Consider the following 57,671-nt stretch of genomic DNA (forward strand, 5'->3'; position numbering starts at 1 on the left):
TGGCCTCCACAGATCGGTCTGACAGGACCAATTCCAGAAGCCGAAAATCCAAAAAAGGCTGCCGGTCACGCAATTTCTACTGTCTCTGCGTCAAGGTCAGGCGCGCGAGATCGCAAACGCAAGCGCCTTACGCAAAGGGTGATGTCGATTCTCCGAAGGCCACCTCCTACAGAAGAAAGCCCACGACGCGTCTCCGCTCGTCGTGGGCCGCTACTTTTCCGCATGCTATTCAGCGGACCGTCATGCTGAGGTACTTGATGTTCAGATATTCCTGGAGGCCCCAGGGACCGCCCTCACGCCCATAGCCACTCTGCTTGACGCCGCCGAACGGCGCCTGCGCGGTGCTGGGCACCGGATCGTTTAGGCCGATGATGCCGTACTCCAGCCGTTCGCTTACCCGGAAGGCCCGGTTCAGGTCATTGGTCCATAGGTACGCGGCCAGACCGAACTCGGTGTCGTTGGCGGCCTGAATTGCTTCTTCCTCGGTGTCGAAGGCCAGCAGCGGGGCCACGGGGCCGAAGGTCTCCTCCCGCATCACCAGCATGTTAGGCGTGACGCCTGTCAAGACTGTGGGCTGGAAGTACAGCCCCTTACCCGCCTCTCCTCCAGTAACCGCCTGTGCCCCGTGGGCCAAGGCATCCTCGACATGTCGCTTGACCTTCTCCAGGCCCTGCTGATCCACCAGCGGCCCGATCTGGGTGCCGGGGTCCAGCGGATCGCCCACCTTCAGGGCCGCAACGGCTTTCGTCAGGCGGGCGGTGAAGTCCTCCAGCACGGCGCGCTGCACGTAGATACGGTTGGTGCACACGCAGGTCTGCCCCGCGTTGCGGAACTTGCAGGCCACCACATCCTGCACCGCCTGGTCCAGATCGGCGTCGGCAAAGATCAGGTACGGGGCGTGACCGCCCAGTTCCAGCGACACGCGCTTGAGGGTAGGGGCCGCCTGCGCCGCCAGCAGCCGCCCCACCTCGGTACTGCCGGTGAAGGTGACCTTGCGGATGCGGGCGTCGTCCATCATGACCTTCGTGATGGCGACTGGATCACTGGCCGTGATGACCTGGAAGGTATCAGGAGGGCCGCCCGCCTCGGTCCACAGGTCACGCATCTTCAGGGCGGTCAGCGGCGACTGCTCGGCGGGTTTGAGGATCACCGTGCAACCCGCGGCCAGCGCCGGAGCGATCTTGCGCGTCGCCATCGCCGCCGGGAAGTTCCAGGGGGTCACCGCGTACACCGGTCCCACCGGCTCCTGGGTGACCAGCAGCCGCTTGCCCGGCACCTGACTGGGCACGATGTCCCCGAAGACACGCTTGGCTTCCTCGGCGTACCACTCGATAAACGACGCCGCGTAGCGCACCTCGCCCAGCGCCTCGGTGACGGGCTTGCCCATCTCCCGGGCGATCAGGGTGGCGATCTCCTGTTCGTCACGAAGCATCAGGTCAAAGAACGTGCGCAGCAGCGAGGCGCGGGCGTAGGCGGTGGTGCGCCGCCACGTCTCGAAAGCGGCCACGGCGCGGTCGGCGGCGGCGCGGGCCTCGTTCACGCCATGATCGGGAATGTGGGCGATCACCTCGCCGCTCGACGGGCTGCGCAGGTCGAAGGTGGACTGAACGGGCCTTGCACTCTCGGAGGAGGTCATGTGGACATGGTAAGGCTGCGTCAGACCTCCATTGGCCACGGTCCCACAGTGCGGGCCGGCTGAAGCGGAAAGCCACCCTCTTTTCTCAGCCCACTGGGCGGCATCATGGCTCCCGATGATCGCCGCCCGCTTCCTCCCTGCCGTGCTGCTGATGTCGTGCAGCCCCGCCTCTCAGGCCTTCACCCTGAACAAGGTGGTTTCAGAGGGCATGCTGTACACCGTCGCTGAGGTTGACCTGACCAGGGACCGGCTGGAACTGCACTGGCTCAACCCCACCACCGGCCAGCCCTACGCCAGTTTCGCGCAGGTGCAGGGCCGGCTGGGCAAGCAGGGGCGCGAGATGCAGTTCGCCACCAACAGCGGCATCTACGCGCCGGGGCTACGGCCGCTGGGGCTGCATGTTGAGGACGGCAAGACGCTGGTGCCCATCAACAACGCCCGCTCCGGCGGCAACTTCGCGCTGCTGCCCAACGGGGTGTTCTGGGTCAGGGGCCAACGGGCGGGCGTGACGGAAACCGGGGCGTACCGCCGCCTGGACCCGCAACCCACCTTCGCCACGCAGTCGGGGCCGCTCTTGCTGGCCGGTGGGCAGATCCATCCCGCCTTCAACAAGGGCAGCACCTCGTTCAAGGTGAGAAGCGGCGTGGGCGTCTGCCAGGACGGACGGGTGCGCTTTGCAGTCAGCGCCGGCCCCGTCAACTTCTACGCCTTCGCCGTGTTCTTCCGGGACCGCCTGAAGTGCCCGGACGCGCTGTATCTGGACGGCAGCATCAGCGCCTACGCGACGCCACAGGACAATACCCAGCTTGCGGATTTTGCGGGCATCTGGACCGTCAGCCGCTAGGCCAGCCGCGCTGAAGCTCCCCTCAGCCGCGCGCCACAGGCCAGTGCTACGCTCGCCTATGCCCACACCTACCCTGCTGCCGGAGGCTTTCGCCCGCGCCCGCGCTTTTCTGACCCAGCGGGGCAGGCCGCTGGACCTTGCCCGGTTCCGCCACGCCTTCGAGAACCCTGACGCCGCCAGCGTTCTGGACGCCCTGCGCACCTACCAGAATGAGGACGGCGGCTTCGGGCGGGCGCTGGAGCCGGATTGCCGCGCCCCGCACAGCAGCGTGCTGGCGACCATGATGGCCCTGCGCGTGTTGCAGGAACTGGAAGTGGCGGCCGACGAACCGCTGCTGCGGGACGCCGTGGACTGGCTGCACGCCCACCTCCACAGCAATCTGGACGGCAGCGTGTGGCCCTTTCTACCCGCCCAGGCCGAGGCGTTTGCGCACGCGCCGTGGTGGAACCAGAGCCGGGAGGGTGAGCTGGCCCGGACCTTCGGCGGGTTCCGGGTCAATCCCCGCGCCGAGATCGTGGGGCGGCTGTGGCGCTGGCCCGGCCTGTTGGCAGACGGCCTGCTGGCCCAGTTGACCCTGGAAGCGCGCGACGCCGTGCTGGCCGGTCTGGACGAGAGGGACGTGAACAGCCATGTGGCGGCGGCAGTGTTCGCAGGCAATGCCAGCATTCCAGATGATCACCGCCTGCCCGTGCTGGAATACCTGGCCGACGTGTTGCCGGGACGGGTGCAGACCGCTCCCGACGCCTTCACTGAGCACGGCCTGAATCCTCTGCTGGTGGCCCCCACCCCGGATCACCCCCTGGCCCACGCCCTGGAGGAACCGCTGAGCGCCGCCCTGCTGCACCTGATCAGTGCGCAGGCGGATGACGGCGCATGGGGTCCGAACTGGACCTGGCTGGGCCAGTTCCCCGAGGTCTGGCCCACGGCCGAGGCCGAGTGGCGCAGCGCCCTGACCGTGGACGCCCTGCTGACCCTGAGAGCCTGGGGGCGACTGGAAGAATGAATCCGGAGGGACTCGGAGGGCTGCCGTCCCATCCCGTTGTGGCGTCCTTCCAGGCCAATACTCCCACTTCCGCTGGAGGACCGGCAGCCTGCGGTGCGGCACCGCACGACAGCAAAAACCCCTCCCGTGTCGGGGAGGGCCAGGAGGTTCATTCAGACGCCGTCTTCGGCCTTCTGCTGGTGGTACTCGCTGATATGATCGTAGACTTCCTGCGGAAACTCAAGATCACGGTAGACGTTGCCCTCATCGGGATCCTGGGTGTCCGGCATGATCGGGAAGTCCTGCTTCGCCTGATATTCCATGATCTTGCTGCGGCCCGGCGGGCTGTAGTCGCGCTCCTGCACCTGCTGCACCAGCCCACGCGCGTCCGCCTCGGCAAAATCTTTGTCCCTGGCCAGCTGCGCCACCAGTTCGTCGTCGCTCAGAAAGTGGCGGGCGACGATGGCGTAGACCAGCCGTCCGTAGTGGCCGATGTCCTTGCCGTCATTCAGAGCGCTGGTCAGGTGGGCCATCATGTGGTTGTTCTCCATATCTTTCAGACTCATAATCACCTCGCTGAATTTAGGCTAAAGCGTAAAGGTGCCAGGGATATGACAGGCAACTTAGCGGGGCTTCACGCAGGCAAGGCAGGCGTCCAACCGCTACCCTGGACAGCGTGACCTCCCCCTTGCCGAACTCCGAACTGACCGGCGCGCAGACCGAGGTGGTGGATCGCGCCGCCGCCGCCATTCGCCAGCACGCCGCCGAATGCGAGGCGGCCCAGGACGTGACGCCAGACGCGGCCCAGGCACTGTCGGACAGCGCTTACACCCGTCTGGCCGTGCCTGAAGACCGGGGTGGTCTGGGGGCCAACTTGTCGCAGTTCGCGCAGGCACAACTGACGCTGGGCAGAGCGGACGCCAGCCTGGCCCTGATCCTGGCGATGCACGGGCACGTGACAGGTGCCGCCTTCCAGGGCCGGACCCTGCCGGAACCGCTGCTGCACGCCGTGGCCGAGGCCGGGAAGCGCGGTGAACTCCTGAATGCCCTGGCCAGCGAACCCGAGCTGGGCAGTCCCTCACGCGGGGGGCTGCCGCAGACCCGCGCTGTGCCGGACGCGACAGGCTTCGAGAGTGGCGGCTGGCGCATCACGGGCCGCAAGACGTGGTCCACCGGGGTTCGTGCCCTGCGCTGGGCGTTGGTCACGGCCGCCACGCCAGACGGGCAGGTGGGCCGCTACTGGGTGGACCTGCACGGCTCCGGTGTCCGGATCGAGCCAACGTGGCAGGGGGCGCTGGCCCTGCGTGGCAGCGGCAGCCACGACGTGGTGTTCACGGACGCGCCGTCGGGCCTGCACGCACCGCCCGCCCCCGGCCAGCCAGCCAGCAGCGCGTGGTTCTGGACGGCGATTGCCGCCACCTACCTGGGGGTGGGCTTTGCCGCTCTGGACGCGATTGCCACCTACGCCCGCGTGCGTGTGCCCACCGCCCTGGGCGCCCCCATTGCCACCCTGCCGCGCATTCAGGAGAATGTAGGCCGCATGGTCACGTCCTTGCAGGCCGCGCGGGCGTTACTGCTGGACGCCACGGCGCAGTGGGACGTGGACCCCAGCGCCGGCTCGGTCCCGGCCATCGGCGCGGCCAAGGCCCACGCGACGAACGCCGCCGTATTTGCCACCGATCTGGCCTCGCGCACGGCGGGAGGCGCTGCCCTGAGCGCCACGCTGCCGCTGGAAAAGTTACTGCGAGACGCCCGCGCGGGCCTGACGCATCCGCCCACCGACGACACCGCGTACACGACGCTAGGCCGACTTCTGCTGGAGGAGTGATACGGACTCCGTTTGTTTCGTGTAGAGATCGGAGCTGTCCCGATTTCTACACCCCACGTCCGGAGGGATGTTTTTCTCCTCCTCGCTCTGCTCGGATTTCCAGGTGTTCTCAACACCTTTCAGTCGGAGTCCGTATGAGGTCAGGCCACCGCAACTCCCAGACTTCTCCAAGGCCACGAGAAAACCCCCACCCGTTCCCAGGTGGGGGTTTTCGTTGGACTGTTCAACCAACGGGGGTTAGTTGGTGTAGGTGACGTTCTCGTTCACCACGCCGGGGCGGGTATCGTCGTAGCTGCGGTCTCCGGTGACGGAGTCGCTGCTGTTGTTGCTCTCGCCGTACTTCTCCAGCGTGCGGTCGTCGGCCACCTGCATGTCGCGGACGGTCAGCAGGCCTGTGCCCGCCGGAATCAGCTTGCCCAGGATGACGTTTTCCTTCAGGCCGATCAGGTCGTCGACCTGACCCTTCATGCTGGCCTCGGTCAGCACGTGGGTGGTGTGCTGGAAGGAGGCGGCGGACAGCCAGCTCTTGGTGGTCAGGCTGCTCTTGGTGATGCCCAGCAGGACCGGCTTCCAGGAGCTGGGGGTGGCGTCCTCGGCCAGCGCGTTGTTGGCGCCGTCCACCTCCCAGCGCTCGACGATCTGGCCTTCCAGAAGGTCCGTGCTGCCGCCGTCCACGATTTCCACGTAGCGCAGCATCTGGCGGATGATCACCTCGATGTGCTTGTCGTGAACCTTCACGCCCTGGCTGCGGTACACGCGCTGCACCTCGTCCACCAGGTACTTCTGAGCGGACTCGTTGTCCTTGTGCTCCAGCAGGTCGTGCGGGTTGACGGCGCCGCGCGTCAGTTGCTGACCGGCCTCGACGTGCGAACCGTCCTTGATCTCGGGCAGCAGGCGGGTGGCACGGCTGACTTTGTGCAGCTTGCCGCTGAACTGGGCGTCGTCGGCCTCCACCTTGATCAGGTAGCGCTCGTCTTCCTCGGTGATGTGGATGGTCCCGGTGGTGTCGGCGATCAGCGCGGGCACCTTGGGCTTGCGGGCCTCGAACAGCTCGATCACGCGCGGCAGACCCATGGTGATGTCGCCGCTGCCGGCCACACCCCCGGTGTGGAAGGTGCGCATGGTGAGCTGCGTGCCGGGCTCGCCGATCGACTCGGCGGCCACCACGCCCACGGCCTCGCCCATGCTGACCGGCTTGGCCTGCGACAGATCGTAGCCGTAGCACTTCTGGCACACGCCGCTCTTGACCCGGCAGTTCAGCGGGGTGCGGACGAAGATGTCCTGCAAGATCTTGGCGTCCTTGGTGATCGCCTTGACGTCCTCGAGGGACAGCATCTCGCCCTCGCGAATGATGCGGCCATCCGAGAGTTCGATGTCAGCGGTGATCGTGCGGCCATAGATGCTGGTCTCGATCTCGCTGGCCTTGCGGGCGCGCCACTCGCCGCTTCTCTCGTCGGTCGCGCCCAAGCCGATGGTGCTGTAGTCGGTGGTACCGCAGTCCACGTCGCGCACGACGACTTCGTGGGCCACGTCGACCAGCTTGCGGGTCAGGTAGCCGGAGTCGGCGGTACGGAGTGCGGTATCGGCCCCACCCTTCCGCGCGCCGTGGGTGCTGATGAAGTACTCCAGCACGGTCAGGCCCTCGCGGAAGCTGGCGCGGATCGGCACCTCAATGGTGCTGCCGTCGGGGCGGGCCATCAGGCCGCGCATCCCGGCCAGCTGCGTGATCTGCTGGGCGTTCCCGCGCGCGCCGGACTGGCTCATGATCCACAGCGGGTTGAACGGGTAGTTCTGGCTGAAATTGTCGAACATGGCGTTCTTGATCTCATCCTTGGTCTCGTTCCACAGCTGCACGACCTGCTTGTAGCGCTCGTCGTCGGTCATGAAGCCGAACTCGTAGTTCTGCTCAATCTCGGCGACCTGCTCGTCGGCGCGGGCCAGAATCTCGCCCTTGCTCGGGGGAATCACGATGTCGTCGATGCCGATGGTGATGCCCGAGGAGGTCGACAGCTTGAAGCCGCTGTCCTTCAGGGCGTCCAGCAGCCCGGCGGTGGCCTCGATGCCGAGGTGCTTGAAGCAGGCCATCACCATGTCCTTGAGGTGGTCCTTCTCGTAGGCGGTGTCCAGGTTGACCAGCGTGTCCACCAGTTCGGCCTGGGTGCCCAGCGCCTCCTGCACCAGCCGGCGGAACATCACGCGCCCGGCGCTGGTGTCGTAGGTGGTGCCGTTCAGGCGGATGCGGACGTGGTCCTGGTAGTCGATGCCGCCGCGCTCGACGGCCATGATCGCCTCGTCGGGACTGGAGAAGGTGTACTTCAGGCGGCCGGGGCTGGTCTCGGTGCCGCGCACGGTAATCGGGCTGTTGAGGGCCACCTTGCCGTCTTCCAGGGCCTGCAACGCGGCCTGCTCGTCGGCGAACTCGGTGCCCGCGCCCAGGTTGTCGTGGCGCAGCTGGGTGAGGGTAAAGATCCCCAGGATGATGTCGCGGCTGGGCTTGACGTTCGGCTCGCCGTTGGCCGGGGACAGCAGGTTGTGCGAGGCCAGCATCTGAATGCGGGCTTCGGCCTGCGCCTGCGCGCTCAGCGGGACGTGAATCGCCATCTGGTCGCCGTCGAAGTCGGCGTTGAAGGCTTCACAGACCAGCGGGTGCAGCTGAATGGACTGGCCTTCCACCAGCACCGGCTCGAAGGCCTGGATGCCCAGACGGTGCAGGGTGGGCGCGCGGTTGAGCAGCACGACCTTGTCCTCGATCACCTCTTCCAGGGCGTCCCACACGCTGTCGCGGGTGTCGCGGTAGCGTTCGAGCATCTTGCGGGCCTGCTTGATGTTGGTGACCTCGCCCTTCTCTTCAAGCACCTTGAACAGGAACGGCTTGAACAGTTCCAGCGCCATGCGCTTGGGCACCCCGCACTGGTGCAGCTTGAGCTGCGGGCCAACCACGATCACCGAGCGGCCGGAGTAGTCCACGCGCTTGCCCAGCAGGTTCTGGCGGAAACGCCCCTGCTTGCCGCCCAGCAGGTCGGTCAGCGAGCGCAGGCTGCGGTCACTGCCGGGGTTGGTCACGGGGCTGCCGCGCCGGCCGTTGTCGATCAGGGCGTCGACGGCTTCCTGCAACATGCGCTTCTCGTTGCGGATGATCATGTCGGGCGCGCCCTGGCCGATCAGCTTCTTGAGGCGGTTGTTGCGGTTGATCAGGCGGCGGTACAGGTCGTTCAGGTCGGACGTGGCGAAACGCCCACCGTCCACCTGCACCATCGGCCGCAGGTCCGGCGGCATGACGGGGACGGTGTTCAGGATCATCCACGAGGGGTGGTTGCCGCTACGCTTGAAGGCGCGCGTGACTTCCAGCCGCTTGCGGGACTTGGCGCGCTTGTGGCGCGAGGAGTCCTTCATCGCCTCGTTCAGCTCGGCTTCCAGCGTGTCCAGATCGATATCGTCCAGCAGTTCCTTGACCGCCTCGGCGCCCATCTTGGCCTCGAAGTCGTAGGACTCGATCACGCGCACCTGCTTACGCACCAGGTCGATCTCGATGCGGCCCGAGATTTCAGAGCGCAGGTTGCCGCCGTCGGCCAGCTCGTCGCCGGGCTCCACGCGGTCCCCGATCACGACCAGGGGTTCGTCCTGATAAGGGTAGACCTTGGCCTTGGACACGATAACGCTGGCCGGGGCGTGCAGGGTGATGGTGCCGTTGGCCTCGGCGACGATTTCCTCGGCGGTGTCGATGGCGCCGACGACCCGCTGGCCGGCCTCGACCTCGCTGCCGTCGCCCACCAGGACGTGCATGGTGGGGTTGATCGGGTACTCAGCGCGGCGGGTCCAGTGCGCGGTGACGGTGGGGTCACCCTTCTTGGGCAGCTTCACCTCGCTCAGGCGGCTATCGCGGCTGACGCGCAGGCGCTGGCCAGCCTTGGCTTCGGCCAGCAGGGCGCCAGCCTCGATGATCTCGCCGTGCGCCACCTGCACGTCCATGCCGTGCGGGATGTAGACGCGGGCCAGCACTTCACCCAGCGGGGTTTCGACCTCGATGTCCTCGCCGTTCTCGTCCTGCTCGGCGGGGGCGGCGTCCACGCTCTCGCGGATCACCACCATCACGCTGTCCTCGCCCATGTCGCTCAGAAAGGCGGTGCCGGCCACCGGCGCGGTAATGGAGACGTCCTGCTCCAGCTCGGCCAGGATTTCACCGGCGCGGAAGGTTTCCTGAGCCACCAGCACGTCGGCTGGCAGAGGCAGCGCCGCCTCCACCTGCTCGCGGTAGGCGATCTCGGCGCGGCGGGGGAAACGGTACTGGGCCAGGCCGTCCATTTTGGCGACGACGTTGCCGCCCAGGGTCTGGCCGCGCGTGACGTACTCGCCGTCCCCCACCACCGTTTCCTGACCGTTGGGGATGGTGTAGGTTTCCTGCCGCCCGAAGCGCAGTTCGCGGTACTCGTCGTCGGTCAGCAGTTCGCCGCGCTTGAGGGGCCGCCCGTCCTTCTGGGCGTTGCGCGGATCGGTGACCAGGAAGGAGCTGAAGTACAGCACCTTTTCCAGCTGTCCGGCGCTCAGGTCCAGCAGCGTGCCGATCTTGCTGGGGCTGTCCTTGACGTACCAGATGTGCGCGGCAGGAGTCGCCAGATCGATGTGGCCCATGCGGTAGCGGCGCACCTTGCTGGACGTGACTTCTACGCCGCAGCGCTCGCAGACCTTGCCTTCGTAGCGCTGGCGCTTGTACTTGCCACAGGCGCACTCGTAGTCCTTCTGCGGCCCAAAGATACGCTCGTCGAACAGCCCCTCGCGCTCGGGCTTGAGGGTGCGGTAGTTGATGGTTTCGGGCTTTTCAACCTCGCCAAAACTCCACTCGCGGACTTTTTCCGGGCTGGCAATAGCGATACGGACTTTGCTGAAATCTTTCATTGAAACTCCTTCGGAGTTGGGTCAAACCGTCAAACTGTCCAACGGTCTAACCGCAAAAAGCCAAGACTTGAGTTTTTAGCGGTTAGACGGTGAGACCTTAGACCTTTAGACAGCGCCGCCAGGCGCTCAGCGTTTGGGCATCATCCCTTCGAAGATGTCCACGGGGCGATCCCCGGCGTCCAGCACTTCCACGTCCAGGCCCAGCGAGTGGAGTTCCTTGACCAGCACCTTGAACGACTCGGGGATGGTGCTGCCCGAGACTTCCTCGCCCTTGACGATGCTCTGGTACGCGGCGTCGCGCCCGTCGATGTCGTCGGACTTGATGGTCAGCATTTCCTGCAGGGTGTGCGCCGCGCCGTAGGCTTCCAGCGCCCACACTTCCATCTCGCCGAAGCGCTGGCCGCCGAACTGCGCCTTGCCGCCCAGCGGCTGCTGGGTGATCAGGCTGTATGGGCCGGTGGAGCGGGCGTGCAGCTTGTCTTCCACCATGTGGTACAGCTTCATGACGTACATGGTGCCCACCACGACGGGGCCGCTGATCGGCTCGCCGCTGCGGCCGTCGAACAGGATGCTCTTGCCGGTGCGGGCCAGTTGCATCTGCGCGGCCTCGTAGTCGTCGCTGGCCTTGTTGATCACGCCCAGCTTGCCGGCGCGGTCCAGCACGTCCTGCTCGCGCTTGTCCAGCTCGAAGCCGTCGTCCTTGCGGGCCTGCAACCTCTCGGCGGCAGCGACTTCCAGCATTTCCTTGATGGTCGCTTCGGTGACCGAGTCGAACACCGGGGTCTCGAACTTCTGGCCGGTCAGGCGCGCGACTTCGCCCAGGTGGGTTTCCAGAATCTGGCCCAAGTTCATGCGCGAGGGCACGCCCAGCGGGTTGAACACCAGATCGACGGGGGTGCCGTCTTCCAGGTAGGGCATGTCCTCGGGGGCCATGATCTTGGACACGACGCCCTTGTTGCCGTGGCGGTTCGCCACCTTGTCGCCCACCTGCAACTGACGTTTCTGGGCCACGTACACACGCACCATCTCCCGCACGCCGGGCTTGAGGTCCACGCCCTCGTCGCCCCGGCGGAAGCGCACGGTCTTGACGACGATGCCGCCCTGACCGGACTGCACGCGCAGCGAGGTATCCTTCACCTCACGCGCCTTCTCACCGAAGATCGAGCGCAGCAGGCGTTCTTCCGGGGTGGGTTCAGACTCGCCCTTGAAGCTGGTCTTGCCCACCAGAATGTCGCCGGGCTTGACCTCGGCGCCCACGCGCACGATGCCGTCCTCGTCGAGGTCGCGCAGCGCCGCCTCGCTCAGGCCGGGGATGTCACGGGTGATCTTCTCCGGCCCCAGCTTGGTGTCGCGGGCGTCGATCTCGTCCTTCTCGATGTGCACCGAGGTGTAGAAATCCTTGCGGATCAGGCCCTCGTTGATGCAGATGGCGTCTTCGAAGTTGTAGCCGTCGAAGGGCATGATCGCGATGGTGATGTTCTGTCCCAGCGCGAGGCGGCCCCGGTCGCTGGCCGGGCCGTCGGCGATGACCTGTCCGGCCTTCACCTCGTCGCCCACACTCACGATGGGGTGCTGGTCGAGGTTGGTGCCCTGGTTGCTGCGGGTAAAGCGCACCAGCTCGAAGGTGCGGACATTGCCCGTGACCATGCCGGCGGCGGCGGAGTCCTCGCTCAGCGTGATCTGGATGGCGCGGGCGTCCACGTAGGTCACGCGGCCGGTCACGTCGCTCACGACGCTGGTGCCCGAGTCGGTGACCACCCGGCGCTCCACGCCCGTGCCCACGGCGGGGCTGTCGGCGCGCACCAGCGGCACGGCCTGCGACTGCATGTTGGACCCCATCAGGGCGCGGTTGGCGTCGTCGTGCTCCAGGAAGGGGATCAACGAAGTATTGATCGAGACGATCTGCTTGGGGCTGACGTCCATGTAGTCCACTTCGTCGGGGGTGTACCACAGCGGGTCCCCCTTGCGGCGGGCCAGCACGCGCTCGTCGGCGAAGGTGTTGTCGTCGTTCAGCGGGCTGTTGGCCTGCGCGACGGTGTAACGGTCCTCGATATCGGCGGTCATGTACTCCACCGTCTCGCTGACGTTGCCGTTTTCCACCCGGCGGTACGGCGCCTCGATAAAGCCCAGCGGGTTGACCTTGGCGTACGAAGCCAGCGAGGAAATCAGGCCGATGTTGGCGCCTTCCGGCGTTTCAATCGGGCAGATGCGCCCGTAGTGCGTGCGGTGCACGTCGCGCACGTCGAAGCCCGCGCGTTCGCGGGTCAATCCGCCTGGCCCCAGCGCGGAGATGCGGCGCTTGTGGCGCAGGTCCGACAGCGGGTTGGTCTGGTCCTTGAACTGCGAGAGCTGGCTGCGCCCGAAGAACTCGCGCATGGCCGCCACGATGGGGCGGTTGTTGACCAGCTTGGTGGGGGTCGCGGCGTCGGGGTTGCCCAGCAGCATGCGCTCGCGCACGCCACGCGCCATGCGGCCCATGCCCACGCGCAGCTGATCGGCCAGCAGTTCGCCCACGGTCCGCACGCGGCGGTTGCCCAGGTGGTCGATGTCGTCCTCGCCCACCGGCACGTCGTGCATCTGGCCGTCGGCGCCCATCATCGAGACGGAGTCGTGGCCGTGATGCAGCGCCATCAGGTAGCGGATGGTGTCCACCAGCCCGGCGTCGCTGAACTTGCCGTCCGCGAAAGTCAGCAGGGTGTGTTCCTCGCGCGCGAGCCCCAGCTTGCGGTTCATCTTGAACCGGCCCGGCTCGCCCAGGTCGTAGCGGCGGGGATCGGCCAGCAGGCCGTACAGGTATTGGGTCGCCTTGTCGCGCTTGGGCGGGTCGCCGGGACGCAGCACCGTGAACAGGCGCAGCAGGGCCTCATCGGCGCCCATGCCCGCGCTCTTGTCCTCGGGCAGCTCGGTGTTGGGGTCAAATTCGCTGAACAGGGCCTTCAGGCTGGCGTCGTCGTAGCCCAGCACCCGCAGCAGCATGGCAACGGGGAACTTGCGCTTGTTGACCTTCATTTCCAGAATGCCGCCCGCAAATTCCAGCTCAATCCAGGGGCCGCGCTTGGGCATGGGGATAATCGCGCCGGTGTACAGCTTCTTGATGCCCTTGTAGCTGGACGTGAAGTACACGCCGGGGCTGCGGTGAATCTGCGAGATCACCACGCGGTCGGCGCCGTTGATCACGAACGAGCCGTCGTCGGTCATCAGCGGCAGGTCGCCCAGGAACACCTGGTCTTCCTTGATCAGGCCGCTGTCCTTGTGGATCAGTTGCAGCTTGGCGTACATCGGGGCCTGGTAGGTCAGGTCCTTCTCGCGGCACTCCTCGGGGGTGTAGGGCGGGTCACCCAGACGGTATTCCAGGTAATCGAGCACCAGACCCGTGCTGCGGCCCTTCTCGGTCTCGTCGATGGGGAACACTTCTTTAAAGGCGCTTTGTAAGCCCACGTTGTCGCGCTTGTCGGGGGCGCGGTCCGCCTGGAGAAAGGCGCGGAAGGAGTTGACCTGAATTTCGGTCAGGTTGGGAAGCGGGATAACCTCGCTGATCTCGCCGAAACGTTCGATCCGGGTTTCTTTACCGATAAAACTCATGCACACCTCGCACGCACCCTGCTGTTGCTCACGGCCTTTTCGGGGCAGAAAAAGGCTTTTGAAATACGGCGTACCGTAGGATTGAACTCAAAAGGTTGGAACCTGAACAAGTGAAACGGCGGCAAAACGCCGAGAAACGGCGCAATCAGGACCCGCAACCTCTCCGGCTGCGTTCCTGTCGTCGGGTGTTAATTTTGAAAACTGGAACTTCCCAATTCGCTCCTGCCGGACCCATCCTGGTCGGCCACAGGAGAGTATAGCCGCGCGCCGCCCTGAATGTCAAGAGCAGGCTTCGATATTCGAACAGCGGCAGAGCTGTAACTGGAGCAGGTTTTATCAGAGGCGGCGTGGCCTCGGCAAGAGGGGGCTTTTTCGCCCCTTTCCTCTGCCCGCAAATGCTCTAGGCTGAGTCCCAAATGGATTTCAATTTGCCCGATGACCTGCGCGAGGTGCAGGCGACCATCCGTGATTTCATGCTGAGCCGCGTGGAGCCGCGCGCCCACGAGATCGAGGACAGCAACAGCGTGCCGCCGGAGCTGCTGAAAGAGGCGGCGGGGCTGGGCCTGTTCGGGCTGAGCATCCCCGAGGAGTACGGCGGCGTGGGCCTGGGCATGCTGGGCCGCTGCGCCGTGTACGAGGCGCTGGGGCAGGGGCACATGGGCTTCGGCGGCGTGATCAGCGCGCACGCCTCCATCGGCACCAGTGGGCTGGTGAAACTGGGAACGGAGGAGCAGAAGCGGAAGTTCCTGCCGCGCATGGCGTCCGGCGACTGTGTGGCGGGCTTTGCCATCACCGAGCCCAGCAGCGGCTCGGACGCGGCGAACATCCGCACCCGCGCCGTGAAGAAGGACGACGTGTACGTGCTGAACGGCACCAAGCACTACATCTCCAACGCGCCGATTGCCGGGCTGCTGACCGTCATCGCCATCACCGATCCGGAGCGCGGCAGCCGGGGCATGAGCGCTTTCCTGGTGGAGCCGCAGAGCACGCCCGGCGTGCGGGTGGGCAAGATCGACGAGAAGATGGGCCAGAAGGGGGCGCTGTCGGCCGAGGTGATTTTTGAGGATGCCGAGATTCCCGCCGCCAACCTGCTGGGGCCGGAGCATATGGGCTACCGCGAGGCGCTGGGCATCCTGACCGCCGGGCGGGTGGGCATTGCCGCGCGTTCCACCGGGGCCATGCAGCGCCTGCTGGACCTGAGCGTGGCCCACGCCAAGGCCCGAGAGCAGTTCGGGCAGCCCATCGCCGAGTTCCAGGCCGTGCAGTTCATGCTGGCGGAGATGGAAATTGCCATTCAGACCAGCCGGGTGCTGTGGCAGAAGGTGGCCTGGATGGTGGACGAGGGCCAGGACGTGCGCCGCATGGCGTCGGTGGCCAAGTACCACGCCACCGAAGCCCTGTCGCAGGTGGCCGACAAGGCCGTGCAGGTGGCCGGGGGCATGGGCTACATGAAAGACAGCCCGGTGGAACGCTACTACCGCGATCAGCGGCTGCTGCGCATCTACGAGGGCACCAGCGAGATCCAGAAGATCATCATCGCGAAGGATCTTCTGGCGTAGGGAACCTCCCACTCGTTATTAAAGCTGGAAGCAAAAAGCCCTCTCCACCAGGGAAGAGGGCCAGAAGATGGGGCTTCTGCGCTACCCGATCTTGCCGCGCGGATCCAGCGCTTCCCGAAGCCCGTCGCCGATCAGGTTGAAGGCCAGCACGGCTAGGAAGATGGCGAGGCCGGGAAACACCGCCATCCACGGCGCGTCGGTCAGGTAGCCGCGCGCGGCGTTGAGCATGGAACCCCAGCTGGGCGCGGGCGGCTGAATGCCCAGGCCCAGAAACGACAGGCTGGCCTCGGCCAGAATCGCGTTGGCGATGGCCAGTGAGGTCTGCACGATCAGCGCCCCACTGATGTTGGGCAGCAGGTGACGGGTGATCAGGCGGCCGTCGCCCGCGCCCAGCGCCTGCGCGGCCTGCACGTAATCGCGTTCGCGCTGCGACAGCACCTCGCCGCGCGTGATGCGGGCGAACGCGGGCGCGGTCACGATGGCAATGGCGATCATGGTGTTCTGCAGGCTGGGGCCGAGGATGGCGGCCAGCGCAATCGCCAGCACCAGGAATGGCAGGGCCAGCAGGGCGTCCACCACGCGCATCAGCACGTCGTCCAGCCAGCCGCCGACGAACCCGGCGACCAGGCCGAGGCCGCCGCCGAAGAGCAGCGCCAGCGAAACCGAAACCAGCCCGGCGCTCAGCGAGACCCGCGCTCCGTGCACCACCCGCGACAAGATGTCGCGCCCCAGCTCGTCGGCCCCGAACAGGTGCGCGGCGCCGGGCGCGGCCCGCAGGTCGGAAAAGAAGATCTGCGCCGGGTCATAGGGGGCCACCCAGGGGGCCAGCAGCGCCGACACCGCGAAAATCAGCAGGACGAACAGGCCGATCACGGCCAGCCGGTTGCTCAGAAAACGCCGCAGGGGCGCGGGCAGGCGGCGTCTGGCCGGGGCGGGCGTTTTGGAAACCGTCGTGGTCATGCGCTGTCCTCCATCGGTGGCATGGGCATCGGTGGGACTGGCATCAGTGGTACCGGATGCGCGGATCGACCGCCGCGTAGCCCAGATCCACCAGGAAGCTGACCAGGAACACCGCCACCGCCGAGACCAGCACCACGCCCTGAATCACCGGCAGGTCACGGGTGAACACCGCGTCCACCAGCAGCCGCCCGAAGCCGGGAATGCTGAAGATCTGCTCGGTGATCACGGCCCCGCCCAGCAACCCGCCCAGTTGCAGGCCGAAGGCGGTCAGGAAGGGAATCAACGCGTTTCTCAGGGCGTGTTTGGACGTGACCGCCCGCGACGTGAGGCCCTTGGCGTGGGCCGTTCGCACGTAATCCTGGGTCAGGGTCTCGCTCAGGCTGGAGCGCAGGTAGCGCGTCAGCACCGCCGCCGAGCCGACGCCCAGCGTGATGGCGGGCAGCAGTAGCAGCAGCAGGTTGCGCCCCGGATTCTCCAGCAGGCTGGTGTAGCCGCTGGCCGGAATCCACGCCAGCCGGATGCTGAACAGGTAGATCAGCAGAATACCCAGAAAGAAATTGGGCAGGCTGATGCCGGACAGCGCCAGCAGCGTCAGCAGCCGGTCCACCCAGGTGTTGCGCCGCATCGCGCTGAGAATCCCGGCGGGCAGCGAGATCAGCAGCGAGATCAGCATGGCGAACAGCGCGAGTTCCAGCGTGACCGGCAGTTTCTGGGCAATCAGTCGGCTCACGCTGCTGTTGTCGGTCAGGCTGGTGCCGAAATCCAGCCGCACGGCGCCGCCCAGCCAGCTCAGGTACTGCTGCGGCAGCGAGCGGTCCAGGCCCAGTGAACGGCGCAGTTCGGCCAGGGCCTGCGGCGTGGCCTCCTGGCCCAGGATCAGCCGGGCCGGATCGCCGGGCAGCAGCTTGACCATCGCGAACACAATCAGGGTGACGATCAGCAGAGTAGGAATGGACGACAGCAGACGGCGCAACGCGAAAACAGCCACTGGACCTCCTTGTGTGGAAAGTGCGAGGGGGGCGGGCCAGACCGCCTGCCCACCCCCTTGGGAAACTGCCCGTTACTTCAGATCCACGTCTTTAAAGCGCAGGATGCCGTCGGGGATAGGCTTGAGGCCGGTCATGCCCTTGACGCTCGCCACCAGATTGCGCTGGAAGTACACCCAGGTGTAGGGCGTGTCGCTGAGGATGGTGCTCAGGGCGACGTTGTAGGTGGCTGCGCGGGCAGACATGGCGGTCTGGGCGCGGGCCTTGGCCAGCAGGCTGTCCACCGTCTTGTTGCTGTAGCCGGCCTGGTTGTTGGTGCCGCCCGTGACGAAGAAGTCGTAGATGTTGCCGTCGGGATCGGGGCGGCCGCTCCAGCCCAGCATCAGGGCGTCGTAGTCCTGCTTGTCGGCGCGGTCCAGCAGCGTACCGAACTCCACCTGTTCGATCTTGGCGTTGATGCCGGCCTGCGCGAACATGGCCTGATACACCTGCGCCAGTTGCGTGGTCACGCTGCCCGGCGTGGTCAGCAGCGTAAAGGACAGCGGCTTGCCGCCTAGTTTCTTCTTGGCCAGGGCAATGTCGGGTTTCTGCACCGTGATGGCCGAGGACGCGGCCGGGGTGCCGGGCGGGAAGGGGCCAGCGGCCGGGGTGACGGTGCCGTAGAAGATGCTCTTGGCAATCGCCTCGCGGTCGATGGTGGCCGCCACCGCCTGCCGGAAGTTCTTGTTGTTGAACGGCGCGCGGGTCACGTTGAACCACACGCCCTGGAAGCCGATGCCGGGGTAGTTCAGCACGTTGAATTTGGGGTTCTGCTCCAGCTTGCTGATGTCCTTGGGGTCAATCGGCGTGATGGCCTGCACGGCGCCCGACAGCAGGTTGGCGTAGCGCACGTCGCCGTCGGTAAAGGGCCGGTAGACCAGCTTGTCGATCTTGGGCGCGCCGCCCCAGTAGCTCTTGTTGGCGTTCAGCGTGATGTTGTCCTGACGCACGCGGCTGACGAAGGTGAAGGGGCCGCTGCCCACCGGGTTGTTCTGAAAATCGGCCCCCGCCTTCTTGGCCGCCGTGGGCGAGACGATCATGCCCGCGCGGTCGGTGAGGACCGCCAGCAGCGGTCCGTACGGCTGCGACAGGTTGATCTGAATGGTCTGTGGGTCGACCACCTTGATTTCCTTGATGCTGCTCATCTCGTTCTTGCGGGCGCTGCCTTCCAGCGTGCGGTTGCGGTCCAGCCCGTACTTGACGGCGGCGGCGTCCAGCGCGGTGCCGTCGGTGAATTTCACGCCCGCCTTGAGCTTGAAGGTGTAGGTCAGGCCGCCGTTGGTCACTTTCCACGACGTGGCCAGTGCTGGAATCACCTTGAGGTTGGCGTCCAGATCCAGCAGCTTGTCGAAAATCTGGTTCATCACCTGCCGGTCGACCAGGGCGGTGGACAGCGCCGGGTCCAGCTTGGGCGGATCGGCGTCCAGCCCCACCGTCAGGGTCTGGGCCGAGGCGGTGGCGGCGCTCAGGCAGGCGGCGCTCAGAAAGGCCATCAGGAACTGGGATTTACGCATGGTCGTCTCCTTGGTTGGTGAGAGGGGCGGCGTGCCGACGAACGGAACCCATATGGACCAGCATGGCCTGACGGGCGGCCTGGGGAGAGGCGCTGGCAATGGCCTCCACCAGCGCCCGGTGTTCGGAAATGGTCAATTCCGGCTGATCGCCCACCACCTGACTGCGCAGCTGGAGCATCAGCGAGCGCAGGGTCTCCAGCACCAGCATCACCACCTCATTGCCGGCGATCTGGGCGATCAGGTTATGGAACAGCATGTCCTCCTCGCTCAGCTTGATGTGGCGGGCGCGGGCGGCCTCCTGCCGCTCCAGACACAGCTCAAGCTGCACGATCTGGGTGGGTGTGGCGCGCACCGCCGCCTGCGCCGCGACTTCCGGCTCGATCATCTGGCGGAATTCCAGCAGATGGGCCAGTTTCTGCGGCGAGCGCAGCAGCATGCCCTGGAACGGCTGGGTCAGGTGGGCAGCCGAGGGTTCACGCACAAACACGCCGTTGCCCTGACGCGCCTCCAGGTGGCCCAGCACTTCGAGGCGGGCAATACCGTCGCGCAGGCTGGTACGGGAAATGTTCATCTGCTCGGCCAGCACCCGTTCGGGGGGCAGCCGCTGACCGGCCACGAAGTCTCCGCGCAGGATCAGGGCCAGAAGTTCTTCTGCCGCACTGGCCGCAAGTTTCTGCTGTTTGATCGGCTGCGCGGTCATCTCGCCTCCTCAGTTCCGACTTGAAGGTCCAGTGGTTGGACCAATTTGGGATGGCCTCAGCTTAGGGCTTGGGGGAGTGGCCGCCTACCTTTGTCTAGATTCCTGACATAGGGTGGCGGAGGGTAAGTTCGAGGGTGCCGGCCAGCAGCGAGAAACCGGCTGTCCTCAACCCTGATCCAGCGGCCGGATCAGCAGCTCGTTGACGTTCACGCGCTCCGGCTGGGTCACGGCGTAGACCACGGCGGCGGCAATGTCCTCCGCCTGCAGCATCTCCATCTCCTTGATGCGGCCCTCGTAGGCGTCCTTGGTCTGGGTGTGGGTGATGTGATCGGTCAGTTCGGTGGCGACGACGCCGGGTTCGATCACGGTCACGCGAATGCGGTCCTGCCTGGCTTCCTGGCGCAGCCCCTCGCTGAAGCCGCCCACCGCCCACTTGCTGGCGCTGTACCCGGCGCTCAGCGGGCTGGCCCCGCGTCCCGACACCGAGGAAATGTTGACGATGTGCCCGCTCCTCTGCGGCTTCATGGTTTCCAGCGCGGCCTGCGACAGGTGCATCAGCGCGGTGACGTTCAGATCCATCATGCGCGTGAGGTCACCCGGATCGCCCCCCGCCAGCGGCCCCAGCAGCATGACCCCCGCGTTGTTCACCACAATGTCCAGGCGGCCAAGAGCATCCACCGCCCCCTTCACCACCTCGGCCCCCTGTCCAGCCTGCGCCAGATCCGAGACGATCACGGCCACCCGGCCGCCCATCCCCTCGATCCGGCCCGCCAGTTCGTCCAGACGTTCCTTGCGGCGGGCCACCAGGGCCACCGCCGCGCCGTGTTCGGCCAGGGCAAGGGCCGTCGCCTCGCCGATGCCGCTGCTCGCCCCGGTCACCAGGGCCACCTTGCCTGCGAGTTTGCCATTTTGCTGGGTCATGCGGTCTGCTCCTTTTGAATGTCTAAGCCGTAGAGTTCGCCGTACTTGCCGCTGAGGTAATCCAGATACGGTTGCGGGTCAAGACCACGCCCGGTCACCCGCGTCAGCAGCTCGTGGGGCGTGTAGGTGCGGCCATGCTGGTAGATGTTGTCGGTCAGCCATTCGCGCAGAGGCGTGTACTCGCCGCGCCGCAGCGTGTCTTCCAACTCCGGCATCTGCTCTGTGGCCGCCGCGTAGAACTGCGAGGCCATCACGTTGCCAACCGTGTACGTGGGAAACGAGCCGAACATGCCCGCCGACCAGTGGATGTCCTGCAACACGCCCCTGGCGTCGTCGGGCACGTCCAGGCCCAGGTCTGACCTGATGCGGGCGTTCCAGGCTTCGGGCAGGTCTTTGACCGCCAGCTCGCCGCCGATCAGGGCGCGTTCCAGCTCCACCCGCAGCATGATGTGCAGGTCATAGGTCAGCTCGTCGGCCTCCACCCGGATCAGGCTGGGGCGCACGGTGTTGACGGCGCGGTGAAAGGCGGCGGTGTCCACGTCCGCGAGTTGCCTGGGGAAAATGTTCTGCAGGTGCGGAAAGTGCAGATTCCAGTAGGCCCGCGAGCGCCCAATGCGGTTTTCCCACAGCCGTGACTGGCTCTCGTGGGTGCCGTAGCTGGCCCCGCCCACCGCGTACAGGCCGGGCAGATCGCTGGCCAGCACCGTGCGGCTCAGCTCCGGGCGAACACCCTGCTCGTACAAGGCGTGCCCGGTTTCGTGCAGCGTGCCGAAGAGCGCCCCGGGCAGAAAGTTTTCCTGAAAACGGGTGGTGATCCGCACGTCCTGGCGGGTAAAGCTGATCTCGAAGGGATGCGCCGATTCGTCCAGCCGCCCGCGCGAGGTGTCGTAGCCGAATTGCTTTGCCAGCGCCAGCGAGACGCGCTTTTGCTGGGCCGCCGGATAGTGGGCGTGCAGGAAGTCGGTGCGCGGCTGGGGCCGCTCCTGAATGGCCCGCAGCAGCGGCACGTGATGGTCGCGCAACCGCTCGAACAGCGGCAGCAACGTTTCCACTGTCAGGCCCGGCTCGTACAGGTTCAGGAGGGCGTCGTACGGGTGGCCCTCGTAGCCCAGCGCCTCTGCCAGTTGCCGGTTCAGTTCCACCATGCGCGTGAGCTGCGGGGCGAACAGGCCAAAGTCACTGGCGGCCCTGGCCCGTGCCCACACCTCCTGCGCCTCGGATTTCAGGAGGGCCAGTTCGCGGGTCAGCTCGGCGGGAATGCGCCGCAGGGCCGCGATGGCGTCCAGGGCCTGCTGGGCGGCGCGGGTTTCCACGTCATCGCCGTCCACCGCGCGGGCCGCCGCCTCGTAGGCCGGGTCAAGCAACTTCTCCTGCGCCAGCGCGCTGAGGGTGGCGAGCTGCTGGGCACGGGCCGAACTGCCCCCGGCAGGCATCTGGGTGCGGGCGTCCCAGTTCAGGACGTTCAGGATGCACAGCAGGTCATTGATTTCCGCCGAGCGGCGCCCAAAGTCATTCATCTGTCTTCTCTCCTAAAGTCCACCAGAACTGCGCCCAGGCCCGCTGGCCCTCGGCCAGCCGGGGCACCCGGAAAAATTCGTTGGGGGCGTGGATGTCCTCGTCGCCCACCGCGAAGCTGAAGAACACGGTGTCCAGGCCGAGGACGCTCTGAAAGGTCTCCAGCACGGGGATGCTGCCGCCCATGCCCACGTCCAGCGGGGGCTTTCCGTACAGCTCGGCCAGTACTTCGCGGGCCACCACCGCGCCGGGGTGATCCTCGGGCAGGCGGTACGCGCGTGCGCCGTGGTCACCGGCATGAATTTCCAGGGTGACGCCGGGTGGCAGGTTGTCCTCCAGATGCTGCCGGAGCAACGCGGCGATGCGCTCCGGCTCCTGTCCCGGCACCAGTCGGCAGGTCATCTTGGCGTGGGCCTCGCTGGGCAGCACGGTTTTCGTGCCCTCGCCGGTGTAGCCGCCCCACATCCCATTGACCTCCAGCGTGGGCCGGTGCCACTGGCGCTCCAGCGTGGAATACCCGGATTCGCCGTAGACGGCGGGCGCTCCGGTCTGGGTCAGATACGCCTCGTCGCCGAAGGGCAGTTGCTGGATGCCCCCGCGTTGCTGCGGCGTCAGCTCGGCAATACCGTCGTAAAAGCCCGGCACGGTCACGCGGCCCGACTCGTCGTGCAGTCCGGCGATCAGTGCCGCCAACGCGTGCAGCGGGTTGTGGACGCTGCCGCCGTGCCGCCCGGAATGCAAATCCTTGGCGGGGCCGCGCACGGTCAATTCCAGCGCCGCCAGTCCCCGCGCACTCACCGTCAGCGACGGGACTGACGCGCTCCACATCCCGCCGTCGGCACTCAGGACAAAATCGGCCTTGAGCCGCCCAGCGTTCTGCGCGACGAGTTCGTTCAGGTGGGCGCTGCCAACCTCCTCCTCGCCCTCGAACAGGAACTTGAGGTTGAGGGGGAGTTTGCCCAGCGTGGACAGGTAGGCATCCACCACCTGCACGGTCAGCAGCAGCGGCCCCTTGTCGTCACTGACGCCGCGTCCGTAGAGGCGCTCGCCCTTGACCGTGGGCGTGAACGGCGGCGTGTGCCACTTCTCCAGCGGATCGGGCGGCTGAACGTCGTAATGCCCGTAGACCAGCAGGGTGGGGGCATCTTCGCCTGCGTCCAGATCTTCGGCATAGACGGCGGTGTGCCCGGCGGTGGGCCACCGCTCAACTATTTTGAGGCCGGCGCGTTGCAAGCGCTCCGCGAGCCACGTCGCCGCGCGTTCCATATCCGGCTGGTGATCCGGCTGGGCGCTGACGCTGGGGATGCTGGCGAACTCGATCAACTCGGAGAGGGAGGCTTCGGCGCGTTCGTCCAGTCGTGCCAGCACATCATTCAGACCGCTCATTTGCCACCGTCCACGCTCAAGACTTGCCCCGTAATCCATCCGGCCCCCTCGGAGGCGAAGAACAGCACGGCATTGGCGATGTCTTCCGGCGTGCCCAGGCGCTTCAGGGCGATTGCGTCGATCAGTTTGCGCTGGCCCTCCTCGCCGTAGCTGTCCCACTGGCGCTCGGTGGTGGGGTTGCTGCGGACAAAACCGGGAGCCACGTTGTTGACCGTGATGCCCCACGCGCCCAGTTCGTGGGCCAGCTGGCGGGTCAGGCCGATCTGGGCGGCCTTGGCGGAGGCATACGCCTGAATTCCAGTCAGGCTGATGCCCAGGCCCGCACCGCTGGAGATGTTGATGATGCGGCCCGACCTGCGCTCTTTCATCTGTGGGGCCACGGCCTGCGCGAAGAAGAACGCTCCATCCACGTTGACGGCGAAGATGGCCTGCCAGTCGGCGGGGCTGATCTCCTCGATGGGGCGGCCCACCTGCCCGCGCACACCGCCCGCATTGTTGACCAGCACATCGATGCGGCCCGTCTCGGCCACGACTTCTGAGACGAACGCGCCCACGGCGGCGGCGTCGCCCACATCCACCGCGCGGGTGTGCACCGTCAGGCCGTCGTGGTAGACCAGCCGGGCCGTCTCGCCCAGGCCCTCGGTGTTCACGTCGCAGGCCCAGACATTGGCCCCCTCCCAGGCGAAGGCGTGGGCAATCGCCCGCCCAAAACCGTGCGCCGCACCTGTGACGATCACGGTCTGGCCTGCAAAACGCTCCATGCTCACGCCTCCTCCGGCGCCAGCAGGGCGCGCAGTTCGGCCAGATTGGCCCGGCCCAGTTCACGGGTGCCCGCCTCGATCTCGTGAATCTGCGTGATCAGGCGGGCGTTCAGGGGTGTAGGAACGCCGTGCTGCCGCCCGAACTGCACCACCCAGCCCAGCTGTGCGTCCACCTCGGTGGTGCGTTTGCGAACCGCCAGATCGCGCCAGATGCCGCTGTGGGTCTTGGCGCTGCGGCGGTTGAAGGCCACCATCTCGGCCAGGCTCGCCCGCGCCGCCGCGTCGCCCGCGTCGGGCAAAAAGGCCGCCGGGTCAAAGCCGTTGAAAGCCTCGGGCGTGACCCCATGCGCCAGCGCCACGCGTATGACTTCGCGGCCCAGTTCGGTGTACAGGGCGCGGTCTTCGGGCCTGTCCAGGGCGTCGGCAATGCTGTCGTTGGTGACGGCAGTGGCGAACAGCAGCGCCCCGTAGGCCAGTTTGCTCCACAGGTAGCCGAACACGTTGTCACTGAGGATGGCGTCGGGTTCAAAGTGTTGCAGGACGACATGAAGCTGCTTTGCCCGCTCCGTCAACTGCCCGTCCTGTTCACCAATGACCACCACGCCGCGCCCGCCGTACTGCACCACGCCGGGTTCCAGATAATCCGCGCCGAAGTTGACGAAGCTGCCCAGCACCTGCTCCGCTGGGATGTGGTCATTGATGATCAGCGGATTGAGGCCGTTCTGGATGGACACCACCACGCCGTCCGGGCCGAGGTGAGGCGCGAGAGCCTGCGCCGCCGCCGCCGTGTGCTGCGCCTTGGTGCACAGCAGGATGGTGTCCCACTGCCCCTCCAGCGTGTCCGGGGTGAAAGCAGGCGCCCCCACCGTGAAGTCGCCAAACGGCCCGGTGATGCTCAGGCCGCGCTCGCCTATGGCCGCGACATGATCGGCGGCCACGTCCACGAAGGTGACGTCATAGCCGTCCCGCACCAGATAGGCACCAATCGTGCCGCCGATGGCCCCGGCGCCCCAGACCAGAATGTTTTGCGATTCGTCCTCGCTCACGACTCGGCCCACCCGCCTTCCAGCAGGGCGCGGGTCTCCGCCACCGCCACGGCCCAGATCGCGTGCATGTCCTCGTCGGGACGCTGGAACCGGCCGCCGAAATTGCCCTCGCCCAGGTATTCGCGCAGCGCTTTCGGGTGGAGCAGGCGCATGTAATTCAGGTCAATGGCCGCCTTTTCCTCGTCCGGCATCTCCACGCCTTCCAGCCGCGTCCAGGGGAAATTCTCCATCCACGAGGCGTGGCTGGCGTTGCTGTCGGTGGCCTGCACTTTCGCCCAGACCCCCGGCGCGTTCCACCAGTTGTGAAACTTGACCTGCGTGCCGGGATGATCGGCCATCCACTCGGCCGCGAAGCCCTGCGCCGGAGTATTGCCGCCGTGCCCATTGACCATCAGGATGCGCCGGAAGCCCTGTTCGTGCAGCCCGTCCAGCAGGTCACGCACCACCGCGAGGTAGGTCTGCACCCGCAGCCCCGGACTGCCCGGATACGCCCGGAAGTACGGGGTGATGCCGTAGGGCAACACCGGGAACACCGGCACGCCGGAGTCGCCCACCGTGTCCTGGGCCAGCTTGAAAGGCAGGATGTTGTCCACGCACAGGCTGAGGTAGGCGTGCTGCTCGGTGCTGCCCAGCGGGAGGACGCAACGGTCATCGGTCTTCAGGTACTGTTCCACCTGCATCCAGTTCATCTGTTCAATGGCGGTCATGACAGCTCCTTTCTAGATTTGGGTAGGGCGGATTGCTGGGCGGCCCGGTGGGCCTCCACGGCGGGCAGCACCAGCCCTTCCACGTCGCGCGGGTCGACGATGTGGCGGTACTCCAGGGCAGGTTTGTGGGGCAGCAGGGTACGGACGGTTTCAGAGCCGGTGGCGTAGATCGCCACATCGCAGGCGTCCAGCACCTCCTGCAGGTTGGCTGCGTGCAGATGCGTGGCCTGGATGGCCGAGACATGCGGCGCGAAGCGTTTGACGCCGCCCAGAAAGGTGGGCAGGAACTCCTCGAAGGTCGCCACAATCGCCAGTCGGATCATCGGATCAAGGGCGGCCAGCGCCGCGCGGGTGCGCTGCGAGGGAATGAACCCCACCGGGATCACCTCGCGCCCCGGCAGCAGGGCGCGGGTCTCGTTCAGGCGGTGCGCCAGCGCCAGCACCACATCGGCACTGTGCGTGCCTTCCAGCGCGCGCCCGGAACGCAGGTCGTCCAGCGTGACCGCCTGCACCCGGTCTCCGGCGGGCAGGGCCGCCTGCACGTCCGCCGCGTACCCGCGCGTGGCGTCGGCAAACAGGCCCACCAGCAGCACGCTCACGCCGGTCTGCGGCGGACGCGCCCCACGCGCAATCAGGGCGTTCATCGCCTCGCCGATCTGGCGCAGGCTGAAGCCCTCGTTCTCGGCCTGCGCCAGCGTGTCCGACAGCAGCCGGGTCAGCCGCGCCGGATCGGGGCCGGGCGGCGGCTGCGGCACGTCGGCCACGAAGGTGCCGCGCCCGCGGGCCGTTACGATCAGCCCCAGCGAGAGCAGTTCCTTGTAGACGCCCGCCACCGTCATGTGCGCCACGCCCAGTTCCTGCGAAAGCTCGCGCACGCTGGGCAGCCGCGCGCCGCGTGGAATATCGCCGCAGGCGATGCCGTATTCCAGTTGACCGCGCAGTTGCGCCCCCACCGGCACGCCCAGGCTGCGGTCGATCCCCAGCGGCCAGGCGAAGGGTTCCGTGTCCAGCACCGTCGAAGTCGCGCCTGGGTTCATGTCGCCACCTTAAGTGACGCCGCAGGTGGGGAGCCGTCGGAATCGTACAGATGGCAGGCCACCTCCGGGCCATCCGCCAGCTTGAGCAGCGCGGGCCGCTCGGTGGCGCAGCGGTCAAAGGCGTGCGGGCAGCGGGTGCGGAAGGCGCAGCCGCTCGGCACGTTCAGCGGACTGGGCAACTCGCCGGTGATGGCCGGGGCCGCCGTGCGTCGGCTGGGATCGAGGGTGGGCGCGGCGGCCAGCAGCGCCTGGGTGTAGGGATGGCGCGGCGTGGCAAAAATTGTTTGTGTCTCTGAAACCTCCACCACCCGGCCCAGGTACATCACCGCCACCCGGTGCGAGATGTGACGCACCAGCCGCAGGTCGTGGGCCACGAACAGCACGGTCAGGTTCAGGCGTTCCTGCAACTCCAGCAACAGGTTGACGACCTGCGCCTGCACCGACACGTCCAGCGCGGACACCAGCTCGTCGGCAATCAGGCATTCCGGCTCCAGCGCCAGCGCCCGCGCGATGCCGATGCGCTGGCGCTGGCCGCCGGAAAACTCGTGCGGCAGGCGTCCGGCGGCCTCGGGCGGCAGGCCCACCAGCTGAAGCAGTTCGCGCACGCGGGCGGGCTGTTCTGTCGCAGGACGCATCTTGTGAACGCTCAGCGCCTCGCGCAGCACCGCCTCCACGGTCATGCGCGGGTTGAGGCTGGAATATGGATCCTGAAAGATCATCTGCACCCGGCGGTTGTACTGACGCAGGTCCGCGCCGCGTAGCGCCAGCACGTCCAACTCGCCGTAACGGACGCTGCCCCGGTCCGCGTCGTACAGCCGCACCAGCGTCCGCGCCAGGGTGGACTTGCCGCAGCCGCTCTCGCCCACGATGCCCAGCGTCTCGCCGCGCCGCACGGTCAACTCCACGTCGGTCAAGGCTTGCACCGCTTTTCGCGGCTGTCCCCGCCAGCGCGACAGCAGGCTCTGGGCCACCGGGAACGTCTTGGTGAGGTTATGAATCTCCATCAGGGGTGGCGTGGACTTGGAAAGAGGAACGGTCACGCGCTCACCTCCTCAAGGCTGGCTTTCAGCGCGGGCAGCTCATCGGAATGAATGCAGGCGCTGAAGCGTCCCGGCGCGACTTCCAGCAGCGGCGGCTCCCCGGCCCGGCACTCCTCGGTCACGTACCCGCAGCGCGGCGCAAACGGGCAGCCGGGCGGCAGCGAGCGCAGGTCGGGCGGCCCGCCGGGAATCGGCTGGAGCGGGCGGCGGTGTTCCCCGGCTCCCGGCAGGCTCCGCAGCAGCCCCAGGGTGTAGGCGTGTTTGGGCGCGTGGAACAGGTCATTCACCCCTGCCGTCTCCACCAGCCGTCCGCCGTACATCACGGCCACCCGGTCACAGGTCTGGGCCACCACGCCCAGATCGTGCGTGACCAGAATGACGCTCATGTGCAGTTCCTCGCGCAGCCGCAGCAGCAGCCGCAGGATCTGATCCTGAATGGTCACGTCCAGCGCCGTCGTCGGCTCGTCGGCCAGCAGCAACTGCGGCTCGGAGGCCAGCGCGATGGCGATCATGGCCCGCTGGCGCATCCCGCCGGAAAACTGATGCGGATAGTCGGCGAGGCGGGCGCGGGGGCTGGGAATCCCGGTCAGGTCCAGCAGCTCGGCGGCCCGTTCCTGCGCGGCGCGGCCCCGTAAGCCCTTGTGTTCACGCAGGTTCTCCCCGATCTGCTCGCCCACCGTCAGCACCGGATTCAGGGCCGACATCGGCTCCTGAAAGATCATGCTGATCTGACCGCCGCGCACGTCGCGCAGTTTGGCTTCGGAGACGTCCAGCAGGTTCTGACCGCCGTACTCGACGCTGCCCGTCATCCGAATCGGCGGGCGGTGCAGGCGGATCAGGGAGCGCAGGGTCACGCTTTTGCCGCTGCCCGATTCGCCCACCAGCCCCAGCATCTCGCCGGGCAGCAGGTCAAAGTTGACGCCGCGCACCGCATGGAGGACGCCGCCGGGGGTGGGAATGCGGACATTCAGATCACGCACTTTCAACAGTGGCGCGGTCATGCGCGGGGCCTCAGGGCGTCGGCCAGGCCGTCGCCGATCAGGCTGAAGGTCACGCCCGCCAGCGTCAGGGCCAGCCCCGGAAAGGTGCTGATCCACCACGCCGTCGCCATGAAATTCTTGCCGTCGGCCACCATCACGCCCCATTCGGCGGTCGGCGGCTGCGCGCCCAGGCCCAGGTAGCCCAGCGACGCGCCCAGCAGGATGCCCAGGCTCATGTCGGTCATCAGGTACACGATGGCGGGCGTGACGGCGTTGGGCAGCAGGTGGCGCAGCAGAATGCGGCCCGGGCTGTAGCCCAGCACCCGCCCGGCCTGCGCGTACTCGGCCTTCTTCTGGTTCATGACCTCGCCGCGTGTCAGCCGCCAGTAGCTGACCCAGCCCACCGCGCTGACCGCGATGTACATGTTGGTCAGGCCCGGCCCCAGCACCGCCACGATGGCGATGACCAGCACTAGGAAGGGAAACACCACCACCAGATCGGCAATGCGGCCCACCACGGCGTCGCTCCAGCGGCCCAGGTAGCCGGTCAGCGCGCCCAGCAGCGTGCCGAAGAGAAAGGGAAAGAGGGTAGTGAACACGGCGATCTGAAGGTCGACGCGGGTGGCGTAGATCACGCGGCTCAGCACGTCGCGCCCGAAGTTGTCGGTGCCGAAGGGGTGTTTGGCGCTCGGCCCCTTGAGCAGCGCCTCGTAGTCGAAATCCGTGGGGCTGAAGGGGGCCAGGGCGCGCGGAAACAGGGCCGCCGCGAGCAGCAGCAGCAACAGCGCCAGCCCGATCAGCAGCGTGGGCTTGGGCCAGCGGCGGCGCGGGCGGGCCGCCACCTCCAGCGCGGGCGAATGCATGGTGGTCATGGGCGGCTCCTCACGACAGCTCCGCGCGGGGATCGAGGCGGGCGTGAATCAGGTCAGTGATCAGGAAGACCAGCGACACGATCAGGGCAAAGGTCAGGGTCAGGCCCTGAATCACCGGGTAGTCGCGCCCGAAGATGGCGTCCACCATCAGGCGGCCCACGCCGGGAATGGCGAAGACGGTCTCGGTGATCACGGCCCCGCCGATCAACGCGCCGATGTTCAGGCCCAGCAGCGTGATGGTGGCGATCAATGCGTTGCGCAGCACGTGCCGGGTCATGATCACGCGGCTGCGCAGACCCTTGGCGCGTGCGAAATCCACGTACTCGGCGGTCAGGACCTCGATGATGCTGTTTCTGAGGGTGCGGACCAGGATCGCCGCCAAGTTCAGCCCCAGCGTCAGCGCGGGCAAAAAGAGGTGGTACAGGTGTTCGCCGAAGCCCTCGCCGTAGCCGCCGATGGGAAACCAGCCCAGCCGCGCGCCCAGCAGGCTCAGCAGTTGCAGGGCCACGTAGAACACCGGCAGCGACAGGCCCACCTGAAAGACGGCGCGGATCACGCCGTCCACCCAGGTGTTGCGGCGCACGGCGGCCACCACCGCCAGTGGCACGGCCATCAGCACGCCCAGCACGGCGGCGTAGGCAGTCAGGAACAGCGTGGTGGGCAGTCGCTCGCCGATCAGTCGCAGCACCGGAATCTTGAGGCTGATGCTGTCGCCCAGATCGCCCTGCAACAGGTTGCGGACGAAGACCCCGAACTGCACAGGCAGAGGCCGGTCCAGGCCCAGTTCGCGGTTGGTGCGCTCCACGATCTCGGCGGTGGCCCGGTCACCCAGAATGGCGCTGGCCGGATCGCCGGGCAGCAGGCGCACCAGCAAAAAGACCACCAGCATCACGGCCAGAAAGGTGGGAATGATCTGGAGCAGGCGCCGGATCACGTAACTCGCGTGCATCGAACCTCCCAGGGAGAAAGCAGGGGTGAAAGGCTGGACAGGCATGGACCGCCGCCCCGGATGGCGTCAGGGGCGGCATGGAACGTCCATCACGTCAGTTCAGACTGTGGGTCTATTTCTCGAGGTAAGCCCCGGCAAACAGGTTGTTCCCTAGAGGAATCTGGAAGAAGCCCTTGACCTTTTTCGACATCGCCACCGGGTACGGCGTCTCGTACAGGTACACGATGGGCGCGGCCTTGAGGTAGAGGCTCTGGATCTGCTGGTACTGGGCGGCGCGTTTGGCCGGGTTCAGCTCCTGCTGGCTCTGGGCAAACAGCTTGTCGATCTCGGCGCTCTTAAAGCCGGTGTGGACCGACTCGATGTTGTCGAACACCGCGTAATAGGTGGTGATCTGACTGGGATCGTTGATGTCGTTGGTCCAGGCCGCCGTCCGCATCTGGAAATCGTTGGCGCGGTAGCGGGCCGTCTTGGTGGCGGCGTCGAGCTGCTCGATCTTGAGCTTGACGCCAATCGCGCCCCACATCTGCTGGAGGGCGGTGAGCAGGGCCAGATCGTCGGCGTTGCCGCTGGTGGCCAGCACCGTCACCTCAAAGCCGTTCTTGTACTTGCTGGCGGCCATCAGCGCCTTGGCCTTGACCAGATCGTAGGGGAAGCCGGGCTGCTTGGCGTCGAACAGCGGCGTGGTGGCCGACATGTACGACTTCATGGGCTTGCCGGTGCCGTAGGTCACCACCTGAATCAGCGCGTCCTTGTTGGCGGCGTAGTTCAGCGCCTGACGCACGTTCACATCGCTCAGCGGGTTCTCGGTGCCGTCGTTGAGCTTGGGGCGGTTGTTCATCAGGATGCTGTTGACCTTGGTGGACGGAAACAGCGTCATGTTGAGCCTGGAATCGGCCTTCAGCTCGGCCACGCGGCTCAGCGGGATGAACTCGGCGATCTGGAGTTCCCCGGCCTGCAACTTCAGGATGCGGGTGTTGTCGTCGGGGATGATCTCGAAGCGCACGCTGTCTAGGTAGGGCAGCGCCTTGCCGTCGTCGCCCTTTTTCCAGTAGTACGGGTTGCGCTTCATGACCATGTACGAGCCGCGCTTCCATTCGCTCAGGACGAAGGGGCCGGAGCCGATGGGCTTCTCGGCAAAGGCCTTGGCCTTCTCGGCGTCGTTCTTGCCGGGAGCGGCGGTAAACAGCTTTTGCGGCATGATCGCGGCGTTAAAGGTGGCCAGCGCGGCGGGCAGCGTGGGATCGGGCCGCTTGAGATTCAGCGTGACCTTGTTGCCGCTGACGGCGATGGAATTGATGCTGGCCAGCGAGCTGTTCCACGCCCCGGCCTCGGGGTTGCGGGCGCGGTCCAGGGACCATTTCACGTCGCTGGCGCTCAGGGCACTGCCGTCGGCGAACTTCAGGCCCGGACGCAGGGTCAGCACCATGCTCTTGCCGTCTTTCGAGGTGGTGTAGCTGCTGGCCAGCCCCGGCTGCACACCCTTGCCGTCGTTGGTGGGCTGGAGCAGGGTGTCGTACAGGTTGGTCAGGATCCAGATGTCCAGGTTGGCGTCGTTCAGCACCGGGTCCAGAAACAGCGAGTCGGCGTAGCGCCCGAAGGTCAGCTGGCCTCCGCGGGTGGCGGCGAAGGCCTGCCCCACGGTGAGGGCGGCGGCAAGGGTCAGGGACAGGCGGGACAGTCTCTTCACGTTCATAGGAGGACCTCCGGAGCTGGGCAAGAACACCCGTTGATGTGTTCTAAGAAGGTATAACACTTTGATGAAGAATGGAAGCTGTCGCCCCCCTTGAAGGGTTCAGGGCATTTCTGTTCAGCCGCCCCATTCAGTCACAAGCGAGCTTCCGGCCCCGCACGCGGCAGACCGTACCCTGGGCGGATGGCCCCCCACTTCGTCCGTCCCGCCCGCCTGCGCTCCGATTCACGCCTGGCTGCACTCAGCCTGTCCAGCGGCTTCGTCACCCAGGTGATGGGCCGTTACCACGCCGGAGTGCGTCAGGTGGCCGATGAGTTCGGCTGGGAGATTATCCCTGCCCCCAACGCCCTGCGCGGCGAGGACTACCTGGCTGCCCACCCGCAGGCCCGCGCAGACGATTTGCACTGGGCGCTGCAAAACCCCGAAATCGACGGTCTGCTGAGCATCATCGGCGGCGATGACAGCGTGCGCCTGCTGCCCTTCCTCGATCTGGACCTCATCCGCGCCCATCCCAAGCCGTTTCTGGGCTTCAGCGACAGCACGGTCACGTTGCTGGCCTTTCTGCGCGCCGGGGTCATGGCCTACCACGGCCCCGCCCTGCTGACCGATCTGGCCGAGAACGGCGGGCTGCACCCCTTCACCGTGCAGGGCCTGCGGCGCGCGCTGGTGGACCCGCCGCAATCCTTTGACCTCTCCCCCGCCCCGGAATGGAGCGAGCATTTCAGCGACTGGGGCGACGAAACCTTGCAGGAGGTGCGCCGCCCCTTCACTCCCGGCGACGGGTGGCACTGGCTTCAGGGCGACGCATCCGCGCAGGGTCACCTGATCGGCGGCTGCCTGGAGGTGCTGGACATGCTCAACGGCACACCGGGCTGGCCGGCTCCGGAGGTGTGGCACGGTGCGGTACTGGCGCTGGAAACCAGCGAGGACGTGCCCGCGCCGGCTCAGGTGGGGTACTGGCTCAGAAACTACGCCGCGCAGGGTATTCTGGCCCATGCTGCCGGCCTGCTGCTGGCGCGTCCGCGAAGCTACACCCCCGAGATGGTGCAGGACCTGTACCGCTGGGTGCGGCGCGTGCTGCGCGAGGCCGGACGCGCGGACTTGCCTGTGGTGGCGAACGTGGACTTCGGCCACACCAGCCCGCAACTGACACTGCCACTGGGGGCGCAGGTCCGGCTTGATCCGCTGGAGGGACGGGTAACGGTCCTGCCCTGAAGCCCGCGGTTCCACCTTCGGCTGTGCTGAACCTCAGTCGCCCAGCGCCAGTTCCGGCACGGCCACTTTCGGCACGGCCAGGCCCAGCATGGCGTACACCGAGGCGGTCCAGCCCGCGTCGTCCAGCGTGCGGTGATGGTGCGCCCACTGCCAGCGGCGGTAGGCGTCGGCGGCGCGGGTCATGTGGGCCTCGTCGCCCGTGGCAGCGTCCAGCGGGTTCATCGGCGGGGCGCTCAGGTGGTGGCGGGTCAGCGCGCCCTCCAGTTCGGACAGGGTCTTCGGCCCCAGCGCGAAGGCCACCGCTCCGCCGGTCCGCAGCCAGCGCCGCAGGTCATCCTCTTCCGGCAGGGCGTACAGGATCAGCTCGCCGCCGGTCCAGGGCTCCCCCGCCCCGATCAGCCGCAGCCCCGGCACGTTGTCGCGCAGGTACGCGGCCACCGCCGGGGTGGCGTAGGCGCTGGCCCCGGCGCTCAGGCGCTGCATGGCGTCTCTGGGATTCAGTCGGGGCAGGTCCAGTCCGTCAGGAACACTCAGGTCCAGCGCCACTCCGGCAGGCACCCGCAGGGCCTGGGCGTGATATTCCAGCCGGGTCTGCCCGCGCCACTCGCTGAGGACCAGCCCCGTTGCCAGGTCGCGTTCCCCCGGCGCGGCGTCGTGTTCGCCGTACTTGATGCCTCGCAGCGCGCCCACCCGGAACTGCAGGCTGTCGCCGCGCTTGCCCACCAGCCGGGTGTCGCTGAGCAGGTCCCGGACATGCCACAGCGGGGGCGCGTGGCCCTCGCCGAACGGCTCGAAAGCGCTGGCTCCGTCCACCAGTTCGTGGGTGGCCCCCAGCGTGGGCAGCGCCGCGTCCAGCCGCACGCGTGGCACGGGCGGCGGAAACTGCCGCACGTAGGTGTGGATGCGCTCGCGGAAGGCCCCGAACTGCGCCTCGTCCAGTGAAAACCCGGCGGCCCCGGTGTGGCCCCCATACCGCCTGAGCAGGTCCTCGCTGAAGCGCAGCCCCTCCACCGCGCTGATCCCCGGTGTGCTGCGCACCGATCCCTTGCCCTGAGCCACGATAAACACCGGCTTGTGGTAAGTCTCCACCAGCTTGCTGGCCACGATGCCCATCACGCCCGCGTGCCAGTCGGGGTGCGTGACCACCAGCGCAGGTTCAGCGGGGTCGGCGATCTGAAGCGCCTGGGCGAACATCTCGTCCTGCAATTTGCGCCGCTCGCCGTTGCGGGTTTCCAGATACTCGGCCAGCCGCCCGGCGTCGTGACGGCTGGGCGTGGTCAGCAGCTCCAGCGCGATGTCGGCCTCGCCCAGCCGCCCGGCGGCGTTGATGCGCGGCGCGATGACGAAGGCCACGTCCCGCGCCGTGGGGCGCCGCACCCGCCCCGAATCCAACAGCGCGCGCAGGCCGGGCAGCTCGGTGCCTTCCAGCGCCTCCAGCCCGGCGCGCACCAGGGCGCGGTTCTCGCCGATCAGCGGGGCCACGTCCGCCACCGTTCCCAGCGTGGCCAGGGCACTCAGCGCTCTGGGCTCGTCCAGACCCAGTTCGGCGTGGATGGCCCACAGCAGGTGATAGGCCACCCCCGCGCCGGTCAAGTTGTGCAGCGCCGGATCATACCCGTCGGTCAGACTGGGATGCACCACCAGCGCCGCTGGGAAATTGTCCCCCGGCGTGTGATGATCGGTGACGATGACCTCGGTGCCCAGCGCGAGCAGCGCGGCCACCTCGTTCACGTTGCTGACCCCGCAGTCCACCGTGACCAGCAGGTCGCAGTTCTCGGCGTGTTCGGTGACCTTGTCCGGGTGAACGCCGTACCCCTCGTTCAGGCGGTGGGGGATGAAGCCGTGCACGTCCGCACCCAGCGCCCGCAGCCCCAGCACCAGCACGGCGGTGGCGCTGACGCCGTCGGCGTCGTAATCGCCGTGGATGCGGATGCGCTTTTTGTGCCCTACTGCCTGCACGATGCGCCGGGCCGCCTCGCGTAGTGCGGGGTTGGGGGTCAGGGCCAGCGGCGGGTCCAGCAACGCCGGGGTCAGGCCGCGTCCGTGCAGCACCTGGGCCAGCGGCGGCGAGACACGCCACTGCCGCATCACCGCCAGCAACTCCTCGCGGCTGGCGGGCGGGGCCAGCAGCCACCGGGCCGGGGGCACGGCCGGCGCCGTCTTCCCCTTCACGCGGACGGTCCCTGAACGGGCACGGGCAACGGGTCGGCCGCCGACACCGACGTCGGGCTGACCCCCAGCCGGGCCTGCAGGGTGGCGGTCAGCCGCTCCTCGACCGCGCGGCGTGCGCGGCGTTCCTGGCGGCGGCGCAGGCGCTCACGCCACACCGGCGGCAGCAGCAGCAGGGCCGCGTAGGCCGCGCCGATCAGCGCGAACAGGGCCACCGTCACCCCCACCGACAACGACAGTTCCCCGCGCCCGAACGGCAGGGGCAGCCGCACCGGGTCCGGGTTCTCCAGCGTGAACAGGGTCAGGTAAGCCAGGATCGCCAGCAGCAACAGCACCTGGATGAAGGAAACGAGGCGCATGGATCACAGTCTAGCGCCACTGACGCTGGAAAAAGGAATGAAAGGGGCAGCGCAGGGCCAGGGGCGCCTGCGCAAACCACAAAAAACTGACCCCCCGCAGGAGGTCAGTTTCAGGAACTCAGGGAGAGGGTTAGAAGTAGAACTTCAGGCCGGCCTTGACCGCGCCGCCGAAGCCCTTGGTGGTCTTGGCCGCATCGGTGCTGCCGTTGTACTGGTCCGTGCCGGTGCCATCGTTGCGGACGTTGCTCAGACCCGTGCCGAAGCCCTTGTTGCTCAGGTAGTAGCGGCCGTTGCCTTCCACGAACGCGGCGATGCTGTCGGTGATGCGGAAGTCCAGACCCACCAGCGCGTTGACGTAGGTGTCGGTCGCGTTGGTGTTGCCCGTCGCGGTGCGCGACTTGCTGCTGGTCAGACCCAGGCCGGCGCCCACGTAGGGGTGCAGGTTGCCCGCGTTCAGGTTGTAGGTCGCGTTCACATCGGCGTGAATGGTGTTGAAACCGGGCTGGTACTGGGCGGACACCCGCGCGCCGACCGGGCCGATCACGCTGGTGGAACCGATCATTGCGCCGGCAGACACACAGACGTTGGTCGCTGCCTTGCTCTTCTGGATGTTGTTGATGCAGTTGCTGCTCTTATCGACGAAGTTGGCACCTGCGCTGATCCCGGCGTACAGGGTCTTGGCGCTCGCCGTGCTCAGGTCGGTGGTGGGCTCGCCGATCACGACGGTGGTGCCGGGAACCGGAGTGGTGTCGGGGGCAGGAGCGGGGGTGATCGTGGTGGTCGTGCCGGCGGCGCCCGCAGGACCAGCAGGGCCCGCAGGACCGGCCGGACCAGCAGGGCCCGCGGGACCAGCCGGACCGACGGGACCTGCCGGGATGTTCTGCACGGCAGCTTCCAGCGCGTCAATGCGGGCGGTCAGCGCGGCGGTGTCGGCGTTGCTGGTGGCGGCGGTGCCCATCTCGTTGATGCGGGCTTCCAGCGCGTCGATGCGGGCCTGCTGGTCAGCGTTCAGCTTCTCCAGATCGGTCACGCGGCCCGCGATGGCGGCCATCTCGGTGCTGACTTCCTGCATGCCGTTGGCCACAGTGGTCATGTCCTGCTGGCTCATGTCGCAGGTGCTCAGCGCGCCGGTCTGCAGCAGGCGGTAGAAGATCAGGGCGGCCTGGTAGCGCGTCAGGTTCTCGTTGCCGCGGAAGGTGCCGTCGGGGAAGCCCTGGATCAGGCCACACTGCACGATGCGGTCCACGGCGTCCTTGGCCCAGTGCCCGGCGGGCACGTCGGTCAGGGTCACGGGAACGGGGCTGGTGGCGGGCGCGGTGTCCTGCGCTCCGGCGACGCCGAGGCTCAGGGCAAGGGTGGAAATCAGAATAAGGGATTTACGCATGTGATGTTCTCCTCGAGATGATGGGCAGGACCAACTGCTGAATACAGAGTTTTCCTCCTGTTTCCTACTGTCACCGTAGGAGCAGGACGTGAGGAGTTTGTGAATCCGCCAACGATTCCTTTTGACTGTTTCATCAGTCAGCTGGCAGGTCACTCCTCGGCTGCCTTGCGAAGCAAGCGATGGACCAAAACTTTTAGCTTGCCGGCGCCACAAAACGGCGGTTCGCCCAATTCTCCACAGCAGACGTGCAACAGGAATGTGCCGGGGAATCTGACTGAACTTCATGAAATAGCGCTCATGTGCGGTTTTTCGCAATGAGACCAGGCCGATAGGATTGAGGTCTGAATGATGACGCACCACCACCGGAACATCAACCGGGGTGTGACGCCACGAGAGGCGCCTGCCGCGCGGTCAGGAACCGGGACGAACGCGCCGTGTCAAAGTGGGGGCATGACGCAACTGGACGAACTGGAATTCGAGAATGTGCAGATTGACCGTCACGGCCCCATCGCGGTCCTGACCGTCAACCGCCCCAAGGCGCTGAACGCGCTGAATGCCGAAACCCTGGGCGAGATCAGCGAGGCGGTGGACCTGATCGTGGACGACGCCGAGGTCGGTGCGCTGATCATCACCGGCGGCGGCGACCGCGCCTTCGTGGCCGGGGCGGACATCACCGAGTTCAAGTCCCTGGACGGCGTGTATGCGGGCCGCGAACTGTCGCTGGCCGGGCAGGACGTGATGCACCGGATCGCCACGCTGCCCATCCCGGTGATCGCGGCCGTCAACGGCTTTGCGCTGGGGGCCGGGCTGGAACTGGCGCTGGCCTGCGACATCCGGGTGGCGTCCAGCCGCGCCAGACTGGGCCTGCCGGAGGTGACGCTGGGCCTGCTGCCGGGTTTCGGTGGCACCCAGCGCCTGTCGCGCCTGATCGGGGCGGGCCGCGCGCTGGACCTGATGCTCACCGCCCGCCAGGTCGGCGCCGAGGAAGCCCTGGGCATGGGGCTGGTCAACTACGTGGCCGACGACGCCCTGAGCAAATCGCGCGAGGTGGCCGAGGCCATTTTGAAGAACGCCCCGATTGCCCTGTCGCTGGTCAAGGAGGCGGTGCGCCGGGGCCTGGACACCACGCTGGACGCTGGACTGGAAGTCGAGGCGGACCTGTTCGGGCTGCTGGTCGCCACCAAGGATTTCGGCGAGGGCGTGGACGCCTTCCTGAACAAGAGAAAGGCGGACTTCCAGGGTGAGTGACGGCACGCGCCCCAACCAGAAACTGTCGAGACGGGCCGATCAGAAGTTCAAGCTGAGCGTCCAGGCCGGGGCGGTGCAGGACGTGGCGGGGGTGCCGGCCGAACCCTCACTGACCACCGGCCCGGCCAGCAGCGGTCCCGCTGGCCGCGTCGTCGAGTTCACCACGCCGCGCTCCAAACTGATTGCGGAGGCCGACGCCGCCATCCGCGCGGACCTGGAGCACTATCCACGGGCGCTGGCGGCCTACGCGGCCCTGGCCAGCGATCCCGAGGCGCTGGCCCACTGGGACATGGCGAACTACATCACCATGCGCAAGCTGGGCTACAACGACCACGGGCGGGTGCATTCCTTTATCACCGGGGCCGCCAGCCTGGCGATCACCGAACTGCTGCTGGAGGGGGGCGTCAAGCCCGACATCATGGATCTGGGGGTGGGCGACGCCGATGACGTGTACCTGACCGTGATTCTGGGGACCATGCTGCACGATATCGGCAACCAGATTCACCGCGTCTCGCACGAGCAGCACGGCGTGATGCTGGCGCTGCCGATCCTGGAGCGCATCATGGGGCCGCTGTACCCCGATCCCTTCAAACGCGCCAAGGTGCGCTCGTTCATCCTGGGTTCGATCAACTGCCATGACCTGAACCCGCCGCCGTTGACCCTGGAAGGCGGCATCACCGCCGTGGCCGACGGCACCGACATCACCAAGGGACGCGGGCGCAAGGCCTTTTCATTGGGCAGCGTGGACATTCACTCGATCAGCGCGCTGGCGGTGGACGAGGTGGTGATCGAGCGGGGCCAGCGCGCCCCGGTGCTGATCAGCGTGACCATGAACAACTCGGGCGGCATCTTTCAGGTGGAAGAAATTCTGGCCCCCAAGGTGATCCGCACGCCCATGCGCCCCTATGTGGAACTGCGCGCCGCCACCCGGCCCGAAGGCGAGGAACAGATTCTGTCGCGCGTGCGGCTGGACGGGGACCATTTCGTGATGGACCTGGAAAGCGGTCAGCAGGTGGCCGTAGAGGTGGACGACAGCCAGAAGCGGGCGCAGGAGGCGCTGGCGTCCGCGCTGGATGCCGGGGTGGAGCGGCGGTAGGTGGAGGCAATCGGGAAAGCGGCCCCAACTTATCTGTCGGGGCCACTGTCTTTCTGATCTCTACTTCTTGTCGCCGGGCAGGGGATGCTCGCGGGCCGGGCCGCCGTCCACGCCGCCGCTGCGGGTCACGCCCTCGCCGCCATGTTCCTCTCCGCCCAGATCCCCGCCGGTCAGGTTGTTGGGGTCGCCCTGACGGACCTCGCCGTCCCAGTCGCCCCGGATGCCGTCCATAAAGCCGGGCTGGTCGTTGGGGTTCTTGCGGTCGGCCTTGGTGTCTTGCCGCAGCACGTCCTCGGCCACCATCTTGTCCTGCAGGATCTCGCGGTCCACGCCGTCGTCCTGCACCTCGCCCTTGATCTCGCGGTCATCGTCGTAACGGGTCATGGAGGCAGCCTAGGCGCTTGGCGGCGGGGGGCGCTGAACCGGGCCTTTACCGAACCCTGGCCCTTGACGGACCTACGGCGGCGACATTTGCCCGGCGCGACGTATACTGGAAGTTCTATGACTCAGGAACGCATCACCATGACCCAGCGCGGGTACGACAAGCTGGCCGAAACCCTGCACCACCTGAAGACCGTGCGCCGCGAGCAGATTTCGGAATACATGGGCATCGCCATCGCCGACGGTGACCTGCGGGAAAGTGCGGCCTACGACGAGGCCCGCATGCAGCAGAGCGAGAACGAGGCCCGCATCGCCGAGATCGAGAACCAGCTGGAGCGTGCCGAGATCATTGAGGGCGACGCCAGCAAGGGCGCGGGCCTGGGCGCCAAGATCCGGGTGCGCGACGAGAAGGGCAACGAGCGCCAGTTCGAACTGGTGGGCACCTACGAGGTGGACGTGCCCAGGGGCCGCGTGAGCGACGCCAGCCCCTTCGGACAGGCCCTGGCGGGCAAGCGCGAGGGCGACAAGGTGACGGTTCAACTGCCCAAGGGCACGGCCAACTTTGAAGTGCTGTCGGTGGACTACGACTGATACGGACTCCGATTGGATCGTTAACGAAGTGATCCAATCCGAGCGAAGCGAGTAGGAGAGCAACGGGTTCCGGGCGTGGAGTTTACAAATCGGCGCTGTTCCGATTTGTAAACGAAACAGACGGAATCCGTTGTAGCCACAACCCGTCTGAAACGCGGTTTTAAGCCAGCACCAGATCCAGCGTTGCCACCCTGAACATACCCTCGCCCGTGTGGTGAACACCCGCCGGGCCGGCGATCAGGTGGATCGGCCATGCAAAATCCGGGCCGTCCACCAGCACCGTGTGGTATTCGCCGTTCTCGCCGCAGGCGTCGGCGCCCAGCCGCTCGATCTCGGCCACCAGCGCGGCGTCCAGTGTCCTGCCCAGCAAGGCTGCGGGCAGGGCGTCTTCTTTCACCGCGACGATCCGGGCGCGAAAGCCCAGGCCCAGCAGCTCGTCCACCAACGCGCGGCGGGGTTCAAGCCACAGCGGTAATTCGGCACGCAGGCCCGCTGCCGCGCAGACCTTCTCCTCCCACTTGCGGTGGGCGGCCAGATCGATGTCCCCGAAGACCGCCGCTGCCGCGCCGTCCGTCGCCGCGCCCCTCAGCAGGGCGGTGAACTCGGCCTCGTAGCTGGCCCAGGAGGCCCGCGCCGTATGCAGCGGCACGCCCAGCGCCGCAGCCTGGGCCGCCAGCACCTCCGGGCGCAGCCCGTGCGAGCGTGAGCGCCCGCCCGACTCGTCCAGCACGTTGACGATGGCCTGGGGCACACCCCCAGCCCGTTTGGCGCGGTGGAAGGCCAGGGCGCTGTCCTTGCCGCCGCTCCACGAGGTCACGAAGCGCTCGTCCCTCACGGGCGCGGTTTCAGGGCCGGAATACGCAGGCCGCCGCGCCCGTCCCAACCCTTGAACGCGTAGAAGCGCCCCGGCTCGCCGGTCTTCAGGAAGTCGCTGAGCGGTTCGCGCATGGGCGGCGATTCCAGCTTCTCCAGCGCCTCCTCGGGGGTGCAGAAGCGGGCCTCGACGATAAAGCCGTCGGGATCGGCGGGGTTGAGCAGGCCGTCCCAGGTGGCCTCGAAGGCCACGGCGATGGCGCGCTCGCCCCGGCGCTCGTCCTCGATGTGCACGGTGTAGGCCATGTGCAGGATGCCGGTCAGCTTGAGGCCGGTTTCCTCGAAGATCTCGCGGTACAGGGCCTCGGGCAGGGTCTCGCCGTTCTCCACGACGCCGCCGGGCAGGGTGTGGCGCACGCGCCCGTGGCCCTGCCAGTCGTTGCCCACCAGCAGCACCCGCCCGAAGCGGTCGCGCAGGATGCCCGCCGCCACCAGCAGGTCACGCCGCGCCATGCTGTCCACGGCGGCCCGCACCCTCCTGTAGGCCGGCCCCCTCCTGATCCGCCATCTCCAGCAGTTGCCGTTCCCGCTCGGCGCGGGCCAGACCCGCCACCACCGGGGACAGCGCACCGTTGATCACGCTGTCCAGCGGGTGGTTCTTGTCGTCGCCTTCCAGGCGGTGATCGGTCACGCGGTTTTGCGGGTAGTTGTAGGTACGGATCTTCTCGCTGCGGTCGCCGCTGCCCACCTGCGAGGCCCGCTCGCTGCGCTCCTGCTCGTCACGGGCGGCGCGTTCGCGCTCGGCCAGGCGCGAGGCCAGCACCACCAGGGCCTTCTCGCGGTTCTTGATCTGCGAGCGCCCGTCCTGACAGACCACCATGATCTCGTCCGGGGTGCCGGCGCGGTACACCGCCCGCACGGCGCTGTCGGTGGTGTTCACGCCCTGCCCGCCCGCGCCCTGAGAGCGGTAGACGTCGATGCGCACTTCCGACAGGTCCAGGTGAACCTCGTCCTGCTCGGCCTCGGGCAGCACGGCTACCGTTACGGTGCTGGTGTGGATGCGCCCCGCCGATTCGGTGGCCGGCACGCGCTGGACGCGGTGGACACCGCGCTCCCATTTGAAGGCGCGGAAGGCCCCGTCGCCAGTCACTTCCGCCACCACCTTGCTCGCGCCGCCCAGATCACTCTCGTTGGCGTCCAGCACATTCAGTTTAAGGTTCAGGCCCTCGGCGTAGCGGGTGTACATCCGCAGCAGATCGGTGACGAACAGCCCCGCCTCCGCGCCGCCCGCGCCCGCGCGCAGCTCCAGGATCACGTCCTTGGTGTCGTCGGGATCGGTGGGCAGCAGCAGCACTTCCAGCTCGGCCTCGATCTCGGCCAGCCGGGTCTCGATCCCGCTGATTTCCCCGACGGCCAGCTCCTTCATCTCCGGGTCCGAGAGCAGTTCGCGCGCTCCGGCCAGATCGCCCTGCAAACTGTCGCGCTCGCGCAGCAGTGTCACCAGGGGCAGCAACTCACGGTGGCGGCGGGTCAGTTTGCCGTACTCGCGGCCATCGGCCAGGGCAGCCGGGTCACCCAGGCGGCGCTCCACCAGCCCGAATTCGGACTGGAGCTCTTGCAGACGGGAACTCACGGCGCATACACGGCCCGCGGCGCATCGAGACGCGGCGGACCCTCAGCGGACGGAGAATCCGCCGACGGATAGACTTTTGACACAGGGAACATGTGGGCAGTCTAGCGTCCCGCCGGTTGGGCGACTTGGAGCAGGGTCACAGGCCTCTCCCTGTGCCCACACCTAACCCGGCCCCGTCCGTTGTTCGCGCGCCACGTTAGGGTGAAGCCCATGAGAACTGTCACCGTGGGCGTCCTGGGCAGCGGCACTGTCGGCCAGGACGTCTTGAAACTGATCGAACGCCGGGAAAGTGTGTTTGCCGACCTGGGCGTGAAGATCGAGATTTCCGGCGTCCTGGTCCGCGACGTGGACAAGGTGCGCGACGTCCCGCCCGGCACGCGCGTGACCACCGATCCCGGTTTTTTGCAGGAATGCGGGGTGGTAATCGAGGCGATGGGCGGCGTGGACCGTCCGCTGGCGATGCTGCTGCCGTACCTCCGGTCGGGCCGCCCGGTGATCACCGCCAACAAGGCGCTGCTGGCCGAACGCTGGGACGTGCTGCGCGACTACGCCCTGGCCGGAAGCCTGTATTACGAGGCCAGCGTGATGGCCGGCACCCCGGTGATCGGCCCTATGAGCACCGTGCTGCGCGCCAGCACCTTTACCCGGCTGCAGGCGGTGCTGAACGGCACCTGTCTGTACATTCTGGATCAGATGGAACAGGGGCAGACCTACGCCGAAGCCCTGGCCGGGGCGCAGGCGCTGGGCTACGCCGAAACGCCGCCCACCCTGGATGTCGGCGGCTTCGACACCGCGCACAAGCTGGCGGTGCTGGCCCGCTTCTGCGCCGACGGCAATTTCCCCTACAGCGCCGTGACGGTCCAGGGCATCGAGCACATCACCCAGCAGGACATTCAGGAGGCCCAGGCCGCCGGCGAGTGCATCAAGCTGGTGGCTGAACTGGAACGCCAGGGGACGGACTGGAAGGCCGCGGTTGCCCCGCAGCGGCTGCCCAGGAGCCATCCGCTGTGCACCGCCGGGGCGGGCCGCAACGCGCTGGTGTACGAGGGCGAGGAGTGCGGCACGCTGGTCTTCGCCGGGGGCGGGGCAGGCGGCATGATCACCGCCAGCGCGATGGTGGGTGACCTGCTGGACTGGGTAATTGGCTTTCCGGGGCATGTGCCGCTGCACTGAGTCACCCTCTGCGGCGGCACGGACCCCTGGGTGCCAGACCGTCCTCATTCACACCGCTTTTCTGCCTTCCCGGTGCTAGCCTGACCCCGCAATCCACCCTCCCCATCCCCTCCGCCCTGGCAAGGGATTCGCGTAGCGGACCACCGCCCAAGGAGCACCCCATGATCCTGTCCCACGGCACCCTGACCGCCCCCGCAGCGCACGCCGACGCCATCCGCGCCCTGCTGCGCCAGATCGCGCAGGCCACCCGCCAGGAAGCGGGCTGCAGGCTGTATCTGGTGTCCGAGAATCTGGAAACGCCGGGCCACTTCGTTATCAGCGAGCAGTGGGACAGCCTGGAGGCCATGCAAACCCATCTGGCGCAACCTGGCGTGGGCGAGGCCGTGGCCGCCGTTCACGGCATGGGGGTCACCGATCTGACCATCACGGCCTGGGAGGCGGGGGCGCAAACCGACGTGATGTAGGTTCCTCAGCGCAGCCGTGTGACCCGCCGCACGTCCTCCTCGCCGGCCAGATGCTCCAGCCGCAGGATCGGCGCACCGGGGTAGTCGGCGTACAGGCGCTCACCCCACTCAATGACGCTCAGGCGGCTGCCCGCGATCAGGTCTTCGAGGTCCAGTTCGTACAGTTCCTGCACGTCGCGCACGCGGTAGGCGTCCACGTGCAGGGCGCGGCCGGCCGGGGTGGGGTAGGCGTGGATCAGGGCGTAGGTGGGACTGGTCACCGACTCCGTGAAGCCCAGCGCGCCGACCAGCCCAGCGGTCAGCGTGGTTTTGCCGGCGCCCAGTTCGCCCTCCAGAAAGAGGACGGCGGCGGGCGGCAGCGCGGCGGCGAGGGCCGCGCCGAAGCGCCGCTGTTCGTCGGGACCGCGCAACAGTCGGGACTGACCGGGTTCGAGCGGGCCGGCTTCTGGTGGAAGGGCAGGCATCACCGCCGATGCTAGCGCCGCGTCCGGGTCACCTGCCACAAGCCCTCGGCGTCGCGCTGCGCGGCCCAGCGGTGGCCGGCACTGTCCATGGTCAGGTCGGTGACGCCCATGTCCTCGGCCAGCGTGATCAGGTTGGTCAGCGGCACCGTGATCTCGTCCCGGGGACCGCTGAGCAGCATGCAGCCCTGCAGGGTCCAGACCTCGGCCGCAGTGGGATCGGCAGGCACGGAAGGCTCCTGGCCCAGCGCGCCCAACTCGAAAACACCCAGCAGGCCGCTCAGGGCGTCGTCGCCGAAGGTGGCCGTGACCTCCTGGGCCGCGCGGTACTCGGCCTGGGCCTCGGCCAGCAGGGTCTCGGCGTCGTCCAGGGTCTGGGCGTAGCGGCTGCGGGCCGCGGCACTCATCGGCCCCAGGCGGCGCTGGGCGCGCAGCGTGTCGGCCAGGCGGCCCAGACGCTGGGTGGTTTCACCGGCTAGCCCACGCACCGCGTCGTATTCGGCCACGATCCGGTCGGCGCGGTCATCGAAACTCTCGCGCTCCTGGGCCGCGGCGCCCATGTGGCGTTCCAGTACCGCCCACAGCGGGTCCAGATTCGCCTCCTGTCCGTGAGACAGTGCCGCCTGGGCTTCGGCGATCAGCGGGGCCAGTTCGGCAGCTGCGCCCGGCAGATCGCGGGCGGTGCGCTCGATCTCCAGCAGCTCGCGGCCCGCGTTCAGCCCCGCCTCGCCGCTGAGGCCCGCGCCGTCGGGACTGGCCTGCAACGCGCCGCGCGCCGTTCCCAGGGCGCGCAGCTCGTCGCTGGCCAGGCTGCCGCGGTCCAGCAGGTGGCGGGCCGCGTCCAGCGACACCCGCACCCCCGCCCCGGCCGGGTGGCCCGACAGGTCACGCTCCAGCGCCGACAGTTCGTCACGCTGCTCGCTCAGGACCTCGGCCAGTACGGTACGTAGGGTCTCGCACCAGCCCTCCAGCGCCTGCGCCGTGGGCGGCGGCTGCGCGCCATTGCCCCGCAGGGTCTCAAACTGAGCCCGCAGCTCGGGCCGCACCAGCAGCAGCGCGGCAAATTCCTGCTCGGCGGCGTTCAGGGCCTGCAGGGCGTGCTCGCGCTCCAGCTCCAGCACGCGGGCCTGGGCCAGGGCACTCTCGGCGCTGTCGCCGCCGCCCAGGCCCTGCACCACCGAGGACTCCAGCAGTTTGCGCAGGGTGTAGGTCAGGGTACGGGCGCGGTCCACCTCGCCGGGCACCAGGGTGCCTTGCGTCTGCGCCTCGTCGATCTGCGCGATCAGGGTGTCCAGGCGGCGCACCTCGCGGCTGCCCAGGCCCTGGACCCGCGTGAAGATGGCGCGCAGTTCGGCCAGGTCCTGGGCCTGCACCACCAGCCCTTCCTGCAGGCGGCGGTCCATCTGCGCGGTCAGGTCACGGCCCTCCTGCACCAGGGGGGCGATGTCGCGGCCCGCCTCCTGCTCCTGGCGGGCCACGCCCAGCAGGCCGCGCAGGCGCTGGGTCTCGGGCCAGTCGAAGTACAGCGCGAAGCGGCGCGCGTGTTCCTCCAGCTCATCAAGCGCGGCGTCGTTGAGCGGCGCCCGCTCCTGGGTGGTTCGCGACAGTTCGGCCAGCACCTCGGACACCCGGCGCTTGGCCAGCGGTGCAGGAACACTCAGCTGCAGCCGCTTGAAGACCTCGCGCTTGAGGATGTCCTCCAGCGTCTGCGAGTCCATCCCGCCCGGCGTGGTGCCGCGCGACGTGGCGGCGTCCTGCAAGATCCGCTCCAATGCGCGGGGTGAGATCAGGTCGCCCAGCATCTTGACCGGCAGCTGGTGCAGGCCCGCCGTCATGGCTGCCGTCCGGCGCGCCGCTCAGGTGGGGCCGATTGCCGCTGCCGCCGGGCCGTCACAGGTCCTCGTCCCAGTCCAGGCTCTGGGCGGCGGCGGCTTCCGGTGCCGGCGCGCTGCGGCGGCCCAGCAGGCCGAACTGCTGGCACAGTCCCCGGAAACCGAAGGTGCTCAGGGCAATGGCCGCTGCCACCGTCAGGGCCCACAGCGGCAGACCGTAGGCGTTCTGGGTCAGCGTGAGGTTGCTCGCCGCCGCCAGCGCCCCGAGGCCCGTCAGGTCCCCGAGCGCGCCCAGCAAGCCGAACAGCCCTTCCAGGAAGGCCGGCAGCAGCAGCAGCGCCAGCCCGGCGGCAATCGCGCGCCAGAAGGTGTTGCGTCCACCAAAGGCCAGATTCAGCAGGTACAGCGGCACAAAGGCCAGCAGCGCCAGCAGCGCGAACACCAGCACCCGCAGCCAGCCCCCGAAACCACGCGCCACCCCGGCCGACACGCCGTCGAGCGCACTGACCGGCTGTCCGGCGGCCCGCTGCTCCAGCCCGGTCAGGGTGGCGATCAGGGCCTGCACGTCGGCGGGGCGCAGCGCCGTGCGGGCCTGGGCCGCGCCCAGATCGAACACCAGCGTGTCGTAGCCCTGCGCGCCGCGCAACGAGGCCGGGGCGGCGGCCAGCGCGGTGGTGGCCTGTCCCAGCTGCCCACGCGCCTGCACGGGGTCCCCGTGGCCGGCGGCCGACAGCGCCCGCCCCAGCGCGGCGTAGACCTCGCCGGTGGCCGTCACCGGACGGGACGGCGCGCTGGTGGCAGGGGCGGGCCTGACCGGGGCCACCGCCACGGGTGCCGGAGTGGACGATGCCCCTTCCGGCGCCGTGTCCGGACGGGCCGCCACTGTGCCCGCGGCAGGGGCCGTGACCGCCGCGCCACTGGGCGGTGTGGCCAGCGCGTCCAGGAACTGCCGGTTGCCCTGGCGCAGCGCAGTCAGCGACGCGCCCAGCGCGGCCACGTCGCCCTCCGTCAGTTGCCGCAGCGCGTCGCCGAACTGCGAGACCCTCAGGTCGCCGGCCACCGACGCGTCCTGAACCGCCGTGAACCAGGCCATGCCCCGCGCCAGGTTCAGGTAGCTGGTCGGGGACTGGGTGGGCTGGGCCGCCGTCAGGGCCACTGAGATCTTGCGCGCCGCCTCACGCTGCAGCCGCCAGGCCACCCTGGGCAGGCGTCCCGCCGCGCCGTCGGCGCCCAGGGCCTGCGCCGCCGCCCCGGACAGCCCGAACTCGTCGCCCAGCAGCTGAAGCTGCGCCGTTCCGTTGGCCGGCGCCCTGGCCAGCCGGCTCAGGGTCTGGTCGTACAGCGCCTTGCGCATCAGTCCGCGGGCCAGCAGCACCTGGGCTTCGAGCTCTGCGGGACTGCGGGCCAGCGCCCCACGGGCCCCGTCCAGCCCCCCGCGCAGCCCGGCCACCAGTTGCCGGTTGCTCAGGCTGGGGGCCAGCTTGTCCAGATCCGAGGCCGCCGCATCCAGCCGGGTCAGCGCCAGGGCCGCCGAGGTGTCCCTGACCGTCACCGCCCCGTCCAGATCGGCGGCCAGCGCCCGGTAGGCGCCCAGATCCTGCGCGCCCGCCGAACCCACCGTCAACAGCGCCGCCGTGAAGCCGGCTCCCCTGAAGCCACGTCCTGCCCTGCCCTGTGTCATGCGGCCACCTGAAGTCCCTGTAATTCCACCAGCATCCGGCCCACGTTGGCCTGAGCCCCCACCACCACCGCCACACAGTACTCGCCGAGGGGCCGCATGCACACGGTCCGTCCGCCCAGATCCGCCGACATCAGCCGCAGCGTGCGCCCGCCCAGCAGCAGCGCCGTGGCGGCCACCACCCCGCCCAGGCCGCTGGCCCCGGCGATCGAGCGGCTTTGCAGCACCTCGCCGCTGGCGCGGCAGACCATCACCCCCTGCACCCCCGAAAAACGGGCCAGCTCGCGCAGCAGTTCCTCTTGCCCCGCCGCGCCGCTCAGGTCATAGGCGCGGCCCAGACCCACCGAGACATACTCAGGATCGTCGAATTCAAAGTCGTCGGCCCCCAGGCTCAGGTGGTCCAGCGACAGGCCGCTGGCGTCCACACCGTCGTCCCAGGCGGCAAACGGCGCCATCTGGGTCATCAGGGTGGGGGCCTTGGGGTATTCCGCCGCCAGTTGGCGGGTCAGGGCCAGCAGTTCCTGACGGGCGCGCGTTTCCGGCAACACCATCGAGAGCCGGGTCAGCAGCGGCCCGGACAGGATGCGCTGCATGTCCTGGGCCGTCACCGTCTCGGGCATCAGGCGCTGCTCACGCAGCAGCGTTTGCAGCATGGTCTCGGCCGCCCTGGCCGAGACGACGCCTGACAAAGCATGAACGGTCATGGTGTACACAGCGTTGGTCATCAAGGAACCTCAGAGGGCAGTGTAGGAAAGGCCGGCTTACATTTTTCTCTCAGACGCTGTCTATGACGGCTGGCCGCCGACCGCTCCTTTGCTATACTCCTGGCGGTCTCACCCGCACCTGGGGGTCAGGCCGACGGTCTTTACCTTGACCCTTCCCGCACTCGTAGCTCAGCTGGATAGAGCGGCCCCCTCCTAAGGGGCAGGCCACTGGTTCGACTCCAGTCGAGTGCACCACGCCCAGCACGCACTTAACCCCTGTCCTCGTGGCAGGGGTTAAGTGTTACACAGCGAAATCATGCCCCTGCTTCTAGACTAAGAAAGGACGGTCCGCTGTTCACGGGACGGGCAGCCTCTTTTCGAGGCCTCAGCGGGAAACGATGATCCAGAACAGTACAGGACAAGCAGGGGCAACAACTGACCAACGCGATGCAAGAGAAACGGTGGAGTCTGAAGACATTCTGCTAGATTGGGCCTGCGAGGGCGGGTTTTCTGAGGATAGGCGTTGGCGTCTATCTTTCGGGGACGCCGCACCACTGGGATCACGGGCAGTGTGGGCGATCCGGTGCCGGGGAAATGACCATGAACGGAACACAATGATGAACGTCGCCACGGGCAAATTCCTCCTCGACCTGTTGGCCTTCACGCTCGCGGCCATTCTGGCGTACGTGCTGCGCCTGGCCGAACCGCTGGGTGTTGTAGAAGCGTCGGTGCCGATCAGCTCGGTGCTGCTGTACGCAGTGATCGGGCTGCCGATCAAGTGGCTGGCGCTGCGGCACTTCAGGGTCTCACGGCATATCTGGCGCTACGTGACCTTCGAGGATCTGAGCCAGCTGGCGTACACCACCGGCGTGGTCACGCTGGTCCTGCTGCTGCTGACGCCAGTGCTGCGGCTGTGGCTGTTCGTGCCGTGGTCCATTCCACTGCTCGAGGGCGTGCTGGCCCTGGCGATGCTCTCGGGGCTGCGCTTGCTGGTGCGCTGGCGCCTGGGCCGCCGCCGCCGCCGCCTGTCCACGCACGCGCAGGCCCCGGACCGGGTGCTGATCGCCGGGGCCGGGGACGCGGGCCGCCTGATGGCTGCCGAACTGCGGCGCTCGCCAGAGAAGGGCATGGAACCGGTGGGCTTCATCGACGACTCGGCCGACAAGACGGGCATGATGCTGGTGGGCCTGCCGGTGCTGGGACCGCTGTCGCATCTGCAGGATGCCGCGCAGGAAACCGGGGCCACCCTGCTGGTGATCGCCATGCCCACCGCCGGCGGACAGGTGATCCGGGAGTACGTGAACGCGGCGCGGGCGGCGGGGCTGCAGACCCGCACCATCCCCGGTCTGTACGAATTGATGGGTGGACAGGTCACCACCGAGCAGTTGCGCAAGGTCAGCGTGGAAGACCTGCTGCGGCGGGATCCGGTGGAGGTGGATCAGGGCAACATCTCCGACTACCTCACCGGCCAGACCGTGCTGGTCACGGGGGCCGGCGGCTCGATCGGCTCGGAGCTGGTGCGGCAGCTGGCGCGCTTTAACCCCGCCCGGCTGGTGCTGGTGGGCCGCGGCGAGAACAGCATCTTCGCCATCGAGCAGGAGATGCGCCGCGAATGGCCCGGCATCCAGCTTCATGCCCTGATCGCCGACGTGCGCCAGCCGGCGCGGCTGGAATTCATCTTCGAGACGTACCGGCCCGGCGTGGTCTTTCATGCCGCCGCCCACAAGCACGTCCCGCTGATGGAGGCCGCCCCCAGCGAGGCGGTCCACAACAACATCCTGGGCACCCGCAACGTGGCCGAGCTGTGCCTGAAGTACGGCGTCGCGCGGCTGGTGAACGTCTCCACCGACAAGGCGGTCAACCCCACCTCGGTGATGGGGGCCAGCAAACGCGTCGCCGAGATGGTCATCGCCGACGCCGCCTTAAGGGCCGCGCCGGGCCAGGCCTTCGTCTCGGTGCGCTTCGGCAACGTGTTGGGCAGCCGGGGCAGCGTGGTGCCTACCTTCATGGCGCAGATTCGCCTGGGTGGCCCGCTCACCATCACCCACCCGGACATGACCCGCTACTTCATGACCATTCCGGAGGCCAGTCGGCTGGTGTTGCAGGCGGGCGGCCTGGCCAGCAACGGCAGCGTGTACCTGCTGGACATGGGTGAGCCAGTCAAGATCGCCGATCTGGCCAGGGACGTGATCCGCCTGTCGGGGGCGCAGGACATCGAGATCGTGTACAGCGGCGTGCGTCCCGGCGAGAAGCTGTACGAGGAATTGCTCACCAGCGGCGAGGACGTGATTCCCACCCTGCACAGCGAGATCTTCTCGGCCCGGCTGCAACAGGTCCCCACCGATCAGCTCGCGCAGTTGCTGACCCGCCTGAGCGAGGCGGCCGGTCACGAGGATGGCCCCGGCATCCGCGCGCTGCTGCACGGCGCCATCCACGAGAGTCAGCTGCAACTCTGAAGTCAGAGGCGACGAAGCTGCGCGGCACTCAGACTCAGGCCCCTTCTGCCCGCGCCGCTTCCCCCTGCGCCGCCTGAATCGCAGTCAGGGCAATGGTGTACACGATGTCATCCACCAGCGCGCCGCGTGACAGGTCATTGACCGGTTTGCGCAGGCCCTGGAGCATCGGCCCCACGGCCACCACGCCCGCCGCGCGCTGCACCGCCTTGTAGGTGGTGTTGCCGGTGTTCAGATCGGGGAAGATAAACACCGTGGCGCGGCCCGCCACCAGGCTGTCGGGAGCCTTCTGGCGGCCCACGCTCAGCACGCTGGCGGCGTCGTACTGCATCGGGCCGTCCACCATCAGATCGGGGCGGCGTTCCTGCACCAGTCTGGTGGCGACGCGCACCTTTTCCACGTCCTCGCCGCTGCCGCTCTCGCCGGTGCTGTAGGACAGCATCGCCACGCGCGGCGTGATGCCGAAGGCCAGCGCGCTGTCGGCACTCTGGATGGCGATGTCGGCCAGTTCCTCGGCGCCCGGGTTGGGGTTGATGGCCGCGTCGCCGTACACCAGCACCTGCTCGGGCATCAGCATGAAGAAGATGGAACTGATCAGCGCCGCGCCGGGGGCGGTCTTGATCAGCTGCATGGCGGGCCGCACGGTGTTGGCGGTGGTGTGCACCGCGCCGGAGACCAGCCCGTCCACCTCGCCAAGAGAGAGCATCATGGTGCCCAGCACCACGGCGTCTTCCAGCTGCGCCTCGGCCTGCGGGGCGGTCAGGCCCTTGCTCCTCCGCAGTTCCACCATCGGGGCCACGTACTGGGCGCGGATGCTGTGGGGATCGATGATTTCCAGTTCAGGCGGCAGCGCCAGGGCCAGCCCGTCGGCCACCTGCCGCACCCGCTCGGGCGGGGCCAGCAGCACCGGGCGGGCGATGCCCTTCTCGACGCAGCGGATGGCGGCGCGAATGGTGCGCGGCTCGTCGCCCTCGGGCAGCACGATGCGTTTGTTGGCGGCGCGGGCGCGCTGGATCAGCTCGTAACGGAAGGCGCTGGGGGGCAGCCGGCGCTCGCCCACCACGTCCGGCGTGCGGATGCGGGTGCGCAGCGCGGCCAGATCCAGCCGATCGGCAATGAAGTCCAGCGTGCGCTCCATGCGCTCGGTGTCGTCGTGCGGCACGCGGGCGTCCATGCGCGACAGCATCGAGGCGGTGTGGAAGGAATTGGTCTGCACGCGCAGGATCGGCAGCGTCGAGGTCAGGGACGCCCGGCACAGCTTTTCTATGCTGTCTTCCGGCGCGCTGCCCGAGGTGTACATCAGCCCCGCCAGCGGCACGCCGCTGAGGTGCGACAGGGCGGCGGCCATGATCACGTCCTCACGGTCTCCGGGGGTGACCACCAGCGCGCCGGGCACGAACAGATGGGCCATGCGTGGCACAGTGCGGGCGGTGACCACCGTGCTGGTCACGCGCCGCAGTTTAGCCTCGCCCTCATGCAGCACCTCGGCGTTCAGGTAACGGGCCACGTCCAGCATGCGCGGGGCGGCCAGCGCCGGGGACTGGGCCACCACACCCAGCAGCGGCAGTTCCCCGCTGGCGAGCAGCGGACTGCGCGCGCGCAATTCGGCCATTAGGCCGCCGAAATCCAGCTCGCGCGGGGCGAAGTTCAGCACGTAGCCCGACAGGCCGGTGCCGTCGCTGCGGCGGTAGTTCTGCGCGGCAATTTCCAGTTCGTCGGCCAGCGTCCCTGCCGTCACGCCCGCCAGACTGGACACCAGCACGGTGCTGGCCTCCAGGTTGCGGGCCAGCGAGGCGTTCAGCGCCCCCGCGTACACATTGCGCTCGGTCAGGGCCAGTCCCTCGGCAATCAGCACGTCCGCGCCACCGCCGTCGGTGGCCGCGCGGGCCAGGGTCACCACGCTTTCCATCAGTTCCTCTTCCGCGCCGTGGCTGAGCTGGTCTTCGGCCCTGGACAGCGGAATCGGATCGGGGGTTTTCAGGTGCGCCAGCGCGCGGGCAAAATGCACGCTGTCGTCGGTGTCCAGTTCGTGCGTCTGGGCAATCGGCTTGAGGAACGCGACTTTCAGGCCCTGCCGTTCCAGCGCGCGGGCCAGGCCCAGCGCCGTGCTGGACAGGCCCACGGCGTTGCGGGTGGGGGCGATGAAGAGGGTTTTCATGGGGGGCCTCCTTCGGAGGGGTGCGCGGTTGGCGGGATGCGGGGCGCAGTCAGGACAAGAGACGTGCGGGAGACAGGCAGGAGCAGGCTGGGTCTCTACCGCGTCCCGCTCACCGCGTCCTGCCCCCCAAGCTTCAGGACTTCCGCCGTCTCGCGGGCGATCATCCATTCCTCGTTGGTGTTCACCACCAGGGCGGGAAGGCTGTCCGGGGTGCTGATGGGGCCGCCCTGACCGCGCACGGCTGCGGCATTGGCAGCCTCGTCCAGCCTGAAACCCAGGAAGGGCAGGCGGGCCAGCGTCGCCGCGCGCACCGTGGCGCTGTTCTCGCCGATGCCGCCGGTCAAGACCAGCCCGTCCACCCGGCCCAGGGCCACGGCCATCGCGGCGATGCCCTGCGCCAGCCGGTAGACGAAAATCTCCACGGCCAGCCGCGCGCCGTCATGCCCACGCGCCGCCGCTTCCTCCAGCTCGCGCATATCGTTGGTCAGGCCCGACAGGGCCAGCAGCCCACTCTCGCGGTTCAGGGCCGCCGTGATCTGGGTCAGGGTCAGGCCAGAAACGCGCGCCAGATAGTCGTGCAGGCCAGGGTCCACGTTGCCGCTGCGGGTGCCCATGACCAGCCCCTCCAGCGGGGTCAGGCCCATGCTGCTGTCCACGCTGCGCCCGCCCGCCACCGCCGTCACGCTACTGCCGTTGCCTAGATGGGCGGTGATCAGGTTTAGCTCGGCCAGCGGGCGGCCCAGCATTCGCGCGGCCTCGCCCGCCACGAACGAGTGGCTGATGCCGTGGAAGCCGTAGCGCCGGACGCCGTGCTGCGTGTACCACGCTTCCGGCACGGCGTAGCGGTACGCGACTTCGGGCAGGGTCTGGTGAAAGGCGGTGTCGAACACGGCCACCTGCGGCAGCCCCGGAAAGGCGGTCATGGCCGCCTCGATCCCGGCGATGTTGGCCGGGTTGTGCAGCGGCGCGAGGGCCACGCATTCGCGGATGGCCTCCAGCACCTCGGGGGTGATGGGGGCCGGGGCGCTGAAGCGGCTGCCGCCATGCACGACGCGGTGGCCCACCGCCCGCACGTCCTGACGCATGCCCAGCGCGTCCAGTTCGGCCAGCACCAGCCGCATGGCCTCGGCGTAGCTGCCGCCGTTCAGGGAGTGGGTCTGCCGCGCGCCGCCGGAGTCGATCCGCATGGACGCCGCTTCGGCGCCCAGCCGCTCGGCCAGCCCGGAGAGCCGCGTTTCGCCGGAGGCCGGGTCAATCACGGCGAATTTGAGGCTGCTGCTGCCGCTGTTGAGAACCAGAGTCCACATATGCGGGCATTCTCTCAGACGGGGGGCGGCGGCACACGGGAGCCGCTAGGTTTTCTTCAGGCGGTGTGGAACTCCAGGGGCTGGCGCCAAGGCTTCTCCTACCTGCCCTTCAGGCAAGACTGCCGCTCGGCACTGGGCCGCCCCGCGCATTCGGCTGCCGCCTTGATGAAGGTGGGAAGATCCCCCCCGTGGCGCTCCAGCAGGGCCAGGAAATCCGGCACCAGCGTCGCGTAGGCGGCCACCGCACCCAGCGAGGCGTTGTTGGCCCCGCGCGCAAACCAGCCGTCGTAACCCGCGTAGCCGCCCCAGCTCGCCTTGAGGGCGGCGTAGCGGTCATTCAGGGTCTGGATGACCTGCGCCTTGCGGATCTGAACCTCGGCGGCCGGCAGGTTGCGGGCATACAGCGCTTCCAGCTCCCCGCGCGTCTGGAGCAGCAGTTTCTCGAAGCCTGCCGCCCGTTCCTGGGCCAGCCGATCCGCCTGGGCCAATTCGGGCGTGCCGTATTTTTTGAGCCAGCGCCGCATGCCCGCCTCCTCGATGGCCGTGGCGAAGGACTCGTTGAAGATGGTGTCGTCCTTGACGTACAGCGCCGGGTGCGCCAGTTCGTGAATCACGGTGCGGATCAACCCTGCATCCCCTGAGTTCAGCATGGTGGACAGCACCGGGTCTTTCAGGTAGCCCAGCGTGCTGTAGGCGCTGACGCCGCCCACGCTCACGTCGTCCCCGGCCGCGCGGCGCGTGTCGGCGTAGGCCCGCGCATCGGCCTCGTGGAAGTAGCCCCGGTACGTCACACAGCCCGCGATGGGAAAGCAGGAGGTTCGCAGGTGGACGCTGTCGGGCGGCGCGGAAAACACGTTCCAGACCACGGCGGGGCGGCCCACATCCACGTATTCCAGGAAGGAGCCGTGATCGGGCAGGCCCAGTTCGCCGGTAGCGAAGGCGCGCACCCGGCCCACCAGCTCCAGCTTGCGGCGCACCTGCGCGCCGGTGGCGGGATCGGCCAGCACGTCCGCGATGGGCCGCGCCCGCCGAAGCAAGTCCAGCTGCCCGCCCGCCGCCTGCGCCAGATAGCGCACGTCCGAACAGGCCGAGAGTGCGGCCAGCGCCGCGACCCCGGCCAGCATCACGGCGACTCTAGCGGGGCGCATGGCCCACCTCCCGAACCTCTTTCACCAGCGTGGTGATCGCTTCCGGCCAGGCTGGAAACTCGAATTCAAAGCCCGCCCGAAGCAGACGCTCCGGCACGGTAGAGCGGCTCTTGAGCAGCAGTTCAGCCTCGGAGTTCATCACAGCAGCCCCCAGACGAATCAACCCGGCGGTGGATGGAAGGCCCAGCGGCATGGCCCAGGCGTGGCGGTAGGCGCGCAGGAAATCGCGGTTGGGCAGCGGCTCCGGGGCGCAGACATTGACGGGGCCTTCCAGCCCAGCGCCAATCAGGAATTCAATGACGCGGCAAAAATCGCGCTCGTGAATCCAGGACACGTACTGCCCCCCTCCTGCCATCGGCCCGCCCAGACCCAGGCGCATCAGCGAGTCGGTGGTGGCCATCACGCCGTCTGCGCCGAGGCCGTAGACCATCGCGGTTCGCAGGGCCACGCGGCGGGTGTGCGGCAGGTCTTCCTCCATCAGGGCTGCCTCCCAGCGCCGGCCCACGTCCACGCTGAAACCGTGCCCGATCTCGCCCGCCGCCTCGGTCTGCGGGGTCTGGGCATCCCGGTAGAGGGTGCCGGTGCTGCTGTTCAGCCACACGGGCGGCGGAGTCTGAGCAGTCTGGATCGCCGTCCCCAGCGCCCGCGTGGTGTCCAGGCGCGAGGTGTAGATGTCCAGCATGTTCTGCGCGGTGTAGCGGCAATTCACGGTGCGGCCGGCCAGATTCAGCACGGCGGCGGCCCCGTCCACCTCACGGCTCCACTCACCCTGCCGCAACCCGTCCCAGCGCACCCAGCGCCCCGGCATCGGCAAGGCGGCGGGAGAGCGCGACACCGTCACCACGTCCCAGCCCAGCGCCGAGAAATGCCGCGCCACCGCCCGTCCCAGAAAACCGGAGCCGCCCGCGAGGACCAGCCGTTGTGGGAAGGTCATGCGGCCATGTTAGCGGGCCGTACCAGAAGGGGAGCAGAGGCCA

The 57,671-nt window shown here is 67.8% G+C and carries 46 protein-coding genes and 1 tRNA gene; 12 read left to right on the top strand and 35 right to left on the bottom strand.

What is annotated here, in order from left to right; all coding sequences use genetic code 11:
• Positions 1–229: 229 nt before the first annotated feature.
• Entirely contained in the window at positions 230–1,636 is a 1,407-nt protein-coding gene (locus FHR04_RS08555; RefSeq protein WP_139402470.1) for an NAD-dependent succinate-semialdehyde dehydrogenase, read from the bottom strand.
• A gap of 115 nt (positions 1,637–1,751) precedes the next feature.
• Here FHR04_RS08555 and FHR04_RS08560 point away from each other — a divergent pair, with 115 nt between their 5' ends.
• Together FHR04_RS08560 and FHR04_RS08565 are read left to right on the top strand one after the other, a co-directional pair.
• Entirely contained in the window at positions 1,752–2,480 is a 729-nt protein-coding gene (locus FHR04_RS08560; protein WP_039686025.1) for a phosphodiester glycosidase family protein, read from the top strand.
• 58 nt (positions 2,481–2,538) lie between these two features.
• A complete protein-coding gene (locus FHR04_RS08565; protein ID WP_139402472.1) occupies positions 2,539–3,483 on the top strand; it encodes a hypothetical protein in 945 nt (314 codons plus the stop codon).
• A gap of 152 nt (positions 3,484–3,635) precedes the next feature.
• Here the strand turns inward: FHR04_RS08565 and FHR04_RS08570 are convergent, their stop codons facing one another.
• Positions 3,636–4,028 carry a hypothetical protein gene (locus FHR04_RS08570; protein WP_039686029.1) on the bottom strand — a complete coding sequence of 131 codons (393 nt, stop codon included), beginning with the start codon at positions 4,026–4,028 and terminating at the stop codon, positions 3,636–3,638.
• A gap of 110 nt (positions 4,029–4,138) precedes the next feature.
• Here FHR04_RS08570 and FHR04_RS08575 point away from each other — a divergent pair, with 110 nt between their 5' ends.
• Entirely contained in the window at positions 4,139–5,290 is a 1,152-nt protein-coding gene (locus tag FHR04_RS08575) for an acyl-CoA dehydrogenase family protein (RefSeq protein ID WP_249039044.1), read from the top strand.
• Positions 5,291–5,527: 237 nt separating this feature from the next.
• Here FHR04_RS08575 and FHR04_RS08580 read toward each other — a convergent pair whose 3' ends face one another.
• Positions 5,528–10,183 (bottom strand): DNA-directed RNA polymerase subunit beta', encoded by a 4,656-nt coding sequence (locus tag FHR04_RS08580; RefSeq protein WP_139402476.1) that lies wholly within the window; start codon positions 10,181–10,183, stop codon positions 5,528–5,530.
• Positions 10,184–10,309: 126 nt separating this feature from the next.
• A complete protein-coding gene (gene rpoB, locus FHR04_RS08585) occupies positions 10,310–13,765 on the bottom strand; it encodes a DNA-directed RNA polymerase subunit beta (RefSeq protein ID WP_139402478.1) in 3,456 nt (1,151 codons plus the stop codon).
• Positions 13,766–14,181: 416 nt separating this feature from the next.
• Here rpoB and FHR04_RS08590 point away from each other — a divergent pair, with 416 nt between their 5' ends.
• Positions 14,182–15,324 (top strand): acyl-CoA dehydrogenase family protein, encoded by a 1,143-nt coding sequence (locus tag FHR04_RS08590; protein WP_039686035.1) that lies wholly within the window; start codon positions 14,182–14,184, stop codon positions 15,322–15,324.
• A gap of 81 nt (positions 15,325–15,405) precedes the next feature.
• Here FHR04_RS08590 and FHR04_RS08595 read toward each other — a convergent pair whose 3' ends face one another.
• From FHR04_RS08595 to FHR04_RS08670, 16 genes are all read right to left on the bottom strand, one after another.
• On the bottom strand, positions 15,406–16,284 hold the full coding sequence (locus tag FHR04_RS08595) for an ABC transporter permease (protein WP_139402480.1): 879 nt from the start codon (positions 16,282–16,284) through the stop codon (positions 15,406–15,408).
• A gap of 43 nt (positions 16,285–16,327) precedes the next feature.
• On the bottom strand, positions 16,328–17,272 hold the full coding sequence (locus FHR04_RS08600; RefSeq protein WP_039686039.1) for an ABC transporter permease: 945 nt from the start codon (positions 17,270–17,272) through the stop codon (positions 16,328–16,330).
• Positions 17,273–17,344: 72 nt separating this feature from the next.
• Positions 17,345–18,823: an ABC transporter substrate-binding protein gene (locus tag FHR04_RS08605; protein WP_139402482.1), complete on the bottom strand. Its 1,479-nt coding sequence runs from the start codon at positions 18,821–18,823 to the stop codon at positions 17,345–17,347.
• Complete coding sequence (locus FHR04_RS08610; RefSeq protein ID WP_039686041.1) at positions 18,816–19,523, bottom strand: FadR/GntR family transcriptional regulator; 708 nt, start codon at positions 19,521–19,523, stop codon at positions 18,816–18,818. The genes FHR04_RS08605 and FHR04_RS08610 overlap by 8 nt, the downstream gene beginning before the upstream one ends.
• 165 nt (positions 19,524–19,688) lie before the next feature.
• Positions 19,689–20,444 (bottom strand): SDR family NAD(P)-dependent oxidoreductase, encoded by a 756-nt coding sequence (locus FHR04_RS08615; protein ID WP_139402484.1) that lies wholly within the window; start codon positions 20,442–20,444, stop codon positions 19,689–19,691.
• Positions 20,441–21,961, bottom strand: coding sequence for a carboxypeptidase M32 (locus FHR04_RS08620; RefSeq protein WP_139402486.1), 1,521 nt, complete (start codon positions 21,959–21,961; stop codon positions 20,441–20,443). The genes FHR04_RS08615 and FHR04_RS08620 overlap by 4 nt, the downstream gene beginning before the upstream one ends.
• On the bottom strand, positions 21,954–23,345 hold the full coding sequence (locus tag FHR04_RS08625; protein ID WP_139402488.1) for a dipeptidase: 1,392 nt from the start codon (positions 23,343–23,345) through the stop codon (positions 21,954–21,956). The genes FHR04_RS08620 and FHR04_RS08625 overlap by 8 nt, the downstream gene beginning before the upstream one ends.
• Positions 23,342–24,106, bottom strand: coding sequence for an SDR family NAD(P)-dependent oxidoreductase (locus FHR04_RS08630; protein ID WP_139402491.1), 765 nt, complete (start codon positions 24,104–24,106; stop codon positions 23,342–23,344). Before FHR04_RS08630 ends, FHR04_RS08625 begins: the two co-directional genes overlap by 4 nt.
• 2 nt (positions 24,107–24,108) lie before the next feature.
• Positions 24,109–25,152: a ketopantoate reductase family protein gene (locus FHR04_RS08635; RefSeq protein WP_170213904.1), complete on the bottom strand. Its 1,044-nt coding sequence runs from the start codon at positions 25,150–25,152 to the stop codon at positions 24,109–24,111.
• Positions 25,149–25,859 (bottom strand): creatininase family protein, encoded by a 711-nt coding sequence (locus FHR04_RS08640; protein WP_249039045.1) that lies wholly within the window; start codon positions 25,857–25,859, stop codon positions 25,149–25,151. The genes FHR04_RS08635 and FHR04_RS08640 overlap by 4 nt, the downstream gene beginning before the upstream one ends.
• Positions 25,856–26,896: a GntR family transcriptional regulator gene (locus FHR04_RS08645; protein ID WP_221265428.1), complete on the bottom strand. Its 1,041-nt coding sequence runs from the start codon at positions 26,894–26,896 to the stop codon at positions 25,856–25,858. Before FHR04_RS08645 ends, FHR04_RS08640 begins: the two co-directional genes overlap by 4 nt.
• Positions 26,893–27,936 (bottom strand): ABC transporter ATP-binding protein, encoded by a 1,044-nt coding sequence (locus tag FHR04_RS08650; RefSeq protein ID WP_249039046.1) that lies wholly within the window; start codon positions 27,934–27,936, stop codon positions 26,893–26,895. The genes FHR04_RS08645 and FHR04_RS08650 overlap by 4 nt, the downstream gene beginning before the upstream one ends.
• Positions 27,933–28,937, bottom strand: a complete 1,005-nt coding sequence (locus tag FHR04_RS08655; protein ID WP_139402493.1) for an ABC transporter ATP-binding protein — start codon at positions 28,935–28,937, stop codon at positions 27,933–27,935. The genes FHR04_RS08650 and FHR04_RS08655 overlap by 4 nt, the downstream gene beginning before the upstream one ends.
• Entirely contained in the window at positions 28,934–29,788 is an 855-nt protein-coding gene (locus FHR04_RS08660; protein ID WP_139402498.1) for an ABC transporter permease, read from the bottom strand. Before FHR04_RS08660 ends, FHR04_RS08655 begins: the two co-directional genes overlap by 4 nt.
• Before the next feature lie 10 nt (positions 29,789–29,798).
• Complete coding sequence (locus FHR04_RS08665; protein ID WP_139402500.1) at positions 29,799–30,737, bottom strand: ABC transporter permease; 939 nt, start codon at positions 30,735–30,737, stop codon at positions 29,799–29,801.
• A gap of 112 nt (positions 30,738–30,849) precedes the next feature.
• Positions 30,850–32,430, bottom strand: coding sequence for an ABC transporter substrate-binding protein (locus FHR04_RS08670; RefSeq protein WP_139402502.1), 1,581 nt, complete (start codon positions 32,428–32,430; stop codon positions 30,850–30,852).
• A 180-nt stretch (positions 32,431–32,610) separates the two neighbouring features.
• Between FHR04_RS08670 and FHR04_RS08675 the strand changes: the two genes are divergently transcribed.
• Positions 32,611–33,642 (top strand): S66 family peptidase, encoded by a 1,032-nt coding sequence (locus tag FHR04_RS08675; RefSeq protein ID WP_139402504.1) that lies wholly within the window; start codon positions 32,611–32,613, stop codon positions 33,640–33,642.
• 33 nt (positions 33,643–33,675) lie between these two features.
• Here FHR04_RS08675 and FHR04_RS08680 read toward each other — a convergent pair whose 3' ends face one another.
• The 3 genes from FHR04_RS08680 to FHR04_RS08690 form a co-directional block, all read right to left on the bottom strand.
• Positions 33,676–35,730, bottom strand: a complete 2,055-nt coding sequence (locus FHR04_RS08680) for a single-stranded-DNA-specific exonuclease RecJ (protein WP_139402748.1) — start codon at positions 35,728–35,730, stop codon at positions 33,676–33,678.
• An 80-nt stretch (positions 35,731–35,810) separates the two neighbouring features.
• Complete coding sequence (locus tag FHR04_RS08685; RefSeq protein WP_052195584.1) at positions 35,811–36,170, bottom strand: lipopolysaccharide assembly protein LapA domain-containing protein; 360 nt, start codon at positions 36,168–36,170, stop codon at positions 35,811–35,813.
• 130 nt (positions 36,171–36,300) lie between these two features.
• Positions 36,301–37,554 carry an outer membrane protein gene (locus tag FHR04_RS08690; protein WP_139402506.1) on the bottom strand — a complete coding sequence of 418 codons (1,254 nt, stop codon included), beginning with the start codon at positions 37,552–37,554 and terminating at the stop codon, positions 36,301–36,303.
• Between the two features lie 450 nt (positions 37,555–38,004).
• Here FHR04_RS08690 and FHR04_RS08695 point away from each other — a divergent pair, with 450 nt between their 5' ends.
• Together FHR04_RS08695 and FHR04_RS08700 are read left to right on the top strand one after the other, a co-directional pair.
• Complete coding sequence (locus FHR04_RS08695; RefSeq protein WP_139402509.1) at positions 38,005–38,802, top strand: enoyl-CoA hydratase/isomerase family protein; 798 nt, start codon at positions 38,005–38,007, stop codon at positions 38,800–38,802.
• Positions 38,795–39,898, top strand: coding sequence for a phosphohydrolase (locus FHR04_RS08700; protein ID WP_249039047.1), 1,104 nt, complete (start codon positions 38,795–38,797; stop codon positions 39,896–39,898). The genes FHR04_RS08695 and FHR04_RS08700 overlap by 8 nt, the downstream gene beginning before the upstream one ends.
• Positions 39,899–39,958: 60 nt before the next feature.
• Here FHR04_RS08700 and FHR04_RS08705 read toward each other — a convergent pair whose 3' ends face one another.
• Positions 39,959–40,282: a hypothetical protein gene (locus FHR04_RS08705; RefSeq protein ID WP_139402511.1), complete on the bottom strand. Its 324-nt coding sequence runs from the start codon at positions 40,280–40,282 to the stop codon at positions 39,959–39,961.
• Positions 40,283–40,399: 117 nt separating this feature from the next.
• Between FHR04_RS08705 and FHR04_RS08710 the strand changes: the two genes are divergently transcribed.
• Positions 40,400–40,870 (top strand): transcription elongation factor GreA, encoded by a 471-nt coding sequence (locus FHR04_RS08710; protein ID WP_139402513.1) that lies wholly within the window; start codon positions 40,400–40,402, stop codon positions 40,868–40,870.
• Positions 40,871–41,030: 160 nt separating this feature from the next.
• Here the strand turns inward: FHR04_RS08710 and FHR04_RS08715 are convergent, their stop codons facing one another.
• From FHR04_RS08715 to prfA, 3 genes are read right to left on the bottom strand one after another with little or no spacing between them, the layout of a single operon-like run.
• Complete coding sequence (locus tag FHR04_RS08715) at positions 41,031–41,705, bottom strand: Dph6-related ATP pyrophosphatase (protein WP_139402515.1); 675 nt, start codon at positions 41,703–41,705, stop codon at positions 41,031–41,033.
• Positions 41,702–42,196 carry an NUDIX hydrolase gene (locus FHR04_RS08720; protein ID WP_039686057.1) on the bottom strand — a complete coding sequence of 165 codons (495 nt, stop codon included), beginning with the start codon at positions 42,194–42,196 and terminating at the stop codon, positions 41,702–41,704. Before FHR04_RS08720 ends, FHR04_RS08715 begins: the two co-directional genes overlap by 4 nt.
• Positions 42,183–43,316, bottom strand: coding sequence for a peptide chain release factor 1 (gene prfA, locus FHR04_RS08725; RefSeq protein ID WP_139402517.1), 1,134 nt, complete (start codon positions 43,314–43,316; stop codon positions 42,183–42,185). The genes FHR04_RS08720 and prfA overlap by 14 nt, the downstream gene beginning before the upstream one ends.
• A gap of 210 nt (positions 43,317–43,526) precedes the next feature.
• Between prfA and FHR04_RS08730 the strand changes: the two genes are divergently transcribed.
• A complete protein-coding gene (locus FHR04_RS08730) occupies positions 43,527–44,489 on the top strand; it encodes a homoserine dehydrogenase (protein WP_139402519.1) in 963 nt (320 codons plus the stop codon).
• A gap of 161 nt (positions 44,490–44,650) precedes the next feature.
• A complete protein-coding gene (locus tag FHR04_RS08735) occupies positions 44,651–44,953 on the top strand; it encodes a putative quinol monooxygenase (protein WP_139402521.1) in 303 nt (100 codons plus the stop codon).
• Positions 44,954–44,958: 5 nt separating this feature from the next.
• Here FHR04_RS08735 and tsaE read toward each other — a convergent pair whose 3' ends face one another.
• The 4 genes from tsaE to FHR04_RS08755 are packed head-to-tail and all read right to left on the bottom strand — an operon-like array spanning position 44,959 to position 49,649.
• Complete coding sequence (gene tsaE / locus FHR04_RS08740; protein WP_139402523.1) at positions 44,959–45,417, bottom strand: tRNA (adenosine(37)-N6)-threonylcarbamoyltransferase complex ATPase subunit type 1 TsaE; 459 nt, start codon at positions 45,415–45,417, stop codon at positions 44,959–44,961.
• An 11-nt stretch (positions 45,418–45,428) separates the two neighbouring features.
• Positions 45,429–47,249: a coiled-coil domain-containing protein gene (locus tag FHR04_RS08745; protein ID WP_139402525.1), complete on the bottom strand. Its 1,821-nt coding sequence runs from the start codon at positions 47,247–47,249 to the stop codon at positions 45,429–45,431.
• Between the two features lie 55 nt (positions 47,250–47,304).
• The gene (locus tag FHR04_RS08750; protein ID WP_139402527.1) at positions 47,305–48,927 is read right to left on the bottom strand and encodes a hypothetical protein; all 1,623 of its coding nucleotides are present in this window, start codon (positions 48,925–48,927) and stop codon (positions 47,305–47,307) included.
• Positions 48,924–49,649, bottom strand: coding sequence for a dynein regulation protein LC7 (locus FHR04_RS08755; RefSeq protein ID WP_039686062.1), 726 nt, complete (start codon positions 49,647–49,649; stop codon positions 48,924–48,926). Before FHR04_RS08755 ends, FHR04_RS08750 begins: the two co-directional genes overlap by 4 nt.
• A 157-nt stretch (positions 49,650–49,806) precedes the next feature.
• Here FHR04_RS08755 and FHR04_RS08760 point away from each other — a divergent pair.
• A tRNA-Arg gene (locus FHR04_RS08760) sits at positions 49,807–49,883 on the top strand.
• Between the two features lie 362 nt (positions 49,884–50,245).
• Entirely contained in the window at positions 50,246–52,084 is a 1,839-nt protein-coding gene (locus FHR04_RS08765) for a polysaccharide biosynthesis protein (RefSeq protein ID WP_139402529.1), read from the top strand.
• A 34-nt stretch (positions 52,085–52,118) separates the two neighbouring features.
• Here the strand turns inward: FHR04_RS08765 and pta are convergent, their stop codons facing one another.
• From pta to FHR04_RS08785, 4 genes are all read right to left on the bottom strand, one after another.
• A complete protein-coding gene (gene pta / locus FHR04_RS08770) occupies positions 52,119–54,239 on the bottom strand; it encodes a phosphate acetyltransferase (protein WP_139402531.1) in 2,121 nt (706 codons plus the stop codon).
• A gap of 95 nt (positions 54,240–54,334) precedes the next feature.
• Positions 54,335–55,546: an acetate kinase gene (locus FHR04_RS08775; RefSeq protein WP_139402532.1), complete on the bottom strand. Its 1,212-nt coding sequence runs from the start codon at positions 55,544–55,546 to the stop codon at positions 54,335–54,337.
• Between the two features lie 98 nt (positions 55,547–55,644).
• Positions 55,645–56,694: an aminopeptidase gene (locus FHR04_RS08780; protein ID WP_139402534.1), complete on the bottom strand. Its 1,050-nt coding sequence runs from the start codon at positions 56,692–56,694 to the stop codon at positions 55,645–55,647.
• Positions 56,681–57,628: an epimerase gene (locus tag FHR04_RS08785; RefSeq protein ID WP_139402536.1), complete on the bottom strand. Its 948-nt coding sequence runs from the start codon at positions 57,626–57,628 to the stop codon at positions 56,681–56,683. Before FHR04_RS08785 ends, FHR04_RS08780 begins: the two co-directional genes overlap by 14 nt.
• Positions 57,629–57,671 lie beyond the last annotated feature (43 nt).

It is taken from the genome of Deinococcus radiopugnans ATCC 19172 (genome assembly GCF_006335125.1).
In the GTDB taxonomy this organism is placed as follows: Bacteria; Deinococcota; Deinococci; order Deinococcales; family Deinococcaceae; genus Deinococcus; species Deinococcus radiopugnans.

Bases quoted from the DNA above. Each gene is read 5' to 3' on its own strand.
- FHR04_RS08555 (WP_139402470.1), bottom strand. From the start codon at position 1,636: ATGACCTCCTCCGAGAGTGCAAGGCCCGTTCAGTCCACCTTCGACCTG.
- FHR04_RS08560 (WP_039686025.1), top strand. From the start codon at position 1,752: ATGATCGCCGCCCGCTTCCTCCCTGCCGTGCTGCTGATGTCGTGCAGC.
- FHR04_RS08565 (WP_139402472.1), top strand. From the start codon at position 2,539: ATGCCCACACCTACCCTGCTGCCGGAGGCTTTCGCCCGCGCCCGCGCT.
- FHR04_RS08570 (WP_039686029.1), bottom strand. From the start codon at position 4,028: ATGAGTCTGAAAGATATGGAGAACAACCACATGATGGCCCACCTGACC.
- FHR04_RS08580 (WP_139402476.1), bottom strand. From the start codon at position 10,183: ATGAAAGATTTCAGCAAAGTCCGTATCGCTATTGCCAGCCCGGAAAAA.
- rpoB (WP_139402478.1), bottom strand. From the start codon at position 13,765: ATGAGTTTTATCGGTAAAGAAACCCGGATCGAACGTTTCGGCGAGATC.
- FHR04_RS08590 (WP_039686035.1), top strand. From the start codon at position 14,182: ATGGATTTCAATTTGCCCGATGACCTGCGCGAGGTGCAGGCGACCATC.
- FHR04_RS08595 (WP_139402480.1), bottom strand. From the start codon at position 16,284: ATGACCACGACGGTTTCCAAAACGCCCGCCCCGGCCAGACGCCGCCTG.
- FHR04_RS08605 (WP_139402482.1), bottom strand. From the start codon at position 18,823: ATGCGTAAATCCCAGTTCCTGATGGCCTTTCTGAGCGCCGCCTGCCTG.
- FHR04_RS08610 (WP_039686041.1), bottom strand. From the start codon at position 19,523: ATGACCGCGCAGCCGATCAAACAGCAGAAACTTGCGGCCAGTGCGGCA.
- FHR04_RS08615 (WP_139402484.1), bottom strand. From the start codon at position 20,444: ATGACCCAGCAAAATGGCAAACTCGCAGGCAAGGTGGCCCTGGTGACC.
- FHR04_RS08620 (WP_139402486.1), bottom strand. From the start codon at position 21,961: ATGAATGACTTTGGGCGCCGCTCGGCGGAAATCAATGACCTGCTGTGC.
- FHR04_RS08625 (WP_139402488.1), bottom strand. From the start codon at position 23,345: ATGAGCGGTCTGAATGATGTGCTGGCACGACTGGACGAACGCGCCGAA.
- FHR04_RS08630 (WP_139402491.1), bottom strand. From the start codon at position 24,106: ATGGAGCGTTTTGCAGGCCAGACCGTGATCGTCACAGGTGCGGCGCAC.
- FHR04_RS08640 (WP_249039045.1), bottom strand. From the start codon at position 25,859: ATGACCGCCATTGAACAGATGAACTGGATGCAGGTGGAACAGTACCTG.
- FHR04_RS08645 (WP_221265428.1), bottom strand. From the start codon at position 26,896: ATGAACCCAGGCGCGACTTCGACGGTGCTGGACACGGAACCCTTCGCC.
- FHR04_RS08655 (WP_139402493.1), bottom strand. From the start codon at position 28,937: ATGACCGCGCCACTGTTGAAAGTGCGTGATCTGAATGTCCGCATTCCC.
- FHR04_RS08660 (WP_139402498.1), bottom strand. From the start codon at position 29,788: ATGACCACCATGCATTCGCCCGCGCTGGAGGTGGCGGCCCGCCCGCGC.
- FHR04_RS08665 (WP_139402500.1), bottom strand. From the start codon at position 30,737: ATGCACGCGAGTTACGTGATCCGGCGCCTGCTCCAGATCATTCCCACC.
- FHR04_RS08670 (WP_139402502.1), bottom strand. From the start codon at position 32,430: ATGAACGTGAAGAGACTGTCCCGCCTGTCCCTGACCCTTGCCGCCGCC.
- FHR04_RS08675 (WP_139402504.1), top strand. From the start codon at position 32,611: ATGGCCCCCCACTTCGTCCGTCCCGCCCGCCTGCGCTCCGATTCACGC.
- FHR04_RS08680 (WP_139402748.1), bottom strand. From the start codon at position 35,730: ATGCGGCAGTGGCGTGTCTCGCCGCCGCTGGCCCAGGTGCTGCACGGA.
- FHR04_RS08685 (WP_052195584.1), bottom strand. From the start codon at position 36,170: ATGCGCCTCGTTTCCTTCATCCAGGTGCTGTTGCTGCTGGCGATCCTG.
- FHR04_RS08690 (WP_139402506.1), bottom strand. From the start codon at position 37,554: ATGCGTAAATCCCTTATTCTGATTTCCACCCTTGCCCTGAGCCTCGGC.
- FHR04_RS08695 (WP_139402509.1), top strand. From the start codon at position 38,005: ATGACGCAACTGGACGAACTGGAATTCGAGAATGTGCAGATTGACCGT.
- FHR04_RS08705 (WP_139402511.1), bottom strand. From the start codon at position 40,282: ATGACCCGTTACGACGATGACCGCGAGATCAAGGGCGAGGTGCAGGAC.
- FHR04_RS08710 (WP_139402513.1), top strand. From the start codon at position 40,400: ATGACTCAGGAACGCATCACCATGACCCAGCGCGGGTACGACAAGCTG.
- FHR04_RS08720 (WP_039686057.1), bottom strand. From the start codon at position 42,196: ATGGCGCGGCGTGACCTGCTGGTGGCGGCGGGCATCCTGCGCGACCGC.
- FHR04_RS08730 (WP_139402519.1), top strand. From the start codon at position 43,527: ATGAGAACTGTCACCGTGGGCGTCCTGGGCAGCGGCACTGTCGGCCAG.
- FHR04_RS08735 (WP_139402521.1), top strand. From the start codon at position 44,651: ATGATCCTGTCCCACGGCACCCTGACCGCCCCCGCAGCGCACGCCGAC.
- tsaE (WP_139402523.1), bottom strand. From the start codon at position 45,417: ATGCCTGCCCTTCCACCAGAAGCCGGCCCGCTCGAACCCGGTCAGTCC.
- FHR04_RS08745 (WP_139402525.1), bottom strand. From the start codon at position 47,249: ATGACGGCGGGCCTGCACCAGCTGCCGGTCAAGATGCTGGGCGACCTG.
- FHR04_RS08750 (WP_139402527.1), bottom strand. From the start codon at position 48,927: ATGACACAGGGCAGGGCAGGACGTGGCTTCAGGGGAGCCGGCTTCACG.
- FHR04_RS08755 (WP_039686062.1), bottom strand. From the start codon at position 49,649: ATGACCAACGCTGTGTACACCATGACCGTTCATGCTTTGTCAGGCGTC.
- FHR04_RS08765 (WP_139402529.1), top strand. From the start codon at position 50,246: ATGAACGTCGCCACGGGCAAATTCCTCCTCGACCTGTTGGCCTTCACG.
- pta (WP_139402531.1), bottom strand. From the start codon at position 54,239: ATGAAAACCCTCTTCATCGCCCCCACCCGCAACGCCGTGGGCCTGTCC.
- FHR04_RS08775 (WP_139402532.1), bottom strand. From the start codon at position 55,546: ATGTGGACTCTGGTTCTCAACAGCGGCAGCAGCAGCCTCAAATTCGCC.
- FHR04_RS08780 (WP_139402534.1), bottom strand. From the start codon at position 56,694: ATGCGCCCCGCTAGAGTCGCCGTGATGCTGGCCGGGGTCGCGGCGCTG.
- FHR04_RS08785 (WP_139402536.1), bottom strand. From the start codon at position 57,628: ATGACCTTCCCACAACGGCTGGTCCTCGCGGGCGGCTCCGGTTTTCTG.